Origin of the sequence: Paraburkholderia caffeinilytica (genome assembly GCF_051027425.1) — a bacterium.
GTDB classification, from domain to species: Bacteria; Pseudomonadota; Gammaproteobacteria; order Burkholderiales; family Burkholderiaceae; genus Paraburkholderia; species Paraburkholderia caffeinilytica_A.
Genome location: NZ_CP186552.1, coordinates 629,082 through 684,829 on the forward strand (window position 1 = coordinate 629,082; position 55,748 = coordinate 684,829).

At 61.8% G+C, this 55,748-nt stretch carries 57 protein-coding genes, 1 tRNA gene and 1 riboswitch (2 of these 59 cut by a window edge); of the genes, 24 read left to right on the forward strand and 34 right to left on the reverse strand.

Annotated elements, in window-relative coordinates:
* Positions 1-342: the beginning of a DNA repair protein RecN gene (recN, locus tag ACOSV0_RS02715; RefSeq protein WP_434108591.1), read on the reverse strand. Its footprint begins 1,329 nt before the window's first position; only the first 342 of its 1,671 coding nucleotides appear in the window; it begins with the start codon at positions 340-342; its stop codon lies off the left edge, out of view.
* A 134-nt stretch (positions 343-476) separates the two neighbouring features.
* A complete protein-coding gene (locus tag ACOSV0_RS02720; protein WP_434108593.1) occupies positions 477-1,379 on the reverse strand; it encodes an NAD kinase in 903 nt (300 codons plus the stop codon).
* 366 nt (positions 1,380-1,745) lie between these two features.
* Here ACOSV0_RS02720 and hrcA point away from each other — a divergent pair, with 366 nt between their 5' ends.
* The 3 genes from hrcA (at position 1,746) to ACOSV0_RS02735 (ending at position 4,446) form a co-directional block, all read left to right on the forward strand.
* On the forward strand, positions 1,746-2,765 hold the full coding sequence (hrcA, locus tag ACOSV0_RS02725) for a heat-inducible transcriptional repressor HrcA (RefSeq protein ID WP_434108595.1): 1,020 nt from the start codon (positions 1,746-1,748) through the stop codon (positions 2,763-2,765).
* Positions 2,766-2,959: 194 nt separating this feature from the next.
* A complete protein-coding gene (gene hemH / locus ACOSV0_RS02730; RefSeq protein ID WP_434108597.1) occupies positions 2,960-4,042 on the forward strand; it encodes a ferrochelatase in 1,083 nt (360 codons plus the stop codon).
* Positions 4,039-4,446 carry an RNA-binding S4 domain-containing protein gene (locus tag ACOSV0_RS02735; protein ID WP_434108599.1) on the forward strand — a complete coding sequence of 136 codons (408 nt, stop codon included), beginning with the start codon at positions 4,039-4,041 and terminating at the stop codon, positions 4,444-4,446. The genes hemH and ACOSV0_RS02735 overlap by 4 nt, the downstream gene beginning before the upstream one ends.
* Here ACOSV0_RS02735 and ACOSV0_RS02740 read toward each other — a convergent pair.
* On the reverse strand, positions 4,418-4,579 hold the full coding sequence (locus ACOSV0_RS02740; RefSeq protein ID WP_012431795.1) for a hypothetical protein: 162 nt from the start codon (positions 4,577-4,579) through the stop codon (positions 4,418-4,420). The genes ACOSV0_RS02735 and ACOSV0_RS02740 overlap by 29 nt on opposite strands.
* Before the next feature lie 377 nt (positions 4,580-4,956).
* On the opposite strand from ACOSV0_RS02740, the gene grpE reads away from it, so the two are divergent.
* From grpE to pabB, 5 genes are all read left to right on the forward strand, one after another.
* Positions 4,957-5,541 (forward strand): nucleotide exchange factor GrpE, encoded by a 585-nt coding sequence (grpE, locus tag ACOSV0_RS02745; RefSeq protein WP_434108600.1) that lies wholly within the window; start codon positions 4,957-4,959, stop codon positions 5,539-5,541.
* A 49-nt stretch (positions 5,542-5,590) separates the two neighbouring features.
* The gene (locus ACOSV0_RS02750) at positions 5,591-6,028 is read left to right on the forward strand and encodes a thioredoxin family protein (protein ID WP_434108601.1); all 438 of its coding nucleotides are present in this window, start codon (positions 5,591-5,593) and stop codon (positions 6,026-6,028) included.
* Positions 6,029-6,181: 153 nt separating this feature from the next.
* Complete coding sequence (dnaK, locus tag ACOSV0_RS02755) at positions 6,182-8,134, forward strand: molecular chaperone DnaK (RefSeq protein WP_434108602.1); 1,953 nt, start codon at positions 6,182-6,184, stop codon at positions 8,132-8,134.
* A 266-nt stretch (positions 8,135-8,400) separates the two neighbouring features.
* Complete coding sequence (dnaJ, locus tag ACOSV0_RS02760; RefSeq protein ID WP_175052138.1) at positions 8,401-9,543, forward strand: molecular chaperone DnaJ; 1,143 nt, start codon at positions 8,401-8,403, stop codon at positions 9,541-9,543.
* Between the two features lie 24 nt (positions 9,544-9,567).
* Entirely contained in the window at positions 9,568-11,478 is a 1,911-nt protein-coding gene (pabB, locus tag ACOSV0_RS02765; RefSeq protein WP_434108603.1) for an aminodeoxychorismate synthase component I, read from the forward strand.
* A gap of 89 nt (positions 11,479-11,567) precedes the next feature.
* On the opposite strand, the gene ACOSV0_RS02770 is transcribed toward pabB, so the two are convergent.
* The 8 genes from ACOSV0_RS02770 to ACOSV0_RS02805 form a co-directional block, all read right to left on the reverse strand.
* Positions 11,568-11,702 carry a hypothetical protein gene (locus ACOSV0_RS02770; protein WP_434108604.1) on the reverse strand — a complete coding sequence of 45 codons (135 nt, stop codon included), beginning with the start codon at positions 11,700-11,702 and terminating at the stop codon, positions 11,568-11,570.
* Positions 11,703-11,844: 142 nt separating this feature from the next.
* A complete protein-coding gene (panB, locus tag ACOSV0_RS02775) occupies positions 11,845-12,660 on the reverse strand; it encodes a 3-methyl-2-oxobutanoate hydroxymethyltransferase (protein ID WP_434108605.1) in 816 nt (271 codons plus the stop codon).
* Between the two features lie 36 nt (positions 12,661-12,696).
* Entirely contained in the window at positions 12,697-13,377 is a 681-nt protein-coding gene (locus tag ACOSV0_RS02780; protein WP_434108606.1) for a deoxynucleoside kinase, read from the reverse strand.
* Entirely contained in the window at positions 13,374-13,922 is a 549-nt protein-coding gene (gene folK / locus ACOSV0_RS02785; protein ID WP_434108607.1) for a 2-amino-4-hydroxy-6-hydroxymethyldihydropteridine diphosphokinase, read from the reverse strand. The genes ACOSV0_RS02780 and folK overlap by 4 nt, the downstream gene beginning before the upstream one ends.
* A 48-nt stretch (positions 13,923-13,970) precedes the next feature.
* Positions 13,971-15,554: a polynucleotide adenylyltransferase PcnB gene (pcnB, locus tag ACOSV0_RS02790; RefSeq protein WP_434108608.1), complete on the reverse strand. Its 1,584-nt coding sequence runs from the start codon at positions 15,552-15,554 to the stop codon at positions 13,971-13,973.
* A complete protein-coding gene (locus ACOSV0_RS02795) occupies positions 15,551-16,237 on the reverse strand; it encodes an HAD family hydrolase (protein ID WP_074285363.1) in 687 nt (228 codons plus the stop codon). The genes pcnB and ACOSV0_RS02795 overlap by 4 nt, the downstream gene beginning before the upstream one ends.
* A complete protein-coding gene (gene hda, locus ACOSV0_RS02800; protein ID WP_434108609.1) occupies positions 16,230-17,015 on the reverse strand; it encodes a DnaA regulatory inactivator Hda in 786 nt (261 codons plus the stop codon). Before hda ends, ACOSV0_RS02795 begins: the two co-directional genes overlap by 8 nt.
* Before the next feature lie 104 nt (positions 17,016-17,119).
* Positions 17,120-18,196 carry an AI-2E family transporter gene (locus tag ACOSV0_RS02805; protein ID WP_434108610.1) on the reverse strand — a complete coding sequence of 359 codons (1,077 nt, stop codon included), beginning with the start codon at positions 18,194-18,196 and terminating at the stop codon, positions 17,120-17,122.
* A gap of 159 nt (positions 18,197-18,355) precedes the next feature.
* On the opposite strand from ACOSV0_RS02805, the gene purM reads away from it, so the two are divergent.
* Positions 18,356-19,411, forward strand: a complete 1,056-nt coding sequence (gene purM / locus ACOSV0_RS02810; RefSeq protein WP_434108611.1) for a phosphoribosylformylglycinamidine cyclo-ligase — start codon at positions 18,356-18,358, stop codon at positions 19,409-19,411.
* 85 nt (positions 19,412-19,496) lie between these two features.
* Here purM and miaA read toward each other — a convergent pair whose 3' ends face one another.
* Entirely contained in the window at positions 19,497-20,453 is a 957-nt protein-coding gene (miaA, locus tag ACOSV0_RS02815; RefSeq protein ID WP_434108612.1) for a tRNA (adenosine(37)-N6)-dimethylallyltransferase MiaA, read from the reverse strand.
* A 43-nt stretch (positions 20,454-20,496) separates the two neighbouring features.
* Positions 20,497-22,545 carry a DNA mismatch repair endonuclease MutL gene (mutL, locus tag ACOSV0_RS02820; RefSeq protein ID WP_434108613.1) on the reverse strand — a complete coding sequence of 683 codons (2,049 nt, stop codon included), beginning with the start codon at positions 22,543-22,545 and terminating at the stop codon, positions 20,497-20,499.
* A gap of 273 nt (positions 22,546-22,818) precedes the next feature.
* Between mutL and ACOSV0_RS02825 the strand changes: the two genes are divergently transcribed.
* Positions 22,819-23,490, forward strand: a complete 672-nt coding sequence (locus tag ACOSV0_RS02825; RefSeq protein WP_434108614.1) for a DedA family protein — start codon at positions 22,819-22,821, stop codon at positions 23,488-23,490.
* 168 nt (positions 23,491-23,658) lie between these two features.
* Here ACOSV0_RS02825 and ACOSV0_RS02830 read toward each other — a convergent pair whose 3' ends face one another.
* From ACOSV0_RS02830 to ydfG, 12 genes are all read right to left on the reverse strand, one after another.
* Positions 23,659-24,471 (reverse strand): mechanosensitive ion channel family protein, encoded by an 813-nt coding sequence (locus ACOSV0_RS02830; RefSeq protein WP_434108615.1) that lies wholly within the window; start codon positions 24,469-24,471, stop codon positions 23,659-23,661.
* Between the two features lie 306 nt (positions 24,472-24,777).
* Entirely contained in the window at positions 24,778-25,152 is a 375-nt protein-coding gene (locus ACOSV0_RS02835) for a hypothetical protein (protein ID WP_434108616.1), read from the reverse strand.
* 272 nt (positions 25,153-25,424) lie between these two features.
* Positions 25,425-26,090 (reverse strand): hypothetical protein, encoded by a 666-nt coding sequence (locus ACOSV0_RS02840; protein WP_434108617.1) that lies wholly within the window; start codon positions 26,088-26,090, stop codon positions 25,425-25,427.
* A 222-nt stretch (positions 26,091-26,312) separates the two neighbouring features.
* A tRNA-Lys gene (locus ACOSV0_RS02845) sits at positions 26,313-26,388 on the reverse strand.
* Positions 26,389-26,583: 195 nt separating this feature from the next.
* Complete coding sequence (gene ybgF / locus ACOSV0_RS02850) at positions 26,584-27,333, reverse strand: tol-pal system protein YbgF (RefSeq protein WP_434108618.1); 750 nt, start codon at positions 27,331-27,333, stop codon at positions 26,584-26,586.
* A 19-nt stretch (positions 27,334-27,352) separates the two neighbouring features.
* Entirely contained in the window at positions 27,353-27,862 is a 510-nt protein-coding gene (gene pal / locus ACOSV0_RS02855) for a peptidoglycan-associated lipoprotein Pal (protein ID WP_434108619.1), read from the reverse strand.
* 32 nt (positions 27,863-27,894) lie between these two features.
* Complete coding sequence (gene tolB, locus ACOSV0_RS02860; RefSeq protein ID WP_434108620.1) at positions 27,895-29,187, reverse strand: Tol-Pal system beta propeller repeat protein TolB; 1,293 nt, start codon at positions 29,185-29,187, stop codon at positions 27,895-27,897.
* Between the two features lie 139 nt (positions 29,188-29,326).
* Positions 29,327-30,319: a cell envelope integrity protein TolA gene (tolA, locus tag ACOSV0_RS02865; RefSeq protein ID WP_434108621.1), complete on the reverse strand. Its 993-nt coding sequence runs from the start codon at positions 30,317-30,319 to the stop codon at positions 29,327-29,329.
* Complete coding sequence (tolR, locus tag ACOSV0_RS02870) at positions 30,316-30,759, reverse strand: protein TolR (protein ID WP_325047707.1); 444 nt, start codon at positions 30,757-30,759, stop codon at positions 30,316-30,318. The genes tolA and tolR overlap by 4 nt, the downstream gene beginning before the upstream one ends.
* 10 nt (positions 30,760-30,769) lie before the next feature.
* Positions 30,770-31,447, reverse strand: a complete 678-nt coding sequence (gene tolQ / locus ACOSV0_RS02875; protein WP_012431821.1) for a protein TolQ — start codon at positions 31,445-31,447, stop codon at positions 30,770-30,772.
* Between the two features lie 155 nt (positions 31,448-31,602).
* A complete protein-coding gene (gene ybgC, locus ACOSV0_RS02880; RefSeq protein WP_434110376.1) occupies positions 31,603-32,082 on the reverse strand; it encodes a tol-pal system-associated acyl-CoA thioesterase in 480 nt (159 codons plus the stop codon).
* Positions 32,083-32,152: 70 nt separating this feature from the next.
* A complete protein-coding gene (gene ydfG, locus ACOSV0_RS02885) occupies positions 32,153-32,899 on the reverse strand; it encodes a bifunctional NADP-dependent 3-hydroxy acid dehydrogenase/3-hydroxypropionate dehydrogenase YdfG (protein WP_434108622.1) in 747 nt (248 codons plus the stop codon).
* Positions 32,900-33,137: 238 nt separating this feature from the next.
* Positions 33,138-33,246, forward strand: a riboswitch (ZMP/ZTP riboswitch).
* A 166-nt stretch (positions 33,247-33,412) separates the two neighbouring features.
* Between ydfG and glyA the strand changes: the two genes are divergently transcribed.
* The 7 genes from glyA (at position 33,413) to ACOSV0_RS02920 (ending at position 38,368) form a co-directional block, all read left to right on the forward strand.
* Positions 33,413-34,660 carry a serine hydroxymethyltransferase gene (gene glyA, locus ACOSV0_RS02890; RefSeq protein WP_434108623.1) on the forward strand — a complete coding sequence of 416 codons (1,248 nt, stop codon included), beginning with the start codon at positions 33,413-33,415 and terminating at the stop codon, positions 34,658-34,660.
* A 6-nt stretch (positions 34,661-34,666) separates the two neighbouring features.
* Positions 34,667-35,149, forward strand: a complete 483-nt coding sequence (gene nrdR / locus ACOSV0_RS02895; protein ID WP_280997910.1) for a transcriptional regulator NrdR — start codon at positions 34,667-34,669, stop codon at positions 35,147-35,149.
* Between the two features lie 199 nt (positions 35,150-35,348).
* Positions 35,349-35,915: a GspH/FimT family pseudopilin gene (locus tag ACOSV0_RS02900; protein ID WP_434108624.1), complete on the forward strand. Its 567-nt coding sequence runs from the start codon at positions 35,349-35,351 to the stop codon at positions 35,913-35,915.
* A gap of 83 nt (positions 35,916-35,998) precedes the next feature.
* Entirely contained in the window at positions 35,999-36,370 is a 372-nt protein-coding gene (locus ACOSV0_RS02905) for a hypothetical protein (RefSeq protein ID WP_434108625.1), read from the forward strand.
* Entirely contained in the window at positions 36,367-37,176 is an 810-nt protein-coding gene (locus tag ACOSV0_RS02910; protein WP_434108626.1) for a PilW family protein, read from the forward strand. Before ACOSV0_RS02905 ends, ACOSV0_RS02910 begins: the two co-directional genes overlap by 4 nt.
* Before the next feature lie 302 nt (positions 37,177-37,478).
* The gene (locus ACOSV0_RS02915) at positions 37,479-37,925 is read left to right on the forward strand and encodes a pilus assembly PilX family protein (protein WP_434108627.1); all 447 of its coding nucleotides are present in this window, start codon (positions 37,479-37,481) and stop codon (positions 37,923-37,925) included.
* Positions 37,926-37,936: 11 nt separating this feature from the next.
* The gene (locus tag ACOSV0_RS02920; protein ID WP_434108628.1) at positions 37,937-38,368 is read left to right on the forward strand and encodes a type IV pilin protein; all 432 of its coding nucleotides are present in this window, start codon (positions 37,937-37,939) and stop codon (positions 38,366-38,368) included.
* Between the two features lie 46 nt (positions 38,369-38,414).
* Here the strand turns inward: ACOSV0_RS02920 and ACOSV0_RS02925 are convergent, their stop codons facing one another.
* The 3 genes from ACOSV0_RS02925 to ACOSV0_RS02935 form a co-directional block, all read right to left on the reverse strand.
* Positions 38,415-38,894: a DUF3318 domain-containing protein gene (locus ACOSV0_RS02925; protein WP_434108629.1), complete on the reverse strand. Its 480-nt coding sequence runs from the start codon at positions 38,892-38,894 to the stop codon at positions 38,415-38,417.
* A 124-nt stretch (positions 38,895-39,018) separates the two neighbouring features.
* Positions 39,019-39,405 carry a phage holin family protein gene (locus ACOSV0_RS02930; RefSeq protein WP_434108630.1) on the reverse strand — a complete coding sequence of 129 codons (387 nt, stop codon included), beginning with the start codon at positions 39,403-39,405 and terminating at the stop codon, positions 39,019-39,021.
* Between the two features lie 138 nt (positions 39,406-39,543).
* Entirely contained in the window at positions 39,544-39,846 is a 303-nt protein-coding gene (locus ACOSV0_RS02935; RefSeq protein WP_028198798.1) for a DUF883 family protein, read from the reverse strand.
* Between the two features lie 357 nt (positions 39,847-40,203).
* Between ACOSV0_RS02935 and ACOSV0_RS02940 the strand changes: the two genes are divergently transcribed.
* Positions 40,204-40,842, forward strand: coding sequence for a peroxiredoxin (locus tag ACOSV0_RS02940; protein WP_434108631.1), 639 nt, complete (start codon positions 40,204-40,206; stop codon positions 40,840-40,842).
* Positions 40,843-40,986: 144 nt separating this feature from the next.
* Here the strand turns inward: ACOSV0_RS02940 and ACOSV0_RS02945 are convergent, their stop codons facing one another.
* Positions 40,987-42,177: an acyl-CoA dehydrogenase gene (locus ACOSV0_RS02945; protein ID WP_175052163.1), complete on the reverse strand. Its 1,191-nt coding sequence runs from the start codon at positions 42,175-42,177 to the stop codon at positions 40,987-40,989.
* A 104-nt stretch (positions 42,178-42,281) separates the two neighbouring features.
* On the opposite strand from ACOSV0_RS02945, the gene ACOSV0_RS02950 reads away from it, so the two are divergent.
* Positions 42,282-43,067, forward strand: coding sequence for an IclR family transcriptional regulator (locus ACOSV0_RS02950; protein ID WP_434108632.1), 786 nt, complete (start codon positions 42,282-42,284; stop codon positions 43,065-43,067).
* Between the two features lie 24 nt (positions 43,068-43,091).
* Here ACOSV0_RS02950 and ACOSV0_RS02955 read toward each other — a convergent pair whose 3' ends face one another.
* Entirely contained in the window at positions 43,092-43,925 is an 834-nt protein-coding gene (locus tag ACOSV0_RS02955; protein WP_434108633.1) for an EAL domain-containing protein, read from the reverse strand.
* A 517-nt stretch (positions 43,926-44,442) separates the two neighbouring features.
* Between ACOSV0_RS02955 and hmgA the strand changes: the two genes are divergently transcribed.
* Positions 44,443-45,789, forward strand: coding sequence for a homogentisate 1,2-dioxygenase (gene hmgA / locus ACOSV0_RS02960; RefSeq protein ID WP_434108634.1), 1,347 nt, complete (start codon positions 44,443-44,445; stop codon positions 45,787-45,789).
* Positions 45,786-47,114, forward strand: a complete 1,329-nt coding sequence (fahA, locus tag ACOSV0_RS02965; protein WP_434108635.1) for a fumarylacetoacetase — start codon at positions 45,786-45,788, stop codon at positions 47,112-47,114. Before hmgA ends, fahA begins: the two co-directional genes overlap by 4 nt.
* Before the next feature lie 682 nt (positions 47,115-47,796).
* Here fahA and ACOSV0_RS02970 read toward each other — a convergent pair.
* From ACOSV0_RS02970 to ACOSV0_RS02980, 3 genes are all read right to left on the reverse strand, one after another.
* Complete coding sequence (locus tag ACOSV0_RS02970) at positions 47,797-48,960, reverse strand: MFS transporter (RefSeq protein ID WP_434108636.1); 1,164 nt, start codon at positions 48,958-48,960, stop codon at positions 47,797-47,799.
* Between the two features lie 47 nt (positions 48,961-49,007).
* Entirely contained in the window at positions 49,008-50,174 is a 1,167-nt protein-coding gene (locus tag ACOSV0_RS02975) for an MFS transporter (RefSeq protein ID WP_434108637.1), read from the reverse strand.
* A 251-nt stretch (positions 50,175-50,425) separates the two neighbouring features.
* Positions 50,426-51,250 carry a crotonase/enoyl-CoA hydratase family protein gene (locus tag ACOSV0_RS02980; RefSeq protein WP_434108638.1) on the reverse strand — a complete coding sequence of 275 codons (825 nt, stop codon included), beginning with the start codon at positions 51,248-51,250 and terminating at the stop codon, positions 50,426-50,428.
* 91 nt (positions 51,251-51,341) lie between these two features.
* On the opposite strand from ACOSV0_RS02980, the gene ACOSV0_RS02985 reads away from it, so the two are divergent.
* Positions 51,342-51,980, forward strand: a complete 639-nt coding sequence (locus ACOSV0_RS02985) for a plasmid fertility inhibition factor family protein (protein ID WP_434108639.1) — start codon at positions 51,342-51,344, stop codon at positions 51,978-51,980.
* Positions 51,981-52,062: 82 nt separating this feature from the next.
* Here ACOSV0_RS02985 and ACOSV0_RS02990 read toward each other — a convergent pair whose 3' ends face one another.
* Positions 52,063-53,061, reverse strand: coding sequence for a 2-hydroxyacid dehydrogenase (locus ACOSV0_RS02990; protein ID WP_434108640.1), 999 nt, complete (start codon positions 53,059-53,061; stop codon positions 52,063-52,065).
* A gap of 541 nt (positions 53,062-53,602) precedes the next feature.
* Here ACOSV0_RS02990 and aspT (ACOSV0_RS02995) point away from each other — a divergent pair.
* Positions 53,603-55,285 (forward strand): aspartate-alanine antiporter, encoded by a 1,683-nt coding sequence (aspT, locus tag ACOSV0_RS02995; RefSeq protein WP_434108641.1) that lies wholly within the window; start codon positions 53,603-53,605, stop codon positions 55,283-55,285.
* 117 nt (positions 55,286-55,402) lie between these two features.
* Positions 55,403-55,748, forward strand: the 5' end (the start) of a protein-coding gene (gene aspT / locus ACOSV0_RS03000; protein ID WP_434108642.1) for an aspartate-alanine antiporter. 1,337 nt of this gene lie beyond the right edge of the window; only the first 346 of its 1,683 coding nucleotides appear in the window; it begins with the start codon at positions 55,403-55,405; its stop codon lies beyond the right edge, outside the window.

Here is a 55,748-nt window from a genome sequence, read left to right on the forward strand (position 1 = left end):
ACCGTTGATGAACGCACGCGAGCGGCCGTTTGCATCCACCACTCGACGCAGCATCACGGTGCTGCCCGGATGGTCCTCCTCGGCAGTCGTGCCGAGCGCCTGCTCGTCGAGCCATTGCTCGACTTGCGCATGCGTCTCGAACTCCGCGGTGATGTCGGCGCGGCTCTCGCCGGTGCGTACCACGCTCGCGTCGGCACGGGCGCCGAGCGCGAGGGCCAGCGCGTCGATCAGGATCGACTTGCCGGCGCCTGTTTCCCCGGAGAAAACGGTAAAGCCGCTGTCGAATTCGAGATCGAGCGCGGCGACGATGACGAAGTCGCGTATCGAGAGGTGGCGAAGCATGGAGGTCGTCTGATGAGCGTGAGATTCAGGGTTCGGCAGCGGCGGTGTTCGTGTTTCGGCGGTCAGGCGTTTCGGCATTTCGGTGCCCGGCGTCCCGGTGGCCCAGCATTCCGGCAGCCCGGCATTCCGGCCGCTCAGGGCTTGATATCTTCTTCGTGCGACGGGTATTCGTTCCAGTGCAACTTCTTGCGCAGCGTCGCGAAATGGCTGTAGCCGACCGGGTGCAGCATCGGCACCGTATGACGCGAGCGGCGCACTTCGATCGTGTCGCTCAATTCCAACGAAGTGAACGACTGCATGTCGAAATTGACGTTCACTTCGCGGCCCGAGACGATCTGGATGCTCACCTTCGAGTCGTCCGGCAGCACGATGGGCCGGTTCGACAGCGCATGCGGCGCGATCGGCACCAGTACGATGCCCTGTAATTGCGGATGCAGGATCGGCCCTTGCGAGGACAGCGCGTAAGCGGTCGAACCCGTAGGCGTGGCGACGATCAGGCCGTCCGAGCGCTGGTTGTACATGAAGCGCCCGTCCACCGAGACATGCAGTTCCGCCATGCCCGAGAAACCGCTACGGTTGACCACCACGTCGTTGAAGGCCAGCGCGTGATAGATCGGCGTGCCGCCGCGCATGATGCGCGCTTCGAGCAGCATGCGCTCTTCACGCTCGAAGTTGCCGGCAAGCATTTGCGGCACGATCTCGCGCATGTCGGAGATCGGAATGTCGGTGATGAAGCCAAGCCGCCCGTGGTTGATGCCGATCAGCGGCGTGCGGTAGGGCGCAAGCTGGCGGCCGATGCCCAGCATCGTGCCGTCGCCGCCCAGTACCACGGCAACGTCGGCACGCGCGCCGATCTCGGCGGGGCGCAGCGCCGGATAGTCGGTGACGCCGATTTCGGCGGCGGTGTCGGCTTCGAACACGACCTCGAAGCCGCGCTTCGCGATGCACGAGGCGAGCGCGGTCAGCGGCTCCCCGATGCCCGGCGTATTGTTGCGCCCAACGAGCGCTACGGTCTTGAACTGGCTAGTCACTTGCATGCCGGCATTACACCATAGGTAGGGCCTGAAAAGAACCGCAGACAGACCCGGTGGCGGGCCTGCGCAGATGGGCTGTCAGCGCCTTGGGCGATTATCGTTAGAATGGTGAAGCTTTGATGACATGCGCGCCGCTTGTAGTCTGACGGCGTGCGGCCGGCGGACTCGTGGAATGGGCGGCTGGCGAGGCGCCGGGCCAGGGTCTGGACGAGGCACTGGACGAGGCGCCGGCAAGAATGCTGGACACAGCGCCGGTCAAGGCGCCGCACAGAATACGAGGCGCCGCCCCGCCAACCGGCAGCACGATAGTCAGGGGGCGGCAACGTTAGCGCTCGCTGTAGTCGCATCATTGAGCTAAAATTTTCCGTCATGCTAGATCCTCGCGCACAAACCCTCCTCAAAACGCTGATCGAGCGCTACATCGCCGAAGGTCAGCCGGTCGGCTCGCGCACGTTGTCGCGCTATTCCGGTCTCGAACTGAGTCCGGCAACGATCCGCAACGTGATGTCCGACCTCGAGGACCTGGGGCTCGTGATCAGTCCGCATACTTCGGCGGGCCGGATTCCGACGCCGCGCGGCTACCGCCTGTTCGTCGATACCATGCTGACGATGGAATCCGCCGCGGACGAAGAAGCGGTGATGCGCATTGTCAAGACCACGCTGCAGGCGGGCGAACCGCAGAAAGTCGTCGCCGCGGCGGCCAGCGTGCTGTCCAATCTGTCGCAGTTCGCCGGTGTGGTGCTCACGCCGCGCCGCAGCCACGTGTTCAAGCAGATCGAGTTCATGCGCCTGTCGGACAAGCGCATCCTGCTGATCATCGTGACGCCCGAGGGTGACGTACAGAATCGCATCATGGCGACCCAGCGCGACTTTTCGCCGTCGCAACTGGTGGAAGCCTCCAATTACATCAACGCGCACTTCGCGGGCCTCTCGTTCGACGACGTGCGCCGCCGTCTGCGCGAAGAAATCGACGAGCTGCGCGGCGACATGACCACGCTGATGCACGCCGCGGTCACGGCCAGCACGGACGAATCCGACACCGGCGAGACCGTGCTGATTTCCGGCGAGCGCAACCTGCTCGAAGTCGCCGACCTTTCGTCGGACATGGCGCGCTTGCGCAAGCTGTTCGATGTATTCGACCAAAAAACCAGTCTCCTTCAGTTGCTCGACGTGTCGAGTCACGCCGCGGGCGTGCAGATTTTCATCGGCGGCGAGTCGAATCTCGTGCCGATCGAGGAAATGAGCGTGGTCACCGCGCCTTATGAGGTGAACGGCAAGATCGTCGGCACGCTCGGCGTGATCGGGCCGACCCGCATGGCCTACAACCGCGTGATCCCAATCGTGGATATCACCGCGCGGCTGCTGTCACTGACGCTGAGCCAACAATAGCCAACAGTAACCAGCAATCGGCAGCGGTATCTGCGGGCGGTGACACCTCGTGCTGCAAATGATGCGCGACAGCGCGCGGCTTGCCAATTGGCCGAATGGCCAGGGGGCCCTGGCGGACCTCGCGATGGACCGCGCCGCTATAATGAATCCCACCTGAACCGACTTTCCGCTTAAAGCGGTTATCCCAGTTGCCTATGCGCTTCGACCTCGAGCGGCCATCACAGAACGCCACGTCACATCGTGTCGCCGTGTTGCTGATCAATCTCGGCACGCCTGACGCGCCGACGCCGCGTGCGGTCCGTCGCTATCTTGCGCAGTTCCTGTCCGATCCTCGCGTGGTCGAAATTCCGGCGCTGCTCTGGCAGGTGATTCTGCGGCTGCTGATTTTGCCGTCCCGGAGCCGTTCGTCGGCGAAGAAGTACGCGGCCGTGTGGATGCCGGAAGGTTCGCCGCTGCGTGTCTTCACGGAGAAGCAGGTAGAGGGCTTGCGCCATTTGCTGCAATTGAACGACTACACGGTGCTGGTCGACTACGCCATGCGTTATGGCACGCCCGGCATTCCGGCCATGCTGAATCAGCTGAAGCTGGCGGGCGCCGAGCGCGTGCTGCTGGTGCCTATGTATCCGCAGTATTCGTCGTCGACCACGGCCACGGCTTTCGACGACGCCTTTTCAGCGCTCAAGCGCATGCGCAATCAGCCGGAAATCCGCACGGTGCGCCAGTATGCCGATCATCCGGCGTATATCGCCGCGCTTGCCGCGCAGGTGCATCAGTACTGGCATCAGCACGGCCGGCCGGACTTCGCGGCGGGCGACAAGCTGGTGCTGAGTTTTCACGGGGTGCCCAAGCGCACGATGGATCTTGGCGATCCGTACCACGAGCAATGCCAGCAGACCGGCGCGTTGTTGATGCAGGCGCTGGGATTGACCCAGGTGGAATGCCGCATCACATTTCAGTCGCGGTTCGGTAAGGCCGAATGGCTGCAACCGTATACCGCACCCACGCTGAAGGAATTGGGCTCGGCGGGCGTGCGGCGTGCCGACGTGTTCTGTCCGGGCTTTACCGCCGATTGCCTTGAAACGATTGAAGAAATCGGCATGGAAGTACGCGACGATTTCCTGCGGGCGGGCGGCAAGGAGTTTCACCGGATTCCCTGCGTGAACGCTTCGCACGCGTGGATTGCCGCGCTGGGCGAAATCGTCGCGCAGAATCTGCAGGGCTGGCCCGTGCAAGCGGTGCCGGTGCCGCACACGACCGGGGCTTCGGCAGGCTCATGAACTACAGGATTTCAACTGAACCGGGCGCGAAACTGCGCATCGACAAATGGCTGTGGGCGGCGCGCTTCTTCAAGACCCGCTCGCTGGCGGCGGATGCCGTCGACAAAGGGCATGTGCGCATCGGCGGCGCGAGCGTCAAGCCGGCCAAAGATGTGCGCGTCGGCGACCTGGTCGAGATCGAGATTGAGCGGATTGTGTGGCAGGTGGAAGTGCTGGGCATGTGCGACGTGCGTGGCCCGGCCAGCATCGCGCAGACGCTTTATGCGGAAACTGAAGAGAGTAAGGTGAAGCGGCAGGTTGAGCAGGAGCGGCGCAAGACGTACCGGGAACCGGCCGCCGCTTTACACGGCAGGCCGACCAAGCGCGACCGGCGCACTATCGACAAACTTTCAGGTGGGGATTGAACAGTTGTTCCATCGTCGCGTGCACACCGCCGTACTCGGTGGTGTGATCGTTGACGGCCCCGGACATGCAGATGGTCGTGGTGCCCGCGATCAGTACCAATGCGACCACCGATATTGCAAAGGTCAGTTTCACGGTGCCCCCTTGGGAAGATTCAGGACGGAAACGGGCTAATCAGGTGGAATTGAAAAATATCGGTAAGGCTTACGTCAGGTTAGGGTTAACGCGTCTTTTCCGATGCTTTAATGGAGCATAGGCCACTTGCCGGGCGCACTCAATCTCAATCTGATTGCGACTCAATAATGGTTGTAACCGGGCATTTCTGCCGGACGCCCGTGGTGCGAAAAGTTCCGTGAGAGGCGCTTGAAATGGGTCTTTCCGGCCCCATCTGCCGTTTTGATATGCGTTGACGCATCAAGTTGTCTGTCGCTATTTTGCAACGCACCAATTGCGACAGTTTTTGAAGCGTTGCCGCCACCGTTAGCTTTAACTTTTTAACGACTTTCAGCGACATGGAAAACACGCAAGAGAACCCGACGAGCCAGAATCCCACGCCCGCCGACGAAACCGAGCGCCAGGCCGCCGAGGCCGCAGCATCCCAGCAGGAAGCGGCCGTAAACGCTGCGCCTGAAGCGCCGGCAACCGGCGCGGAAGCCGCATTGGCCGAAGCAGAGGCGAAGATCGCCGAGTTGCAGGAAAGCTTCCTGCGGGCAAAGGCTGAGACTGAGAACGTGCGCCGCCGCGCCCAGGAAGACGTCACCAAGGCTCACAAGTTCGCGATCGAAAGTTTCGCTGAGCATTTGCTGCCGGTGGTCGACAGCCTCGAAGCAGCGGTTGCCCATTCGTCCGACGACCTGCAGAAAGTGCGCGAAGGCGTCGAACTCACGCTGCGCCAGCTTAGCGGCGCGCTGGAGAAGGGCCGTGTAGTCGCCCTGAATCCGGTTGGCGAGAAGTTCGACCCGCATCGTCATCAGGCGATTTCGATGGTGCCGGCCGATCAGGAACCGAACACCGTCGTTGCTGTGCTGCAAAAAGGCTTCGTGATCGCCGACCGCGTGCTGCGTCCGGCCCTCGTGACCGTCGCGGCGCCGAAGTAAGCATCAGCGCCGCTTATCGGCCGTTCCGCCTGACAGAGCAGGTACCGTCATGGCCAACATTCCCATCGACGCCACCGCGTTCACCGTCTTTGGCATGCAGGAGCTCAGCGCCGGTTCATTCGACGCCGGGCTCGCCGAAGCCGGCGATGAACTGGCCGTGGTGTTTTTCTGGGGCCTCGACTGCTTTAACTGCGAGATCGCCAAGAAGGCAATGCTGGCTCAGCCGGACGCGATTCGCGCGCTCGGTCTCAGATGGTTTCACAGCAACGTCTACGAGCATCGCGAACTGGGCAGGCGTTTCATGCTTCACGGCGTGCCCACCTGGTTCTTCTTTTACCGAGGCAAGCGGCTCGGCCGGGCAACCGGCTGGCACGGTCTTGGGCAGTTCGAGGCGGCGGTCGCTGCCGCGCGGGACAAGATCCGGGCGGCCAATGCAGTCGGCAGCGCGGCAAATGGTGAAAAAAGCGGCAAAAGTTCGACCGATTGAAAAAAATTAAAGACCGCATCGCAAAAGAGGTCTTGAAAACGATGCGGACGCACTTATGTTGAGTGCAGGCAGGAATTGAGAGCGGATCGCCGTACCGCCAGATGGCCAAAAACGGCGTTTCCCGCAGCGATCAAAGTTAGGAGATTAGTAAAAATGGGCAAAATCATCGGCATCGACCTCGGCACGACCAACTCGTGCGTGGCGATCATGGAAGGCAATTCGGTCAAAGTGATCGAGAACTCGGAAGGTGCGCGCACCACGCCGTCGATCATCGCTTACATGGAAGACGGCGAGATTCTCGTCGGCGCGCCTGCGAAGCGTCAGTCGGTTACGAACCCGAAGAACACGCTGTACGCGGTTAAGCGCCTGATCGGCCGCCGCTTCGAAGAAAAGGAAGTGCAGAAAGACATCGCGCTGATGCCGTACAAGATCATGAAGGCCGATAACGGCGACGCATGGATCGAAGTGCGCGACCAGAAGCTCGCACCGCCGCAAATCTCCGCGGAAACGCTGCGCAAGATGAAGAAGACCGCTGAAGACTACCTCGGCGAGCCGGTCACCGAAGCCGTGATTACGGTTCCCGCGTACTTCAACGACAGCCAGCGCCAGGCAACCAAAGACGCAGGCCGCATCGCCGGTCTGGAAGTGAAGCGGATCATCAACGAACCGACCGCAGCCGCTTTGGCGTTCGGTCTGGACAAGGCCGAAAAGGGCGACCGCAAGATCGCGGTGTATGACCTGGGCGGCGGTACGTTCGACGTGTCGATCATCGAAATCGCCGACGTTGACGGTGAAATGCAGTTCGAAGTGCTGTCCACGAACGGCGACACGTTCCTCGGCGGTGAAGACTTCGATCAACGCATCATCGATTACATCATCAGCGAGTTCAAGAAGGAACAAGGCGTCGATCTGTCGAAAGACGTGCTCGCGCTGCAACGCCTGAAGGAATCGGCTGAAAAGGCGAAGATCGAGCTGTCGTCGAGCCAGCAGACCGAAATCAACCTGCCGTACATCACGGCCGACGCGTCGGGTCCGAAGCACTTGAACCTGAAGATCACGCGCGCCAAGCTGGAAGCGCTGGTTGAAGAGCTGATCGAACGCACGATCGAACCGTGCCGCATGGCGATCAAGGACGCAGGCGTGAAGGTCGGCGAAATCGACGACGTGATTCTGGTCGGCGGTATGACCCGCATGCCGAAGGTGCAGGAAAAGGTTAAGGAATTCTTCGGCAAGGATCCGCGCCGTGACGTGAACCCGGACGAAGCCGTGGCCGTTGGCGCCGCGATTCAAGGCCAGGTTCTGTCGGGCGACCGCACGGACGTTCTGCTGCTCGACGTGACCCCGCTGTCGCTCGGCATCGAAACGCTCGGCGGCGTGATGACGAAGATGATCAACAAGAACACCACGATCCCGACCAAGCACGCACAGGTCTACTCGACGGCTGACGACAATCAGGGCGCCGTGACGATCAAGGTGTTCCAGGGCGAACGCGAAATGGCAGCGGGCAACAAGCTGCTGGGCGAGTTCAACCTCGAAGGCATTCCGCCGGCACCGCGCGGCACGCCGCAGATCGAAGTGAGCTTCGACATCGACGCGAACGGCATTCTGCACGTCGGCGCGAAAGACAAGGCGACCGGCAAGGAAAACCGCATCACAATCAAGGCGAACTCGGGTCTGTCCGAAGCCGAAATCGAGAAGATGGTGAAGGACGCCGAAGCGAACGCGGAAGAAGATCACAAGCTGCGTGAGTTGGCCGACGCCCGCAACCAGGGCGACGCGCTGGTCCACAGCACGAAGAAGGCGCTCACCGAATACGGCGACAAGCTGGACGCCGGCGAGAAGGAAGCGATCGAAACCGCGCTGAAGGACCTTGAAGAAACGCTGAAGAGCGGTTCGAGCGACAAGGCAGCGATCGAAGCCAAGATCGAAGTGGTGGCCACGGCCTCGCAGAAGATGGGCGAGAAGATGTACGCCGACATGCAGGCTGCGCAAGGTGCCGAAGCTGCGGCAGCGGGCGCGGCAGGTGCGGGTGCGTCGGCTGGTGGTGCGAGCCAGCAGCAGGACGACGTGGTCGACGCTGACTTCAAGGAAGTGAAGAAAGACTAAAGCCGGGTCGCAATCTGACCGTAAAGCCGCACACAGCAGTGTGTGCGGCCTGGCTGCAAAACGGTTTGCTCCCGTCCGGGTGCATGAACCTGCAAAGCGGTTATCGCGCCTGGTGAGCCTTTTTGGGCTCTCCGGGCACATTTGTTTTATGGAGGGCGTTGTTTGAACCGCGTCAAAACGGTGTGAACAGCGGCCGGACGAGTCGCAAGACTCCAGCATTCAAGAGGAGCCACCGCGTTCCATTGCGCGAGTGGCGTTGAACCGATATGGCGAAACGGGATTACTACGAGGTTCTGGGCGTCGCAAAGAACGCGAGCGACGACGAAATCAAGAAGGCTTATCGCAAGCTTGCGATGAAGCACCACCCCGACCGTAATCCGGGCAACAAGGATGCGGAAGAGCATTTCAAAGAGGTGAAGGAAGCCTATGAAATGCTGTCGGACTCGCAAAAGCGTGCTGCGTACGATCAGTACGGCCACGCGGGTGTCGATCCGAACATGGGCGGAGCCGGTGCACAAGGCTTCGGCGGTTTTGCCGATGCGTTCGGCGATATTTTCGGCGACATCTTCGGCCAGGCGGCCGGCGGTGCCGCACGTGGCGGTGGCGGCCGAGCCGGCCCGCAGGTGTATCGCGGCGCCGATCTGCGCTACAGCATGGAAATCACGCTGGAACAGGCCGCGCATGGCTACGACACGCAGATTCGCGTGCCGAGCTGGGTGTCGTGCGAAATCTGTCACGGTTCGGGCGCGAAGCCCGGCACCAAGCCGGAAACCTGCCCGACCTGTAGCGGTTCGGGTTCGGTGCGGATGTCGCAGGGCTTTTTCAGCATCCAGCAGACCTGCCCTAAGTGTCATGGCACCGGCACTTACATCCCTGAACCGTGCGGCCACTGCCACGGCGCGGGCAAGGTGAAGGAAACCAAGACGCTGGAAGTGAAGATTCCGGCAGGTATCGACGACGGCATGCGCATCCGCTCGGCCGGCAACGGTGAGCCGGGTATCAACGGCGGTCCGTCGGGCGATCTGTACGTCGAGATTCACATCAAGCAGCACTCGGTGTTCGAGCGCGACGGCGACGACCTGCATTGCCAGATGCCGATTCCGTTCACCACGGCGGCACTCGGCGGCGAAATCGAAGTGCCGACCCTCGCGGGTCGCGCGAGCTTCACGGTGCCGGAAGGCACGCAGTCGGGCAAGACGTTCCGTCTGCGTGGCAAGGGTATCAAGGGGCTGCGTTCGAGCATCGCCGGCGATCTGTACGTGCACGTGCAAGTCGAAACGCCGGTCAAGCTCACCGAGTCGCAGCGCGAGTTGCTTCAGCAATTCGAGAAGGCGCTCGTGGAAGGCGGCGCGCGGCATAGCCCGCAGAGCAAGAGCTGGTTCGATCGGGTGAAGAGCTTCTTCGATTAATAGCGGCTTGATTTGGCGGCAAGCATGACGGCAGATGAGCACGACGCAGTTTTCACGTTGCTCGACGATTGCGACGCGACGGCGGCGCGCCGTTCGAGTCGTCTGTACACGGGTTTTGTGCATGAACGGGTTTGCGCGGACGCCGCGCAACTCGAAACCGTGTGCGAGACCGTGGCCGCGGATACACGGCGTGGTTTGCATGCCGTCGTGCTCGCCGATTATGAGTTTGGCCGGCATCTTCTCGATAGCGGCCTTGCTCACCAGGCATTGAAAGAAACGCAGCGTGGCGATGCCACGCTGCGTTTTTTATTGTTTGAACGTTGCGAGAAACTGTCGCGCGACGATGTAGACGCGTGGCTCATGGAACGCGACGGCGGCGCGGCTGAGGCGTCGGTGGCGGGCACGGCGAACGTGCGCGAGAGCGTCGACCCCAGGCAATTCAACGAAGCGATCGACGCAATCCATGCCGCCCTGCGCGCGGGCGATTCTTATCAGGTCAACTACACGTACCGGCTTGATTTCGATGTATTCGGCTCGCCGACCGCGCTTTATCGGCGCCTGCGAGCGCGTCAGCCGGTTCGGTACGGCGCGTTGATCGCGTTGCCGGGCGACGAGTGGGTGCTGTCGTGTTCGCCGGAGTTGTTCATCGAGAAGGAAGGCGCCATGCTGTGCGCCCGGCCGATGAAAGGTACGGCACCGCGATCGGAGGATCCTGCCGCGGATCGCGGCACCGCCGAGTTCCTTGCAAACGACCCGAAGAATCGCGCCGAAAACGTGATGATCGTCGACTTGTTGCGCAACGATCTGTCGCGCGTGGCGCAGACGGGCTCGGTCAATGTGCCGGCACTGTTTTCGGTTGAGCCGTATGCGTCGGTTTGGCAGATGACTTCGACTGTGCATGCGACGTTGCGCGGCGACACGTCGTTCGCCGGGATCATGCGTGCGCTGTTTCCATGCGGTTCGATCACCGGTGCGCCGAAGCATCGCACGATGCAGTTGATCGAGGCGCTGGAAAGCACGCCGAGGGGTCTCTATACCGGTGCGATCGGTTGGCTCGACGCTCCTGCGAGTGCTGCCGATGCCCTCCCGGCGACTGCGCGCGAAAATACCTGCGGCGATTTTTGCCTGTCCGTCGCGATCCGCACATTGACCTTAACCCCGACCGCGCAGCCGGGCGAACTACGAGGCAAGATGGGCGTCGGCGCGGGCATCGTGCTCGACAGCGTCGCCGCGGACGAATATGCAGAGTGCCAATTGAAGGCCCGCTTTCTGACCGGTGCCGAGCCGGGTTTCGAACTCTTTGAAACGATGCACGCGACGCGGGAAGAAGGCGTGCGGCATCTGTCGCACCATCTCGCACGACTCTCGGCGAGTGCCGCAACGCTAGGTTTCAAGCTCGACGACGAAAACGAAATTCGCGCGCAAATCGCAGAGAAATGTGCGGCGTTGCCAGCGCAAACTCCACATCGCATGCGCCTCGCGTTAAGCAAGAACGGCACGGTGCAGATAACCACGGCAGTGCTGACGCCGTTGGCCGACTCGACCGTCGGCGTGTTACTCGGACCGGATCACCAGTTCCCTGCGATGGACGCTAACGATCCGCTGCTGCGCCACAAAACCACCCGCCGGGCCGACTACGATCGCGGCTGGCGCGAGGCCGAAGCGAAGGGCGCATTCGACACGCTGTTCTTTAACGAGCGCGGCGAGTTGACCGAAGGTGGCCGGTCGAACGTATTTGTGAAGCTGGCGGGGCAGTGGTGGACGCCGCCATTAGAATCGGGTGTGCTGCCCGGAGTCATGCGGAGTGTGCTGCTGGAGGATACGGACCTTCACGCTGCTGAGCGCGTGCTGACTCGAGTCGATGTGCAGAATGCCGAAGCGCTTCTGGTGTGCAACGCGCTGCGAGGCGCGGTAAAGGCGCGCGTGCTGGGTTAGGAGGCAGGAAGGGCTGCTAAGGCAAGGCACGACTAAGGCTCAAGGCCAGTCGCACTGCTGCCTTTGAGTACCGCGAACTCCGCACCAGCTTAACCGTGGCGAACATGCAGTACGCGGATTACCCATCCGGACAGGCGTGCGCGCCAGGTCGATTCCCGCACGTCATGCGGTGCGGTGGCGTGGTCGCGGATTCCCGCTACGTCGATCAGGCAAAAGGGGCTCATGGTCATCTCTCTTCGGTGCGCGGCCAGGCCGCGTTAATGGGTAGACGAAGATAGATGACCAGGTTTTCAGACGATATCAGACGGGTCCCAAACAGACGCAACCGCTCCCGCCCGAGGCGTAGTCTGCTAGCAGATCAAGCGTTCAGAACGTGTGCTCCGGCCCCGGGAACGAGCCGTCCTTCACGGCGCGCACATAGGCTTCCACGGCAGCCTGGATGTTCGGCTGTCCCTGCATGAAATCCTTCACAAAGCGCGGCCGCTTGCCTGGGAAAATTCCCAGCATGTCGTGCAGCACCAGCACCTGACCTGAGCAATCCAGACCCGCGCCGATCCCGATGGTCGGAATCCGCAATTGCTTGGTGACTTCGCTCCCGAGCAGTGTCGGAATCGCTTCGATCACGATCAATTGGGCGCCCGCATTCTGTACGGCGAGCGAGTCGCGCAGTACCTGGCTCGCGCCGGCATCGGTCTTGCCCTGCACCTTGAAACCGCCGAATGCATGCACCGATTGCGGTGTCAGGCCGACGTGCGCGCACACCGGAATCGACCGTTCGACCAGAAAGCGCACCGTGTCCGCGAGCCACTCGCCGCCCTCGAGCTTCACCATTTGCGCGCCGGCGCGCATGAGTTCCACCGAACTCCTGAAGGCGTCCTCCGGCGTGCCGTACGTGCCGAACGGCAGGTCCGCGACCACCAGCGCCGAGGGCCTGGCCCGCGCGACGCTCGCCGTGTGATACGCGATGTCGGCAAGCGACACCGGCAGCGTGGTCGTCTGACCTTGCAGCACATTGCCGAGCGAGTCGCCGATCAGCAACACGTCGACGCCCGCGCGATCCAGCAACGCGGCGAAGCTCGCGTCGTAACAGGTCAGCATGGCGATCTTTTCGCCGGCGTCGCGCATTGCCTGCAGTTTCGGCACGGTGATGGCGTTCCGGCTCGCTTCCTGCAAATAGGTCATGGGGAAATCCGTTGGAAAAAAGAGAGGGCGCGCCGCTTAAAGCGACGTGCCTTTGACAAAGAATTCCTTGCGGCCGCGCATGGTTTCGATGCGTTCGGTGAGTAGCGCAAGGTCCGCGTCCGAGTCGAGCGGATTCAGATGTTCAGCGTTGACCGTCAACACGGGGGCACGGTCGTAGTGATAGAAAAACTCGTTGTAGGCGTCGCAGAGCGCATGCAGATAGGCATCGGAGATCTGCAGTTCCATCGGCACGGCGCGCTTCTGGATGCGCGCGAACAGCACTTCGGGACTGGCTTGCAGATAGACCACGAAATCCGGCGTTGGCGCGCTCACGTCGAGGCGCGCGGCGAGGGCGCGATAAAGCTGCCACTCGTCTTCCTGCAGCGTCAGACGCGCGAAGATGTCGTTCTTCTGCGTCATGAAGTCGGCGATAAGCGATGTGCCCGCCACATGCGCGGCTGCTACTTCCTGGGCTTGCTGCGCGCGCTGCAAGGCGAAATGCAACTGCGCGGGTAACGCATAACGTGCGGTGTCGCGATAAAAACGTTCGAGAAAGGGATTGTCCTGCGGCCGCTCGAACAGTTCCTGCATCGACCAGCGCTGTGCGAGCCGCCGTGCGAGCGAGGTCTTGCCGACGCCGATCGGTCCTTCGATCGCGAGATAGCCGAAGGGCGGCCGTAGTTGCGGCGCGGTGACGGTGAGTGGTGGCGAATTCATTCGCAACGGCCCTTGTTCCTGGCAGGGGCGTCGGCGGTCAATGCATTGAGCATTGGACACTGGCAGGGCCCCTTCACCTTTTCGATGCGTTGATCGCTCACGCCGTCAAGCAGGGCCTGGGCTCGGCCGCGTTGCGGGATGATCAGCGCGGCGTCGATCTCGACCAGCGGCACGAGCGCGAAGGCGCGTTCGACCAGACGCGGATGCGGCACGATCAGATCGGCTTCGTCGATCGATTGATCGCCGTATAGCAGGATGTCCAGATCGAGCGTGCGCGGAGCGTTGCGGAACGGCCGCTCACGGCCGAACTGATGCTCGATCTTGTGGCACAGCGCGAGCAGATGCCGCACGGGGAGCGTCGTCTCGACCTTCACGACGCAGTTGAAATAGTCGTCACCGCCCGCGTCGATCGGGGCGGTGCGATACAGGCTCGACTTGGCGAGCACGGTGATGGTGTGCTGTTGTGCCAGACACACCACCGCGTCTTTCAGGGTCTGGCGCGCGTCCCCGAGATTCGCGCCGAGGCCGAGATAAGCAACCGTCATGGCATAACTTCCTGCGACTATCGTTCGACGGCAACAGCGAACGCTGCGTCAGTCTTCGTGCGAGCCGTCATGGCCCACGTCGTTGGCTGTGCGTTCGGCTGGTGTGCCGCCCTCCATTCCGTCGCCCGGTTTGCGGCTCCTCGCGCCACTGCTGCGCCGCCGTCGTTTTCTGGGGCTTCGGTCCTTCCCGCCTTGCGTGAGCAATGTCTCACGCGCAGCGACGTCTCCTTCGATGAACTCCGTCCACCACGCACCGACCGACTCCTCGAGTTCGCCCGATTCGCAACGTAACAGGAGGAAATCATACCCCGCTCTAAATCTTTGGTGTTCCAGCAGCTTTAGCGCGCTTCTTCCCGAGCGTTTCTCGAGGCGCAACTGCAGGCCCCAGATCTCGCGCATATCCGACGAAAACCGCTTGTGGATCGCGAGCTTCTCGGTTTGCATGTCGAGGACTTCGTCCATTGCGCGATGCAGGGCCGGCACCGGATATTCGCCGTTTGCTTCAAATTGTTGCCAGCGCGTCTGGACGTCGTGCCACAGCAGCGTGGCGAACAGGAAACCCGGCGAAACCGGCTTGCCGGCGCGCACGCGGGCGTCCGTGTTGCTGAGCGCGAGCGTGATGAATTTCTCGCCGATCGGCTGCTCCAGCACCACGTCCAGCAGCGGCAGCAAGCCGTGATGCAGGCCTTCCTGGCGCAGACGTTTCAAACAGGCGAGCGCGTGGCCCGACAGCATCAGCTTGAGCATCTCGTCGAACAGACGCGCGGCCGGCACGTTGTTGATCAGATCGGCCATCTTTGCGATCGGCGCGCGAGTCGTGTCTTCGATCTCGAAGTCGAGCTTGGCGGCAAAACGCACCACACGCAGCATGCGCACCGGGTCCTCGCGATAACGCGTGGCCGGGTCGCCGATCATGCGCAACAGACGTGCGCGCATGTCGGCCATGCCGTTGTGATAGTCCAGCACGGTTTGCGTGGCCGGATCGTAGTACATCGCGTTGATCGTGAAGTCGCGGCGCGTGGCGTCTTCGTGCTGCTCGCCCCAGACGTTGTCGCGCAACACGCGGCCACTGGCGTCCACTGCATGGGTGCGGCGGTCGAGCTCGTCGCGCTTCAGGCGACGCGGCGGCGCGGCGTCGGCGGCGGGCGGATCGACCAGCGCGCGGAAGGTCGAGGTTTCGATGATTTCCTGGCCGAACTGCACGTGCACGATCTGAAACCGGCGGCCGATGATGCGGGCGCGGCGGAACAGCTTCTGTACCTGTTCGGGCGTGGCGTCGGTCGCGACGTCGAAGTCTTTCGGCTTGATGCCGAGCAGCAGATCGCGCACCGCGCCACCGACGATAAACGCGCGGTGTCCCGCCTCCTGCAGACCTTCGGTGACGCGAATCGCGTTCCTCGAGATCAGCGACGGATCGATGCCATGCACGTCGTGCGGAATGATGACCGGCACGTCGGGGTCCCGCACGGCTTTGGCGGCCGGCCGGGCCGGTTTGCGGCGCGCTTTGCCTGCGCTGGACGCGTTGCGTGCCGGTGCCTCGCCGGCTTCGTCTGCTTCGGCTTCGGCGGGCGTGGTGTTGTCAGCGGGCGCCGAGTCCTGGCCGAATAGCTTGCGTATAAGTTTTTTGATCACGAGGGTTGAAAGAGTTCGAGGATGCGCCAGCCTTTGGCCTGCGCATGGGCGCGCAATGTGTCGTCGGGATTGGTCGCGATCGGATCGGTGACCTTGTCGAGCAGCGGGATGTCGTTGTGCGAGTCGCTATAGAAATAGCTGTGCTCGAAGTCGCTCCAGGTCTTGCCAAGCGATGCCAGCCACGCCTCGGTACGGACGATCTTGCCTTCCTTGTAGCTGGGCGTGCCGGTGGGGCGGCCGGTGTACGGCGAATGCGGCTGGCCGTCGACGGTTTCCGCTTCGCAGGCAATCAGTGCATCGACACCGAACGCCTGCGCGATCGGGCGGGTGATGAATTCGTTGGTTGCCGTGACCACGCAGCAGAGATCGCCGGCTTCGCGATGCTCCCTGACCAATTCCAATGCAACCGGAAAAATCGCCGGTTTGATCACTTCATGCATGTATTGAGCGTGAAGGTCGGCGAGTTGCGCGCGCGTGTACTTCGCGAGCGGCGTGAGCATGGCGATCAGATAAGCGTGAATGTCGAGCTTGCCGGCTTTGTAGTCGGCGAAAAAGCGGTCGTTTTCACGGGCGAAATTTTCGGCGTCGACCATGCCTTGTTTCACCATGAAGCGGCCCCATTCGTGGTCGCTGTCAGTGGGAATGAGCGTGTGATCGAGGTCGAAGAGTGCGAGATTAGCCATGGGGGCCTATTTTACTTGAAGCGGCGGCGAGGGACGCGGATGACGCGGCGGGCGACACCGACGAGGTGGGCGCCGTGCGTCGTTCGTCGGCGTCGGGCGAGGCCAGCATGGTGCGCAGGAGCGGCAGCGTGACCGCGCGTTTCTGTTCGAGCGAGAAGCGGTCGAGCGCGTCGAGCAAGGCCATCAGGCTTGGCATGTCGCGGCGAAAATGCGTGAGCAGATAGGCGGGGACGTCGTCGGCAAGCATGATGCCGCGCTCGCGCGCCGCGTGTTTCAGCACCGCGGCCTTGCCTTCGTCCGGCAGCGGCGCGAGATGAAACACGAGGCCCCAGCCGAGTCGCGTGCGCAGATCTTCGCGCACCGTCATGCCGATCGGCGGCGCATTGCCCGCGGCGACGAGCGCGCTGGTGGGATGCGCGCGCACTTCGTTGAACAGATTGAACACGGCAATCTGCTGTGCCGCCGACAGGGCGTCGCAATCGTCGATCGCATAGAGCGCGACGCGCGGGTCGAACGTGAAGGCGGCGAGGCTGCTCTGCGGACCGGCAAAGCGTGCATGACCCGGCGGCGCCTCGTGGACCAGCGCCTGCAGCAAGTGCGTGCGGCCGCTGCCGGCTTCGCCCCAGACATAGAACGTGCGATCGGCCACTGGCCCGGCCGCGAGCGCGTTGTCGAGCTCGCGCAGCCGCGTGACCAGCTCGGCGTTGGCGCCGGCGAAGAAATTGTCGAATGTCGATGGCGGCGGGGTGCCGAGATCGAGCGTCAGTTGACGAAGCACAGTAGGTTAATGCCGAAAATGAGGCTTGGGCCGCAAATGGCCCAAACTTCGGGCCCTAAAACGTGAATGGACAGTCAATGAGCCGTCGGTGACTCAATGGTTGCTCAGTTGTTGTAAAGCGTGCTTTCCAGATAGCTTTGACGCAACTCGCGCATCGCCACCGACAGAATGGCGCTGACCGGCAGCGCCAGCAGCACGCCGAAAAAGCCGAATAGTTGCCCAAACGCGAGCAACGCGAAGATGACCGCGAGCGGGTGCAGGCCGATCCGTTCGCCGACGAGGCGCGGCGTGAGATAAAAGCTCTCCACGATCTGGCCGACGCCGTAAATCAACGCGACCGCGCCGAAGCCGTACCAGTCGCCGAATTGCAGCAGGGCTGCGAGCAGCGCCAGCGCGAGACCGGTTGCAAAACCGATGTACGGGATGAACACGGCGAGGCCCGTGAAAATACCCACCGGCAGCGCGATCTCGAAACCGGCGATGGTCAGCGCAATCGCATAATAGACCGCGAGCACGCCCATCACGAGCAACTGGCCGCGCAGGTATTGCGACAGCATCTGATCCATATCGCGCGCGAGTTGCAGCGTCTTGTCGAGCCAGCGGCGCGGCACCACGATCTGCATGCGGGCAAGCATGCGGTTCCAGTCGTACAGCAGATAGAACAGCACGAGCGGCACCATCACGAGGTTGCCCACCACTGTCATCATCACGTTGCCGCTGGTGCGGATCGAGGTCCAGGCATACTGCGCGATCTGCTGCGCGCTGCCTTCGAGCTGGCCCATCACGAGATCGCGGATACTGGCGAAATCAAGCGAGTCGGCGAGGCCCAGCATGGCGAGCTTGGGTTGCAGCCAAGCGCTCACGTGCGCAAACAACACGGGCACCTGCTGCTTCAACTGCGGACCTTCTTTCTGGATGACGGCCAGCACCAGCAGCACGAGCAGTGTCATCATCAAGGAGAAAACCAGCATCATCAGCAAGGCGGCGAGTCCGCGCGGCACACGCCGGCGCACCATCCACGCGACGCCCGGTTGCAGAATGTACGCGAGAATGGCGCCGAGCAGAAACGGCGTGAGGACCGGGCTCAGGAGCCAGAGCAGAATGCCGACGCCCAGCGCGATCGCCAGCCAGATGAAGGCGCGGCGCTGCACAGGTGTCAGGATCGAGGAGTTCTGTTGCAAAGTTGTTTCCCAGGTGTCGTCGTGACCGGAAGGTTCCGGATGAGTCAAATTCCAGCCAGACGGCCGGCCACTCTGTATGGGACCCGAGTAAGCGCTGAAGCGCCAACTCGGGTCGGCATCGGGTAAAATCGCATTTTACCGACCTTCTTGCTCTTCCCCATGAATCAACCGAAATCCGCCTCTGACGCCCAAGGTTTGTCGTATCGCGACGCCGGCGTGGACATCGACGCGGGCGACGCCCTTGTCGACGCGATCAAGCCCTTTGCCAAAAAGACGATGCGCGACGGCGTACTGGGCGGCATCGGCGGGTTTGGCGCGCTGTTTGAAGTGCCGAAGAAATACAAGGAGCCGGTGCTGGTTTCGGGCACGGACGGTGTCGGCACCAAGCTGCGCCTCGCGTTCCAACTGAACAAACACGACACCGTCGGCCAGGATCTGGTGGCGATGAGCGTGAACGACATTCTGGTTCAAGGCGCTGAGCCGCTGTTCTTCCTCGATTATTTCGCTTGCGGCAAGCTGGACGTCGGTACCGCGGCGACGGTCGTGAAGGGCATCGCGCATGGTTGCGAACTGTCGGGCTGCGCGCTGATCGGCGGCGAGACGGCTGAAATGCCGGGCATGTATCCGGACGGCGAGTACGATCTGGCCGGTTTTGCGGTCGGTGCGGTGGAAAAGAGCAAGATTATCGACGGCAGCACGATCGCCGCGGGCGACGTGGTGCTGGGTTTGGCCTCAAGCGGTATCCATTCGAACGGTTTTTCGCTGGTGCGCAAGATTATCGAGCGTGCACAGCCGGATCTGAATGCGGATTTCGATGGCCGCTCGCTGGCCGACGCGTTGATGGCGCCCACGCATATTTATGTGAAGCCTTTGCTGGCCTTGATGCAGCAGATCGCTGTGAAGGGCATGGCGCACATCACCGGCGGCGGCCTGGTCGAGAATATTCCGCGCGTTCTGCGCGAAGGTCTGACGGCCGAGCTGGATCACCGTGGCTGGCCGATGCCGCCGCTGTTCTCGTGGCTGCAGAAGCACGGCGGCGTGGCGGATGCGGAAATGCACCGTGTGTTCAACTGCGGGATCGGCATGGCAGTGGTGGTTTCCGCGGCTGATGCCGACGCTGCGATCGCATCTTTGTCGGCAGCCGGCGAACAGGTCTGGAAGATCGGCGTGATTCGCGAAAGCGCGGCCGGTGAAGCTCAGACCGTGGTGATCTAACCGCCAGCTTGACCTGAACCAGCCTGACTTAAGGCTGGTTTGCCTGCGCGGCGCACAGAAAGAACACGCCGCGCGGGTAAAGACCTCAAATCAACGCTTCAACCAAGCTGACAACCTGCGCAGTCGCGTGGGGATCGCAGCAATCGACCACAACCCGCTCTGTCATGCTGCGCAGCCATGTGAGTTGCCGCTTGCACAATTGCCGGGTAGCAAAGACGCCCTTGTCCCGCATGGTCGAATAATCGACCGCTCCGTCGAGATATTCCCAGACCTGCCGGTATCCCACGCAGCGCATGGATGGCATATCGGGCAGCAAATCTCCGCGCTCGCGCAACTTCACCACTTCGTCGATAAAGCCGTCGGCCAGCATGGCGTCGAAGCGCTTTTCGATGCGCGCGTGCAGCACGCTCCGGTCGGATGGCTCCAGCGCAATCGGTACGAAGCGCCACGCTAACGCGGCGTCGTCGGTTCGAGCGGGTGCGGCCAGCAAAGCGGACATCGCTTGTCCCGTCAGCATGAAAACTTCGAGTGCCCGCTGAATTCGCTGCGAATCGTTCGGCGCGAGGCGCGCGGCCGTAACGGGATCGACGGCGGCAAGCCGTGCATGCATAGCCGGCCAGCCATCACGTGCAGCGTCGGTATCGAGCGTCGCACGCACGTCGGCATCGGCGGCGGGCAGGTCGTTCAGCCCCTGAGTGAGCGCCTTGTAGTACAGCATCGTTCCGCCGACCAATAACGGCAGCCGCCCGCGCGCGCTGATCTCGCCGATCAGGCGCAACGCGTCGCTGCGAAATTCCGCCGCCGAATACGCGTCCGCCGGATCGACAATATCGATCAGATGATGCGGCGCTACGGCGCGTTCGTCCTGCGTCGGCTTGGCCGTGCCGATATCCATCTCCCGATAGACCAAGGCCGAATCGACGCTGATGATTTCCACTGGCCGCCGTGTGGCCAGCGTCAGCGCGGCAGCAGTTTTGCCGGATGCGGTTGGGCCCAGCAGGCAGGGGATCGGTGTGGGAGTGCGTGAAGTGCTTGAGGTCATGGGCAAGACGGCGCGCGCCGAAGAAGCGTAACCAGGCGCACCGTCATTGCCCACGCATGAACAACCGATCGAGATCGGACAGCGTCAACTGATACCACGTCGGACGCCCGTGGTTGCATTGGTCGGCGCGCTCGGTCGCCTCCATCTGGCGCAGCAACGCGTTCATTTCGTCGAGTGTCAGACGCCGGTTCGCGCGCACTGCGTGATGGCACGCGAGTGTGCCGAGCAATTCGTGCTGACGCTCGGTCAGCACGCGTGAACCGCCGAATGCATGCAGGTCGGAGAGAACCGCGCGTGCCAGGGCCTGCAGATCGGCGTCTTTCAGCAAGGCGGGCACGGCGCGGATCGCGAGCGTAGTCGGCGACAGCACCGCGAGATCGAAACCCAGTGCGTCCAGCGTGTCGCGTTCTTCTTCGACCGTGCCGATTTCGATCGGATCGGCCTGCATCGTCTGCGGAATCAGCAGCGGTTGCACGGCAATCGTACGATCGGCCAGCGCGTTCTTGAACTGCTCGTACAGGATGCGCTCGTGCGCGGCGTGCATATCGACGATCACGAGTCCATGCGCGTTCTGCGCGAGCACATAGATGCCGTGAATCTGACCGAGCGCAAAGCCGAGCGGTTGCTCGTCCGAAGCATTGAACGCAGGCGATGCGTATGACCCCGAGGTGTTGTACGGGGACGGTGTTTCCGCAGCCGAGTCGCGCGCTTCGAATAGCGTCGCGCCTTCCGCTGTGCCGGAGTTCGTGTCTCTACGGCCGAACAGCGCGTCGTAGAACGCCAACGGTTGCGCAACCGGCAACGTGCCTTGCGTCATGCGCGCCTGGCGCATCCAGGTATTGCCGGGCTGCGATGAACCGGATCCGCTGTTGAAGCCGCCGCCAGAGCCACCTGCGCTGATCCCCGCGCCGGCACCGAAACCCGTGGCGTTTCCCGCACCCGCGCCACCCAGTGGCGTCGCTCCAAACGAAGCAGGTCCGGCCGACGCTTCCAGATGCGCCGCATGCCCACCCGCTGTCGTTTCCGGGGACGCACCCGCGTGCCGCGCCAATGCGCGTTGCACAGCGTGGAACACGAACTGGTGAATCGAACGGGAATCGCGAAACCGCACCTCGATTTTCGAGGGGTGCACGTTCACGTCGACCGCTTCTGGCGGCAGATCGAGGAACAGCACGTACGATGGGTAGCGGTCGCCGTGCAGCACGTCTTCGTAGGCGGCGCGCACCGCGTGCGTGAGCAGTTTGTCGCGCACGAACCGGCCGTTGACGAAGAAATACTGTTGATCGGCGCGCCCGCGGCTCGCGGTCGGCAGGCCGGCGCAGCCGTAGACGGCCAGCGGTCCGGCGGATTCGTCGAGCGGCAAATGTGCCGTCGCGAAGGTCTCGCCAAGAATTTTCGCGACCCGCGCGGGCGGCTCGCTGGCGTTCCAGTGTTCGACCGCTTTACCGTTATGCAGGACCGAAATCGCCACGTCCGGCCGCGCCAGGGCAGCGCGGCGAATCTGTTCGAGGCAATGGCCAAGTTCGGTCTGCTCGCTTTTCAGGAATTTGCGGCGCGCAGGCGTGTTGAAGTACAGCTCGCGGACTTCGATCGTGGTGCCCTGGGTACCGGCGGCCGGGCTCAGTACACCGGTTTGCGCATCGACACGCACGGCATGCGGCGCATCAGCAGTGCGGCTAGTGATCGCCATTTGCGCGACCGACGCAATCGACGCCAGCGCCTCACCGCGAAACCCCAGCGTGGCAACCGCTTCCAGTTCGGCAAGCGAGCGGATCTTGCTGGTCGCGTGACGCATCAGCGCAAGTGCGAGTTCGTTTTCGGGGATGCCGCAGCCGTCGTCGGTGATCGAAATGCGTTTGACGCCGCCTTCGTCGAGCAGGATGCGCAGCGTTTGCGCGCCGGCGTCGAGCGCATTTTCCAGCAATTCCTTGACCACCGAGGCCGGCCGCTCGACCACTTCGCCCGCGGCAATCTGGCTGATCAACTGATCGGGCAGGGGCAGGATCGCCCGCAACGGGCGTGGGACGGGCGCGGAGGCGGAATTTGCGGCCGCGTCAGTGGTGCTGGCAGGCGTTTCGGAGAATTCTGACATGGCGAAATTATAGCGATTCGGCGCGAGCAGGCTGGATGTGGGCCGATGGCATGGGTCGGCGCGGTCTCGCGGCCGGCGACAGCCGGACTGCCAGATTGACGCAAGGCGCCGAAATTGCCCACGCACGGCAGATTTTTAATCGCAGCCGGGCACTTTCGGTATCATGACGCGGTCAATTTCCGGCAGCGAGCGTGCGTTCGCTGCTCGTCGCCCGCAGGACTGCTCACGCGGCCGTTCCCGCCACGCTTACATTCGCTTAATAAAGGACGCTTTTTGGACACGCTGCTACAGTTCGCCAACCTTGTCTTGCACATCGACAAGTTTCTGGGAGTCTTTATTCACGAGTACGGCGCCTGGGTCTATGCGGTGCTGTTTCTGATTGTATTCTGCGAAACCGGGCTGGTCGTTCTGCCTTTCCTGCCGGGCGATTCGCTGCTGTTCATTGGCGGGGCTTTTTGCGCGACCGGTGAAATGAACCTCGGTCTGTTGATTGTGCTGCTGCTCGTCGCAGCGGTCACCGGCAACACGGTGAACTACATGATCGGGCGGTCCATCGGGCCTCGGGTGTTCAATTCACATATCCCGTTTCTTGAGCGCTTCCTCGACCGCGCCGCGTTGCAGAAGACGCATAACTTCTATGAAAAGCATGGCGGTAAAACCATCGTGCTGGCGCGTTTCATTCCGGTGGTGCGGACATTCGCGCCGTTCGTTGCCGGCGCCTCGGAGATGACGGTTAGCCGGTTCCAGTTGTTCAACATCCTCGGCGCGTTGTCCTGGGTGTTGCTGCTGGTGTTCCTCGGCTACTTCTTCGGCAACATTCCGTTCATCCGGCAGTATCTGAATCTGATCGTGCTGGTCGGTATCGGCGCGGCCGTGGTGCCGGTCGTGCTCGGTGCTGTGTGGAAAATGACGCGCAAGAACGCGTCCAAGGCCGGCAACCACTGAGGCTTCAGGCTGTGTGAAGCAGGACGAAAAACGGCGTCGCGAATCTCGCGACGCCGTTTTTATTTTGCGGCCCTGATTCCAGTGCATGAGCCGCGGAAGTTGTGAACAAGCTTGTTGTCCTGGCGGGTCACCCGGACTGGGCCGCTGACCTGAATCCCTCTGTCGTGCTCACGTCACCGCGCGCGGCGCAAGTGGCGTTTCCGGAGTCGGATAGCCGGCTTCCTTGAAGGTTTGAACGATCGCACGATTGGTGTCGAAGTAGACCTGCCAGTAATGCTGATTGTTCGTATAGGGCCGCACGCATAGCAAGGGTCCTTCAGGCGTAAAGCTCAGCACTTCGATATCCGGCGCTGGGCTTTCGGCCACATTCGGAATCTTCGTGATGGCCGCCTTCAACCGGCTCATTGCATCCGTCGGGTCGACGCCGTTGGCGATCTTCGCTGTCAGCTCGACACGCCGCACCGGCAGTACGCTGTAATTCGAGATCGTGTCGGAGAAGATTTTGTTGTTGCCGACGATGGTCGTCACGTTGTCCGGTGTCACGATGGTCGTGCCGAACAGCCCCAACTCGGAGACCGTGCCGGTAACGCCGCCTGCCGTGACAAAATCGCCCACCTTGAACGGCCGTAGTACCTGCATGAAGATGCCCGCCGCGAAGTGGGCGAGCAAGCCGCCCCAGGCAGTGCCGATTGCAAGACCGAGGCCGGCGAGCAAGGCGGCGAACGAGGTAGTCTGGACGCCGAACACTTGCAGGATCGCAAGGATCAGCATCAGGTTCAGCAGTGCGCCGAGAATCGAGCCGAGGTAATGAGCGAGCGTTGGATCGACGCGGCCGTTTTTCGCTAGCAGTTTGCGAAGCAAGCCGGTGATCAGGCCAATGATCCAGCGGCCGACGATCCACAATACGATCGCGCCGAGTACCTTGGTGCCGAGGTCGATGCCTCGGGTCATGATGAACACGCGTACGGTTTCGAGATCCAAGATGTTCCTCGTTGGTTAAGTTGCCTTCGACTGATTGAACGGCGGTAGCGCAATACAGCGGCAAATGCCCGGTGACGGGCGCAAACGGTAACCCTCGGTCTTCGGAAGTTATAGGCGACGGCGCGCCCATACGCAAGGTCCGTTCCTGATGATGATGCGGATTGCGTGAGGAGAGAAAACGAGCCGCATATTGCGGGGCTCTGCTGGGATGACGCGTGCAGTTTCCGCAGACCTTGGAGTGCCTTCGGCACGCGCTCGTGTTGTGGGTTTGCCGCTGACGAATTCTCGTGTCCGGGCAGCGTGGAATTACATCGGCAGATGTGATTCGGAATACGGGGACGTGCGAATGATCAGGGTGTTCTCGTGGTTAGCTTTGGCAGGGCGCGTGCGACGTGCCGCATGCCGCCAGGCAAACGCCGCCATGGCTGCCAGTATGTACGCACAGGCGCGTTCGAAGAATGCGCTCGACGTGCTGAATTGGCCATAGCGGCTCCGCGCATCGGCAAACACGAGAAAGGTCAGCGCGGCATCGAGCAGCAAGGCGGCCGAAGCCAGTGCGACGAAAATGTGCGCGCCATTGAGCGCGGCGCCGGGCACGAGCCGGTTGCACAGATGACACGCGAGCAGCACGATAGTCAGCAAAGCAAGGTTCGAGGCGAAGTCGAACAGAAAATTGGACATGGTGACGGAATGAAGGTGCAGGGATCTGCGGCGTTGCCAGAGCGTCTGCGCACGCAGCATTGCAGCGTGATTCGCAGAACCGGCGGCGATCATTGCACGTCTTTATGTCTCAATAAATATCAATGTTCGGACTCCGTTTTATCTGTTCCGTATCTGAGAGGTACCAGGTAAGGCGGGTCTCGTGATCGCGTAAGTCATTGTGATTTACGCTGTGAGAATGTTTCGCGTCGCTTGAAAGGCCGCGGCAATGGCAGGTGCGGCTGCCCGTGCGATCAAAAGTGATACGAAAGGCCAATTTGCAGTGTGGGGTACCATCGATAAGGCGAGGCCTTGTCCCGCAGTTGTTGCAAGCCGGTCGCGATAATCTCCTGGCTCATTGCAGGACCCGCGACCTGCGTCAGGGCCGGTGACAGCGTATAGGACGAGCGCGGCAGGCCATAAGCAACGCCGAGATCGACCACCAGGCCAAATCCTTTGGCTGCGGGTTGCAAGCCATAGCCCACCCCGAGATAAGGCATCAAGGTTGGGTACTTGACTGTGGCGGTCGCATACTCGCCAGGAAAGGCGGGTGTGGTCTTGCCTTTGAACGTGTAGGTGCCGTTAGTGGGAACGGAATTGCCGCTGACTTCGTCGTCCGTGAAGCGAAGACCGGCGGTGATGCGAAACCCGCAGTTCGACCACGGGAACAGATCGCCATAGAGGCCGCCCTGGCGAAGCCGCACGCCGTCGGCATAGCGATTTCCGCCCACCGTGAAGTCATGCGAGAAGTTGATCGCGTTGAAATCCGCGTGCATGCCGAACCAGGACGTGACATTCAGCGCCGCGCCGATGCCGACACCGAGCGTCCCACCCTCCAGGAATATTTCCTGAGCGAGCGATGTTTCGATCGAGATCGCCAAACCTAAACCTACTACCCAGATTACTTTTGCAGTGTTCATGGGCGCCCCCCTGGGCGGTTGGGCAGCGGGGTCGTTTGGCCTGGCAACCCTGTCTCATGGTTTTTTTTGAGGTGCTCTTGGGCACCATGAAACGATCATGCTTGCGGAATACGCGGAGGGTCTGTGGGGTGTCGAACTATTCGGGGGATCGAGCGGGGAGGGCGGCGCGGGCCGCAAAAGAAAAGGGCTTGCACGCTGACGCGTGCAAGCCCTTGAATCTTTTGGTAGGCCGTACGGGATTCGAACCTGTGACCAACGGATTAAAAGTCCGCTGCTCTACCAGCTGAGCTAACGACCCAAAAGAGAAGCGAAATTATAGCGATATCACCTACGGGCTGTCAACCCATGGTGGTTGGTCGAGCTATCCGCACTTCAGATAGTGAAAAGCCCGAGGTATTGCTACCCCGGGCCTTCCAGCGAGAGGCGCGCGTGACTGCTTATTGGGAAACTGCACGGCCACTGCGCGTTACAGCAACTGCTAAACCTTGTACGACTACTTGATCTGCGCCAGCTTGCTCTGAGCCGACTGCGCGACGTCCGAGCCGCTGTACTGCGCGACGATCTGCTCCAGCGTCTTCTTGGCCGCAGCCTTCTGACCTTGCTCGAGCTGATTGTTCGCAATCGCGAGCAACGCGTCCGGTGCACGCGGATGCTGCGGGTAGTTCTTCACCACACCTTGCCATGTCGCCGTCGAGCCCTTGTAGTCGCGCAGCGCATACAGCGCGTTGCCGAGCCAGTACTGCGCGGTCGGCTGGTAAGGGCTGTTCGGGAACTTGGAGATGAAGCTACGGAACGACGCCGCCGCATTCTTGAAGTCGCCGTTGCGGAACTGCTGGGAAGCCGCATTGAACGAATCGGTTTCACCCGGCTGCACCTCGCCCTGGACGCCGTCTACCGTCTGTTGCTGCGGCTCGAATTTCTTCAGCCGCGTGTCCAGATCGGTGTAGTAGTCCTTCTGCTGTTTTTGCAGCGTGGAGAGTTGGTTGCCCATGTCTTCGTTCTGCCCACGCAACGTCGCGACCTGCTGATTCAGCTGATCGAGGCGGTTGGACTGATCGAGGATCGTGCGCTGTGCGGCCGACAGTTGGCTCGACAGGCTATCGGTCTTCGAACGCAGATCGAGAATGGCCTGACGGGCCTGATCGTCGTCGAAGATGCCCGCATGCGCGGGCACAGCCGCGAAGGCCGTGCCCGCGACGCAGGCCGCTGCGGCAAACCGCAGCCAGGAGAAACGATGCGTCATTCGGCTCATCACCCGTTACTTACTGTTGGTACACGAGGTCGGCGCGGCGGTTTTGTGCCCACGACGATTCGTCATGACCGGTTGCTTGCGGCTTTTCCTTGCCGAGGCTCACGGCTTCCATTTGCGAGTCCGTCACGCCCATCAGCGACAGCGAACGGCGCACAGCTTCAGCACGCTTCTGGCCGAGAGCCAGGTTGTACTCGCTGGTGCCGCGTTCGTCGGTATTGCCCTGGATCAGGACGTGACGTTGCGGATGGCTCTTCAGGTATTGCGCGTGTTGTTGCAGCAGCGATTGGTAGTCGTCCTTGACCGAGTAGCTGTCGAAGTCGAAGTAGATGCTGCGCTTGGCGAGCGGGCTGTTCGGATCGTTCAGCGGATCGACATTGACTTGAGCGACGTCAGTCGGATTCGGTTGCGTCGAAACGGCACCACCCTTGTTAGCGTTTTCGTCGAGCTTGACGCCCGAGTGACATGCGGCCAGCGCACCGACCATCAATACGGCAAATGCGAAACGAAGTTTTGAAATCATTTTGTTACTCTCCTTGTGTTATTGCATCAACGTTACTGCATAAACGGGCCCCAGGATGGTTCGCGTACGCTGCCACCCTGAACGGACAGGACCTGCCGAGTGCGACCGTCGGTCGATACTGCGGCCAACACGCCACGGCCGTTCACCTGTGTGGCGTAAAGAATGTACTGACCGTTCGCCGCGAAGCTCGGCGATTCGTCATGTGTGGTGTCCGTCAGACCCGTGGCCGTGTTGCCTTGCAGGTCCTGGATGTAGAGCTTGAATGCGCCGCCGACACGCGAGATGTAAGCGAGCTGCTTGCCGTCCGGGCTGACGCGCGGGCTGGTGTTGTAGTTGCCCGTGAAGGTCACGCGTTGCGCGGCGCCGGCGTTCTCGCCCTGAGCCGACATCTTGTAGATCTGCGGCTGGCCGCCACGGTCGCTGGTGAAATAGATCGACTGGCCGTCAGGAGAGAAGCACGGCTCAGTGTCGATCGAGCTGCCTTGCGTCAGGCGCCGCAGGCCGCTGCCGTCCGCGTTGACGGCGAAAATCTGCGTGTTGCCGGTGCGCGAGAGCGCGACAGCCAGCGTGCGGCCATCCGGCGACCATGCCGGGGCGCTGTTGTTACCCTTCTGGTCCGATACGACCACGCGACGGCCCGTAGGCAGATCGTGGATGTAGACGATCGGCTTCTTCTTTTCAAACGAAACGTAAGCGACCTTGGTGCCGTCAGGCGACCATGCCGGCGAGATGATCGGCTCGGGGCTCGACAACGCAATGTGCGCGTCCTGGCCGTCCGAATCGGAAATCTGCAATTGATAACGGCCGCCCGTCTTGATGACGTACGACAGGCGCGTGGCGAACACGCCGCGGCCACCCATCAGCTTGGCGTAGATGTAGTCCGCGACCTTGTGCGCGCTCATGCGCAAGCCGCTTTCCGGGCTCACGAGCACGAGACCGCCCAGGCTTTCGCCCTTGACCGTGTCATACAGTTTGAAACGCACTTCGTACTGGCCGTTCGGCAGGCGGTTCACGCTGCCCGAGACGAATGCATTCGCGCCCTTGGCTTTCCAGCTGCCGAGGTCGACGGAGTCTGTTTCGGAGACCGGCGTGCTGCCCGCGTCGATATTCGTGAATTTGCCGCTGCGTTGCAGATCCTGGCGCACGATTGTGCTGACCTGCTGCGGCGAGTTCGCTTCATTGGCGAAATTCGCCGTTGCGATCGGAAACTGTGTGGACCCGACGCCCGTTACGAGGACGTTGAGTTGTGCGTTGGCGGCGCCACCGACGGCGATCAGGCACGACGCTACAAGTGTCCGCAGGCCTAGCTTGGTCATCAAACTCATACTGAATGGTTTCCCCAAAAACGGTTTTACTAACACTTCATGACAGCAGAGAGACCCGCGAATATCTAATTCGTTCCCGGGCGCGCCGCGCTGGGCGGGGCGCCGCGTCTGCTGTCAACTGATTGTTAAACTGGTGCAATCAAGGTGCTGGCCGCAGCGTAATCAGGAAGTTGGTCGGCGCCTTGCCGTTCACGTCCAGAGGCATCTGCTCGGTAAGCTGAACAGCCCGCACCGCCGCTTGATCCCAGGCAGCGTTGCCGCTGCTGCGCGAGATTGATGCGCTCAGCAACGTGCCGGTTGGCGAGCAACGTACCGAAACCACAGTTTCCAGGCCGCTTGTTTCGCCGCCCCAAGAGACGTGCGGGAGCACGGCGCGGCGCACCTTGTCCGCATAGCCCGGCGATGTCGCAGTGCCACCCGAGCCGCTACCCGTGCCGCTCTTGCCAAGTCCATCGGTCGAGCCAGTTCCGCCGGCTGAGCCCTGCATCTGCGCAAGACGGGCACGGCGTTCCGCATCCAGCTTCTTCGCCTGCGCCGCAGCATCGGCCTGAGCTTTGGCCTTCGCCGCTTTCTGCGCGTCGGCCTGCTCCTGCTGCTGTTGTTCTTTCAACTGCTGCTGCTGCTTTTGCTGGTCAGCCAATTGTTGCTGCTTCAGCTTCTCAGCCTGCTGCTGTTGCTGTTGTTGCAACTGTTTCTGCTTGAGCGCCGCTGCTTTTTGCGCGGCGAGTTGCGCTGCCTGATCGGCCGCCAGTTGCTGCTGGCGCTTCGCCTCGGCTTCCTGCTGGGCTTGCAGCTTCTGCTGACGCAGCTGCTCGGCGAGTTGTGCCTGACGCGCCGCTTCCTGTTGCTGGCGTTTCTTTTCCTGTAGCGCGATGTCGGCCTGTTCGTCCGGCAGCGGCGGAGCAGGGGCTACCGGCACGGGCGGCGGCGGAGGCTGGCGCGGGATGGCCGTATCGGGCACCTCGGTCCACAGTTCCGCTTCCGCACCTTCCGGCGTGCTGTTCTGCCATTGAATGCCGTGGTACAGGAAGAATCCGAGCAGCGCATGCATCACCAGCGCGAACGCAAAGGCTCGCCCGGTGCCGCGTTCACGCGGTGGCTGGAGCGGGTATTCGGAATTCTTACGGATCATTGCGATTTGACGAGCAGTCCAACGCGCTTGACGCCCTGAGCTTTCAGCTCGGACATCACATTCATGACGACTTCGTACTTCACGGTCTTGTCGGCGGCGATCACAACCGGCTGGTCAGGATGCGATTGCGCACGATCGGCGATGAAGCCGTTCAGGTCGGCCTTCGTCATGTTTTCCTGTTGCTGGGCCCCCGCGTCGTCCTTGTATTTGACGCTCATATTGCCGTCTGCACGGATATTGACGATTACAGGCGGAGTTTGCTGCTGCGGCGCAGCACCGCCGACTGTTGGCAGATTGACGATCGACGGGGCGACGAGCGGCGCGGTCACCATGAAGATCACGAGCAGCACGAGCATCACGTCGATGTACGGCACGACATTGATGTCGGCCATCGCGCGGCGTTGACGGGACCCGCGCATGCTGGAGGAAGAGCCTGCCATCGTGGACTCCTTACTGTGCCTGGCGCTGCAGAATGTTCGAGAATTCTTCGATGAAGGTCTCGAAGCGGATTGCCAGACGGTCGATATCGTGCGCGTAGCGGTTGTAGGCGACCACGGCCGGAATCGCGGCGAACAGGCCGATTGCGGTGGCGGTCAGCGCTTCGGCAATACCCGGCGCGACGTTCGCAAGCGTAGCCTGCTGCACGTTGGCGAGGCCGCGGAATGCATTCATGATCCCCCACACCGTGCCGAACAGACCGATATACGGGCTGACCGAGCCAACCGACGCAAGAAACGCCAGATTTGCCTCGAGCACGTCCATTTCACGCTGGAACGCGGCGCGCATGGCGCGGCGTGCGCCGTCGAGAATCGCGCCTGAATCGTTCAGGCGCTTTTCCTTGCCTTTCAGGAATTCGCGCATACCGGACTCGAAAATCCGTTCCAGGGCGCCGATCGTATGGCGGTTGTTCGCGGCGCTCTGATAGAGCGCCTGCAGGTCGCCGCCCGACCAGAAATCGCGTTCGAAGCGTTCAGTTTGCGCGCGGGCGCGGCGGATCGCAAACCACTTGCGGAAGATAAAGGTCCACGACAATAGCGACAGCAGAAGCAGCAGCGCCATGACGGCTTGCGCCAGCAGGCTGGCATTGAGTACGAGTGAAACGATCGACAGATCTTGTGTAGTGTTCATAAAGGTTCGTTTTAACGTCCCGGAAGGGGGCGTCCGGCTGCAAGGTCACTCGAAGCTTGCCGTGAGCAAAACGGAAGCATCGGCGATATTGCAAGCCGAACCATGCTTTGTGTTGCTTGATCGATATGAGTTCACTGGCCCCGTAACAACGGGGTTCAGTCGTTGTCCGTTGACATGCCACCATGGTTCACGCCTGGTCCGCGCCGCAAAGCAGCGAGAACCGGTGGAGGAATCGCGGCCGGCCGCAGCGCAATGCGGTCGACGCAGCCGACCCGGATGGACCCGGAAGCAAGCAGCGTGCCGTCACGCCACGCTTCCTGCGCAAAATCGACGGATGCGCGGCCAAGACGCTCGATTCGGCTTACCACGTTGACGACGTCGTCGAGCCGGGCCGGTGCCCGATAGTCGACTGCGGTGCTGCGCACAATGAAGATTGCGCCCGCTTCGTCGGCGAGCCGGTTCTGGTCGACGCCGCACGCGCGCAGCCATTCGGTGCGCGCCCGCTCAAAAAATTTCAGGTAATTCGCGTAAAACACGATGCCGCCGGCGTCGGTATCTTCGTAATACACGCGGATTGGCCACGTGAAGCCGATTTCCGTGCCGGGCTGGCTGGTCGACATATTCATGCCGCGCATTTTACCGGAACGCATACCCTGAGGTCTGTTTCAAGATGTGCGCCCCGCCTGGCGGGCCTCAGCCGGAATTTCAGCCGCGATGAACGGACAAAGCGGAGAACGACTGGGCCACCGGCATCAGTTCGATCGTGTTGATGTTAACGTGGGCCGGACGCGTGGCGATCCAGTAGATCGAGTCGGCGATATCTTCGGGTGTCAGCGGTTGTACGTTCTCGTACATCTTGGCCGCTTTTTCGTCGTTTCCGCGGAAACGCACGTTCGAGAACTCGGTGCCTCCGCACAGACCCGGCTCGACATTGGTTACGCGCAATGCCGTACCGGTCAGATCGGCGCGCAGATTCAGACTGAACTGGTGCACGAACGCCTTGGTGGCGCCATAGACGTTGCCACCCGCATACGGCCAGCTGCCGGCCGCCGAACCCAGATTGAAAATGTGGCCGCGGTTGCGCTCCACCATGCCGGGCAGGAGGGCGTGTGTGATCTGCACGAGGCCCGTGCAGTTGGTCTCGATCATGGTGTTCCATTCGTCGAGGTTCGCCTTTTGCGCCGGCTCGATGCCGAGCGCGAGCCCGGCATTGTTGACGAGTACGTCGAGCGCGGCGAAATCGGCGGGCAGCGAGGCTGGCACAGCCTCGACCGCGGCGCGGTCGCGCACATCGAGCTCATACGGCAGAAGGGCGTCGCCGAGTTCGTCGGCGAGCGCCTGCAGGCGGTCCTTACGGCGCGCGGTGGCGACGACACGATGGCCGCCCTTGACGAAAGCGCGAGCGATAGCGGCGCCGAATCCTGCGGACGCCCCGGTGACGAACACGATCATTGCAGTTCCCTGGTTGGTAGGAGAGAAAGGCCCCAAGCCTACTTCCAATGCGGCGCTGCGGCAAGGATGAACCAGCCGTACAAGTGGCTGCGGCAGGGACGCGGAACGGGTTCCGGGTGCGTTTTCGTCAGATGTTTGCGCGCCGCTCGCGACGACGCCATAAGTGGCTTCCTGGGCGCCCGGCGGCCTTACAGGAAGCCGGTTGCCTATTCGATCCTCTTCCAATAAACTAACGCGCTCATCCCTGCGTGACTGGCGATAGAACCGGTTCAAGCAATCGGGTTCAAGGTGGAACAACCCACCGTGAAGCGCAGGGTGCCGTTTTGCCGTTCGCCTGGGCAGCCGTGATCCGCGCGCATTGATCTGCGCTGACGGTGGCTGTCCTGCCTCGCGTGTGCGGCGACTCTCTATCCGCCACGTCAGGGCTGGCCCAGCCGCCAGCAGCGCTGCGTACCCTCTACGCAAGATTCGGCGCACGATCCGGTCAACCTGAACACACTCAACGGAATCCGTATGTTTGATAGAGCCCAAAGCACCATCGCCAACGTCGATCCTGAACTCTGGAAAGTCATCGAGCAGGAAAACCGCCGTCAGGAAGAGCACATCGAACTGATCGCGTCGGAAAACTACACGAGCCCGGCCGTGATGGCTGCGCAAGGCTCGCAACTCACGAACAAGTACGCCGAAGGGTATCCGGGCAAGCGTTACTACGGCGGCTGCGAATATGTCGACGTCGCCGAGCAGCTGGCGATCGACCGTGTCAAACAACTGTTCGGCGCCGAAGCTGCCAACGTGCAGCCGAATTCCGGCTCGCAGGCGAACCAGGGTGTGTTCTTCGCCATGCTCAAGCCGGGCGACACGATCATGGGCATGAGCCTCGCGCACGGTGGCCACCTTACGCACGGTTCGCCGGTCAACATGTCGGGCAAGTGGTTCAACGTGGTGAGCTACGGCCTGAACGAAGCCGAAGACATCGACTACGACGCGGCTGAAAAGCTTGCCGAGGAACACAAGCCGAAGCTGATCGTGGCCGGTGCGTCGGCGTTTTCGCTGCGCATCGACTTCGAACGGATGTCGAAGATCGCCAAGTCGGTCGGCGCGTATTTCATGGTCGACATGGCGCACTATGCCGGTCTGGTCGCCGCCGGCGTCTACCCGAATCCGGTGCCGCACGCCGACTTCGTCACCACGACCACGCACAAGAGCCTGCGCGGCCCGCGCGGCGGCGTGATCCTGATGAAAGCCGAGTTCGAAAAGCAGATCAATTCGGCAATTTTCCCGGGCATTCAGGGTGGTCCGCTGATGCACGTGATCGCCGGCAAGGCCGTCGCGTTCAAGGAGGCGCTGTCGCCGGAATTCAAGGCGTACCAGCAGCAAGTCGTCGAGAATGCACGTGTACTGGCTGAAACGCTGGTCAAGCGTGGTCTGCGCATCGTCTCGGGCCGCACCGAAAGCCACGTGATGCTGGTCGACCTGCGCGCGAAGAAGATCACCGGCAAGGCAGCGGAAGCTGCGCTCGGCGCGGCGCACATCACGGTCAACAAGAACGCGATTCCGAACGACCCGGAAAAGCCGTTCGTCACGAGCGGTGTGCGTCTCGGCTCGCCGGCCATGACCACGCGTGGCTTCGGCGTCAAGGAAGCGGAGCAGGTGGGTAACCTGATCGCCGACGTGCTGGACAACCCGGAAGACGCAGCCACGATCGAACGTGTGCGTGCACAAGTTGCCGAGTTGACCCAGCGCTTCCCGGTTTACCGCTAAGCCACCATGCACTGCCCCTTCTGCCGTCACGCCGATACGCAAGTTGTGGATTCCCGCGTATCCGAAGACGGTGCGACGATTCGCCGGCGCCGCCGCTGCCCGGCCTGCGACAAACGTTTCACGACGTATGAGCGGGTCGAGCTGGCGTTGCCGTCGGTCGTCAAGAAGGACGGCAGCCGCACGGAATTCGATCGCCGCAAGATCGTCGCAAGCATGCAACTGGCGCTGCGTAAGCGCCCGGTGGCAGCGGACGCGATCGACGCGGCGGTTGCCCGCATCGAGTATCAATTGCTCGGCAGCGGCGAGCGTGAGGTGCGCAGCGAGCGCCTCGGTGAACTCGTGATGAACGAGTTGCGCGCGCTCGATACGATTGCCTATGTTCGTTTCGCTTCTGTCTACCGGCGCTTTGAAGACGTCTCCGAATTCGAGGACGTGATCGAAGAATTTCGCCGCGCCTCTTCTCCTCCCAAGCCGACCCGCAAGCGCTGATTGCTGTCGCGCCACAAGTTGCATTCCAGCTTCCGTTTTCCGCCGCGTTGATTCGCGCATCTGCATTTCCGTCCCCGTAATGGTTCGTCACGCGTGCATTTTTGCGCGGGACAGCGTCTGAGTGCCACCTGGCCGTTCGGCCGATTGTTGACCCGCTTGCGAATCGCTAGATTGGCTGCATTCTTTGAAACGATCAGGGATGCAGATGAAATGGGATGCAGTCTGTTTGCGGCCGCGCCGCGGTTTTACGCTTGTTGAAACGCTGGCTGTCGTCACGCTGCTGGCGGTCATCGCGACGATGGCTACGCCGTCGTTCGTTGCGTGGCATCTGCGGGATCAGGTCGACGCGCGTGCGAAAGCGCTTGCCTCGACGCTCGCCTATGCGCGCAGCGAAGCATTGCGCCGAGGTACCCGCGTCACCGTGTGCCGGATCGACGCGGCGCGACATTGTCTTGCCGCAGGGCAAGCTTGCGGTAACGGCGTTACCGACTGGTCGTGCGGCTGGGCTGTATTGGCCGACCGTGATGGCACGCTCTCGCTTCTGCGCGCGCATCCTTTGCTCGCAGCGGTCAGTATCACGGGGACGCAGACAAGTCTCACGTTCACGCCACCGGCGGGGCAGTTAATCGGTACCTTTCGCAGCTTTGATATCGCGCCGCGCGTGCCGTCGAAAGCGACTCAGGGCGACAAGTGGCGGCGTTGCATCCGCATCGCGGCGGGTGGGCGCGCGCGGATTGTCGAAGGCGCATGTGGAGCGGCATCGTGAGCCGATATCCGTCGAATCCACGAGCGCGCAGTTGTCCAGCAAGGTGCCTGACAAGGCGTAGCGGTAGTTCGCTGATTGAAGTGATGCTGGCCGTTGCCCTGATGGCGGTGACGGCGCTCGGGCTGATCGCCGGTCAATTGTGGACTGCGCGCGAAGCCTGTGCGATGGCAATGCGCGAGCACGCGGCGTGGATAGCCGATTCCGTCGCTGAAGCGATGCGTGAGCCCTCAACAGGCGACTCTGCGATCAGGCAATGGAGCGTGCGTGCTACGGCCCTGTTGCCGCACGGCGAAGCGTCGGTAGTGGAAAGCAGCGGTGTGTCTGGCGCACTTGTCACGTGGACGGCGCTGCGTGACATGCCGCGCGCCGACGATGTCATCGACAAGCCCGAGTCGTGCGGTGCTGCGGATAGCCCTACGGGCTCCGCATGCGTTGCCCTGGCGTTCGCAAAATGATGCACCGTACGGTTATCTCGCGTGGCCATACGCTGGTTGAGTTCGTGATCGCAATTGCGCTGGGACTTGTGGTGACTGCCGGCGCGATTTCGCTCTATACCACTCAGCGTAACGTGTTCGAGCACTCGGCCGATGCGATTCATATCCGCGAAGCGGGCCTGACCGCGCTTACGCTGATGGGCCAGCAACTTCAAATGGCTGGTTTCGTACCAGCGGACGTTGTGAGGTTCAGTAGTCCGCCGGCGTTATTCGGTTGTTCTGGCGGCCGCCCGACCGGTGCCGACGACGGCGTTGCCTGCGAGGCGTTGCCGAGTCATTCAGACGGCATCGCGATTCGTTATGTCGGGGACAATATTTCGACGTGGCCGTCAACAACGGGCCAATCGACTGATTGCCTCGGCCAGGCGGTGACGGACAACAACGCAGCCCTCGGCGGGCAGGGTGTACTGGTGGTCAACCGCTACTTCGCCAGGGTCAGCGGGTCGACGGGTGAGCCGGAACTTTATTGCGAAGGTAACGGCAAGGCGGGGTCCGCGCAACCGCTGGTCGAAGGCGTCGAGCGTGTGCGACTCAAGTACTGGTTGGCGGGCGCCCAGACCGCAATAGATGCTGCGGCAGTGACGGCCGATCAATGGACAAGGATTGTCGCCGTCGATCTTTGCGTGCTCGTCCGTGGGGCTCCTGGAGGGCGGCGCGTACGCTATGTCGATTGCGACGGTGTGAGCGCGCTTGGTGCCGATATGCGGGCGCGTCAGGCTTTCTGGCGGCGGGTAGCGATACGCAATCACGCGGAGGATTCCCTGTGACAGGAGGACCTTGCAATGTAACGCAGCGCGCGGCGTCGGCTCAGCGAAATCCAGATGTTCGTTCCGCGACAGTAAGCGGAGGCGGAGAGCGTATCTCACAACTGGCGTGCCCATGCTCGTCAAATACGCAGTGCCGTCTCGTGCGACTGACTCACCGAATATGCCGCAGATGCTTCGTATGCGGGAAACGCTCGTCGCGCCGCGAGCAACCGGGACATTGGGCACGTCTTATCCGCGCTAGTCGCGGCTTACGCGCTCGCAATGGCGGCACCGTCCTGCCGATCGTCCTGCTGATTTCCGCGATGATGTTGACCACCTCCGCGGCCTGGTTCGAAACATCGCTTGCGGCGGCGCGCGGTGCCGGCAACGTGCGCGACTATTTGCAGGCATTTCATGCCGCGGATTCCGCGTTGACCTTATGCGCCCGGAGCGCAGTCGCGGCAGCACCTTCCGAGCCGCCGCCAGTGGCGTCGCTCTCGCCCGGCGAGCCGACGCAATGGAAGCACGAAGCAGCGTTCGATGCCGGCGCCATCGCGCCCGTTGCGCGATGGCCCGGATCGCTGCAAGCGCCGCAATGTTTGATCGAAGCGTGGCGTCTGGATACTCGCCCTGATGCCCGAGCCTATTTACTGACCTCGCGTGGCTTCGGCCGGACCAAAGAGTCGCAGGTGTGGTTGCAGATGGAACTCGTGATCACCGGTGAGCTGATCGAACGCCATTGGCGTCGCGTTGCCGCACGCCCGTTTTGACGAGGAGACACATGACAAGGCCGAACACATCCGCATTTACGCTACTGGAACTGATGATCGCGCTGGCAATAGCGGCGACGCTGGTCGTGTTTGCCGTGCCGTCGTATCGGAGCCATGTCGCGCGGACCCACAGGGTCGACGCGGCATCCGCCCTTTATCGGGCTGCGCAATTCGTCGAGGGAGCGGCAAGCGACGGCACCGCGACATTGCCGGCGGGTCTGGATCAGGCGCCGCAATTCGGCACGCCGATCTACCGGTTGCACGTGTTGCCGGTGGACGACGCAAATGGTGGTTATTCGGTGGAGGCAGTGCCGATCGAAATCGGCCCGATGCACGACGATGCTTGCGGTACCTTCACCCTGGATGCAACCGGGTTGCGCGGCAATAGAAGCGCTGCGAACGGTGCGGCGCCGGCAAGCGGCGAATGCTGGAATACGAGCTAGCGTTACTGGAGAACGCGGTGTCGGCGAGTTGACGCGTATTGACGCTTCAGTAACCGCTATCGACAACCTTTTCCTTGTCGTTGGTCGAGGCGGTGGATTCATTCTTCATCTGCCGCCAGATTCGATATGCCTCCCAACCGGCAAGCGCAAGGCCGCCCCATTTGAACGCAGGTTTTGCACCCGCTGCAATGGTTGCGCGCAGCGGTTTGGCCAACACCAGCGAAGCGATCGAACTGATGAGCGGATACTGTTTGAGGAGCGCGCCGATATTCCCGGCGTTGAGGAAACGTGCCTTCGACCCGGACCCCACGCGCATGCCGCCGAAGCCTGGCAGAATGAATTTGAGCCAGCTGAAGTGCGTGACTGCCTGCCGCAATTCGATGGTGGCCTGAGCAAGCTCCATGCGTTCGACATCCGCGCGCACCAGCAGCAATTCCTTGCGCAGCGCTCGAAGGTGCGGTGCACTCAGGTCCTTAGCCTGGTAGCGCTTGTTGCGGAAGGCGGTATCGGAATGGGTTTGGCTCATGGCGTGTCGGCGGCAGTGGAAGTGGGACGGTACAACAGTGCTGCAAATCGCTCGAGGTGTTTGCTAGCGCCCGGTATGCCGGGTATTCGTGAAGGAAGCGCATGCCCCTGTTATGCCTGCTGTATCACGGCTTGCGGAACAGCTCGCGGTCTTTTTCGAACTCGGCAAGAGTGGCTTCGAACACTATTGGGGCATTGCGCAAACCGCTGCGCGCTTTCAGTGCACAGGCTATTCCTGCAATTGCATAAACTGTCGTGATGCCGGCAAGTGCCTGCCATCGGTAGGTGTCCCAGAACGCGATGGCGATCAGCGCCGTTAACGCGATCAAGGCCATTGTGGCGAGCATCATGGCCGCGAGGCCGAGGAACAGCACGCCGATCAGACGGTCTTTTTCTTCGGCGAGTTCGATACCGACCAGTTCAAGCCGTGTTTGCAAGATGGCAAACACGGATCCGATGATGCGGCGCAACGGACTATGTTCGCCGTGCTGCGATTGTGTTTCTATCGTCATAGCTTTGGGCGTTGCGCGTGAAAACCTAACCGGCGCGTGAAAACGAGCGCGCCAAGAGAAGCAGACCGGCCATACGCGCGCCGGTCACCTCGATTCGCTGATGCGCCGGGCGCGATTTGCCCGGCAGCGTCACCCTTGTTACTTGCGGTTGATCAACAGACCCAGCAGCACGCCAGCGCCAGCGGCAATGCCGATGGATGCCCACGGATGCTCATGCACGTAGTCGTCGGTGGCACGCGCGGCCTTCTTGCCTTTCTCGACCACTACGACCTGGACGTCAGCCGCCTTTTCTTTGGCCTGCTTCAGGCGCGTAAGCGCCGTTTCACGCAGTTCAGAAGCGCGCTCGCCAGTGGCGCTCGCGGCCTGTTTCAGCAAATCTTCAGCGTCCGCGAGGACGGTTTTGATATCCGACATCAATCTCTCCTTGTTGACTTCCGACATTGACAGCTCCCCTTCGTATCACGCCACGCGTGAATCGTAACCAAAGAAACGGCCGCTGGCGAGCGCAGTGCTCGATTCATGAAAATGAACGCATGAACCGTTCCTGGTTGGAGCAAAGCCTTAAAACCCCACCTTTGCTGCACCCGGCAGCAAAGTTTGCCTAAGATGGAGTTGATCTGTCCCGCAAAGTTTCCACTAAATCAGTGAAAATTACAAAAACGCATAAAGTAGTGACTCGATGTTCGTTCGCTATGTACCGTCACTCCCGTATGCTGTACTTTTGTTAGGCGCGCTGTAGCAGAGCGTCGTGCGCAAATGCTCGCGCAGAATGTCCGAATACAATCAAGGAGCTGCATCATGAGTCTACGTCTTGGCGATATCGCACCAGATTTCGAGCAGGAGTCGAGTGTCGGCCGCATCAAGTTCCATGAATGGCTGGGCGATAGTTGGGGCGTGCTGTTCTCGCACCCCGCCGATTTCACGCCGGTCTGCACGACCGAGCTGGGTTTGACGGCGAATCTGGCCGGCGAATTCGAGAAGCGCAATGTGAAGACGATTGCACTGTCGGTCGACAGCGCAGAGTCGCACAAGGAATGGATCAAGGATATTAACGAGACGCAAGCCGCCAATGTCGGTTTCCCGATTCTCGCGGACGGCGACCGCAAGGTCTCCGAGCTGTACGACATGATCCACCCGAATGCCAGCGAAACGTTCACGGTTCGCTCGCTCTTCGTGATCGATCCGAAGAAGAAGGTGCGTCTGACTATTACGTATCCGGCCAGCACCGGGCGCAATTTCGACGAAGTACTGCGAGTGATCGACTCGCTGCAACTCACCGATTACCATTCGGTCGCCACGCCTGGCAACTGGAAGCAAGGCGATGACGTGGTGATCGTGCCGTCGTTGAAAGATGAAGAAGTCATCAAGCAGAAATTCCCGAAGGGATACAAGGCGCTGCGCCCATACCTGCGTCTGACGCCGCAGCCGAACAAGTAAGCGGTTAATGCAGCGGGAAGCGCGTCGCTAGCCTCACCGCGGCGGCGCAACGAAAAAGGCCGGTTCAAAAGAACCGGCCTTTCTCTTTTTTACTTTGCTATTCAGCGGCCAGGACTAAACACCGCTATCAAGGCACTCGGTGCATCAGAAAAACGCCTGAATCCCCGTTTGCGCACGCCCGAGAATCAGCGCGTGAATGTCGTGCGTGCCTTCGTACGTGTTCACGACTTCCAGATTGACCAGGTGACGCGCAATGCCGAACTCGTCCGAGATACCGTTGCCGCCGAGCATGTCGCGCGCGAGCCGTGCAATGTCCAGCGCCTTGCCGCACGAATTGCGCTTCATGATCGACGTAATTTCGACGGCGGCCGTGCCTTCGTCTTTCATGCGGCCGAGACGCAGCACGCCTTGCAGGCCGAGCGTAATTTCGGTTTGCATGTCGGCCAGCTTTTTCTGGATCAACTGGTTCGCGGCGAGCGGCCGGCCGAACTGTTTGCGATCCAGCACGTACTGACGTGCCGTGTGCCAGCACGCTTCAGCCGCGCCGAGCGCGCCCCAGGCAATCCCGTAGCGCGCCGAATTCAGGCAGGTGAACGGGCCACGCAAGCCGCTGACTTCGGGGAAACGGTTTTCTTCCGGCACGAAGACTTCATCGAGCACGATCTCGCCGGTGATCGAGGCGCGCAGGCCCACCTTGCTATGAATGGTCGGCGCCGACAGCCCCTTCCAGCCCTTCTCGAGAATGAAGCCGCGGATCGAATCCTTGCCGTCCTCTTCGAGCTTGGCCCAGACGACGAACACGTCGGCGATCGGCGAATTGGTGATCCACATCTTCGCGCCCGACAGCAAATAGCCGCCGTCCACCTTCTTTGCCCGCGTGATCATGCTGCCCGGATCGGAGCCGTGGTTCGGTTCGGTCAGGCCGAAGCAGCCGATCCACTCGCCAGTGACCAGCTTCGGCAGGTACTTCTGCTTCTGCGCTTCCGAGCCGAATTCGTAGATCGGCACCATGACGAGCGACGACTGCACCGACATCATCGACCGGTAGCCGGAATCGACGCGCTCCACTTCACGCGCGATCAGGCCATACGCCACGTAGTTCAGGCCGGGGCCGCCGTATTGTTCGGGAATCGTCGGGCCGAGCAGGCCGAGCTCGCCCATTTCGCGGAAGATCTCGATGTCGGTCTTCTCGTGACGGAACGCTTCGAGCACGCGCGGTTGCAGCTTGTCCTGCGAGTAAGCGGCGGCGGCGTCGCGCACCATGCGTTCGTCTTCGGTGAGCTGCTGATCCAGCAGCAACGGGTCTTCCCAGTGAAACTGCGCGGCCTCTGCCATGACGTATCTCCTGATTCCTTGCTTGGCTAAAACTTGCTTGAGCTTGACTTAAGTTCCGCTATGCGAAACAATGTTTTGCAAACCACGCCCGAGTGTATCATCCCATGACGCCCATATCTACTCTCTCCGACCCGCTCGACGAGCGCAAATTTGTCGTCGCCCTTGCGCGCGGGCTGGATTTGCTGCGTGCGTTCAAGCCGGGTGAAACGATGCTCGGCAATCGCGACTTCGTCGAACGCACGGGTTTGCCGAAGGCGACCGTCAACCGTCTGGCCTACACGCTGACCGTGCTCGGCTATCTGCGGCTTGACGAAACGCTGGGTAAATATGCGCTGGATGCCGGCGTGCTGTCGCTCGGCTTTGCGCTGCTCTCGGGCACGGACACGCTTGAACTCGCGCGTCCGCATATGCGCACCTTCGCACGCGAAGTGGGTGCGGCGGTGTCGCTTGGATGCCGCGACGGCCTCGACATGATTTATCTGGAAACGATCCGCAGCGAGACCGCGCTGACGCTCGGACTCGCCTCCGGTTCGAAACTGTCGATGCTGACCAGTTCGATGGGGCGCGCGTATCTGGCGGTGCAGCCGTTGGACGCGCGCGCCGCATTGCTGGTCGAGCTTAAAAAGTTAGCGGGCAAAGAGGGCGCAGCGTTGCTGGCCGATGCCGAAAAGGAAATCGAAGCCTTCGCGCAGGAGCGCTGCTGCTATTCGTTCCGCGCATGGCATGACGACGTGAATGCGGTCGCGGTGCCGTTTCGCGAGCCGCGCGAAGGCCGCTGGCTGGTGCTGAGTTGCAGCGGGCCGGCGTCGTCGATGGGGGAGGAGGTGTTCCGGGAAACCGTGGCGCCGCGCCTGAAGGCGTTAGCACGCCGCCTGGGGGATACCGGTTGAGGCAAGCAGCAACTGCCGCCGCAATCAAACCGCCCGATCGTGATAATGCGCGGTGAACAACGGCCCTTGCACGAAACGCACATCGTACTGCTGCAGCGCGAGGAACTGCGGCTCATCCATGACCCGATTGAAGATCAGCGGAATCCGCAAGCGGCTCGCATAGCCGACTAGCGGCTTCACCATCGCATCGCGCAACGCGATCGCCGCATCCATCTTGATGAAGTCGAGCCGCGCCGTTTCCGAGACCGACAGAATCTGCCCTGCGTTCGACAGATTGCCCGCCACCTTGAAGCCGTAGCGCTGATAGCTCTTGGTCAGATAGCCAAGGAATGTCTTATGCGCGACCGCTGCTGCCGGCAACTCGATAACCACCCGCGACGGGTTCAGTCCGAACGACACCAGCACGGTGGAAAAATGCCGTCCATGGTCGTACTTGACGCTCTTGAGCAGCCGCTCGTGTACGCGTAGAAACAGTAGCCCGTGCCGTTGTGCGCCAAAAAAATTGATTGCGTGCAGCGCGCGTGACATGCGGTCGAGTGCGACCAGTTCCTGATCGTCGGCGACACGGTCGAAAGGATCGAAGACATCGAAGGGCGCGCCGTCGAGACGCTGCGTGACCGCCTGAAACCCGAGTTCATCGCCGAAACGATCCACGCCTTCCGCGCCCGACGACAACGACTGCGCCAACGCATGCACGCTGATGTCGAAGATCGGCTCATAGGCGCTGGCGAGTTCGACGCCGTCGAATTGCGCCAGCGCGACCTCGCTATGCACGCCTGTTCCCATCACCAGATGTTCGCCGAGAAATGGGTGATCGGCGGCGCGTTTAATCAGGTTGGGGATGGTCGGCGGAATCATTTAGGCGAATGGATGGCGATAGGTGCGCACTGAGCGCCCGGCAACGCGACTCGGTTGCCGCATCTACTGATGGTAGCAGTCCCCACTACAAGCACTTGAACAAAATGCTCATAACGTTATCGGACGAACGCTTGTCGTCGCGGACCGCCGCGGGTTTTACGGCCAGTTTCCAGGGTATACGTTAATTTCACTATACGTAATTAGTTTTACCATACGTAAATTGTGGCGAGTCCTCGACGGCGGTCGAGTTTCCTTTGCGGGAAAGAGCGCGGTTTCTGATCGCCGCGGGTGCCCGTGCCTCGGCCGGACAATCCCGCGAGTCATCAGGACGAGAGGGCGACTAATGAGCGCCAAACCGGCTGTGGCCGCCGTCAATGGAATTGAAGCCGAGCGCGTGCCTGGCGAAACGCTGGCCGGAACAACGGAGCAACGGAACAACGCAGCGCGCCGCCGGACCACAGACCGCCTGAGGCAGACAGCTCGCGCCGAAAGATCGAGCATCAACGGAGAACCTTGCATGGATACCCCAACCCGCACACCGAATACCGCCAGCTCGCGGCTTGAAATCGAGCCGGGCTATCAGTCGGGCTTCGCGAACGAATTCGCTACGGAGGCGTTGCCGGGCGCGTTGCCCGAAGGCCGCAACTCGCCGCAACGCGCGGCTTATGGTTTGTACGCCGAGCAACTGTCGGGCACCGCGTTCACTGCGCCGCGCGGCCACAACCGCCGTTCGTGGCTATACCGGATTCGTCCTGCGGCAGTCCATAAGCCGTTTACGCAATTGCCCTCGGACCGGCTCGTCGCCAACTTCGCCGAGGTACCGCCGACACCGCCGAACCAGTTACGCTGGGATGCCTTGCCGATGCCCACCGAGCCGACCGATTTCGTCGACGGCTGGGTGACGATGGCGGGCAATGGCTCAGCTGAAGCGATGAACGGCTGCGCAATCCACCTGTACGCAGCGAATCGCTCGATGAAGGATCGCTTCTTTTACGGTGCTGACGGAGAATTGCTGATCGTGCCGCAAGAAGGCCGCCTGCATATCGCCACCGAACTGGGCCGACTCGATGTCGAACCGTTCGAGATCGCGGTGATCCCGCGCGGCGTGCGCTTTGCAGTGAGCCTGCCGGATGGCAACGCGCGCGGCTATATCTGCGAGAACTTCGGCGCGCTGCTGCGTCTGCCGGATCTTGGCCCGATCGGCTCGAACGGCCTCGCCAATCCACGCGATTTCCTCACGCCGCATGCCGCTTACGAAGACCGTGAGGGCGACTTTGAACTCGTCGCCAAGATGAACGGCAATCTGTGGCGCGCGGACATCGATCATTCGCCGCTCGACGTGGTCGCGTGGCATGGCAACTACGCGCCGTACAAATACGATCTGCGCCGCTTCAACACGATTGGCTCGATCAGCTTCGACCATCCTGACCCGTCGATCTTTCTGGTGTTGCAATCGCAAAGCGATACGCCGGGTGTCGATACGATCGACTTCGTGATCTTCCCGCCACGCTGGCTCGCGGCCGAAGATACGTTCCGTCCGCCATGGTTCCATCGCAACGTCGCGAGCGAATTCATGGGCCTCGTGCACGGCGTGTACGACGCCAAGGCCGAGGGCTTCGTGCCGGGCGGCGCGAGTCTGCACAACTGCATGTCGGGTCATGGGCCGGACGCGGATACCTTCGAGAAAGCGTCGCATAGCGATACGTCCACGCCGAAGAAAGTCGGCGACACGATGGCCTTCATGTTCGAAACGCGCACGCTGATCAAGCCGACCCGTTTCGCGCTCGAAACCGCGCAACTGCAGGCGAATTACTACGAGTGCTGGCAAGGTCTCAAGAAACACTTCAACCCGGAGCAACGATGAGCGCATTGAGCGATCTTCAGGCGACGCTCGATCCGTCGCGCAAGAGCTGGGTCGAGTCGGCCAACGACTCGACCAACGATTTTTCGATCCAGAACCTGCCGTTCGGTATTTTCAGCGACAAGACTAACGACGCACGCCGCGTGGGCGTGGCGATCGGCGATGAGATCGTCGATCTAAGTGTTCTCAAGTCTGCTGGCTTGCTCACGCTCCCGATTGCCTCGGCCGATCAATTCATTGCGTTAAAGGACCGGGCGTTCGAGCAGGACACACTCAACGATTTCATCTCGCTTGGCCGCGATGCATGGCGCAGTGTGCGCATCCAGTTGAGCAATCTGCTGGCGCGGGACACCGCGATCTTGCGCGACGACGCAGCCTTACGTGCGAGAGCACTGGTGCGTCAGTCCGACGCGCAACTGCATTTGCCCGTGCAGATTCCGGGCTACACCGATTTCTATTCGTCGAAGGAGCACGCGACGAATGTCGGCTCGATGTTCCGCGACCCGAAGAATGCGCTGTTGCCGAACTGGTCCGAAATGCCGATCGGCTACAACGGGCGCGCGTCGTCGGTGGTGGTGAGCGGTACACCGGTGCGGCGTCCTAACGGCCAGTTGAAACTGCCGGATCAGGAGCGTCCGGTGTTTGGCGCCTGCCGCAAGCTGGATATCGAACTGGAAACGGGATTCGTGATCGGCGCCGGCAATGTGCTGGGCGAACCGATTGCCTGTGCGGATGCCGAGGCGCACATCTTCGGCATGGTGTTGCTGAACGACTGGAGCGCGCGCGATATTCAGCAATGGGAATACGTGCCGCTCGGCCCGTTCAATTCCAAGGGGTTCGCGACCACGATCTCACCGTGGATCGTAACGCTCGACGCGCTTGAACCGTTCCGCGTCGAGCAGCCGACACGGGAACCGCAGCCGTTGCCCTACTTACGCCACGACGGCAAGCACACGTTCGACATCTCGCTGGAAGTGACCCTGCGGCCGAAAACGGCAAAGCAGGCAACCACGATCTCGCGGACCAACTTTAAGTACATGTACTGGACGATGGCGCAACAGCTGGCGCATCACACGGTATCGGGCTGCAACACGCGGGTTGGCGATCTGATGGGTTCGGGCACGATCAGCGGCCCGACCGCCGACTCATGCGGCAGCCTGCTCGAGTCCACATGGAACGGCAAGAACCCGTTGGAATTGAAGGAAGGCGGCACACGAGGATTTATCGAAGACGGCGATGAACTGACGCTGGCTGGCTGGTGCCAGGGCGACGGGTACCGCGTCGGCTTCGGCACGTGTGTGGGGGAGATTTTGCCGGCACGGAAATAACGAGAGGCAAAAGTAACGGCGCCAACGAAGCTCGCCGGCTTGCAAAAAAACGGGGATGCCACGGTGGCGTCCCCGCTTTCATAATTGCAGAGCAGAGCAGAGCAGAGCAGAGCAGAGCAGAGCAGAGCAGAGCAGAGCAGAGCAGAGCAGAGCAGAGCAGAGCAGAGCAGAGCAGAGCAGAGCAGAGCAGAGCAGAGCAGAGCAGAGCAGAGCAAGGCATAGTACGCAACGCAACGCAACGCGTCGCGTGACGTCACGACACGACACGACATCAACCCGGAGGCATGGCTAGAACATCTCGCCGCGGCAAAGCCGATGGTCCCACTGTACTCAAACGAAACCTTTGGTTTCCTATGCAAACCCAACCGCGACGCACGAAGTGCGGAGTGGGAGCTAATGAGCGCATTGTCACTGACGCTGAATGTGCGAGAGCACGGATTCCAGATGCACCACTACCGCGACTGTGCGGGGGACCCGCTTAAGAATTAACGGTGTGAGCCGCTTTCTTTGCTTATCTTTCTTTGCGGCGGCAAAGAAAGTAAGTGCCGCCCCGCACAGGGGCAAACGCTAATAAACCACTAAGTGATCAAGAAAAGGCCAACGCCGAAAGATCACCACCCAAACCCCCCACCACCCAAACCCCCCACCACCCAAACCCCAGCGCCGCAGGCAAAAACAACCCTTAAGACCCAACAACCCCCACCACCCCCCGCCGCCTTTCCCACCAAACAGCAACCAGAAACGCGAGTGCCGCCAATAGCAACACCCCCACCATCGCATCGTTGCCGACACCCTTCATCAACGCGCCGGCCACCAGCGGACCGCCGAAGCTGGCCGCGCTCCACGATGCCCCCACTAACGAACTCGCCGACACCAGCGCGGCACCGCGAAACCGCTCGCCGCAGGCGACCAGCGATAGCGTATAGATCGCCCCGGCCGTAGCGCCGAGCACAAAGAGCAAAGGCCAGCACAGCCAGGGCGACGCAACCGCCCAGGGCAGCAACGGCAACAACACCACGACGATCACACCGCAGCCGATATGCACGCGTTCGCGCCCGAGCCGGTCGGCGAGCCACCCAATTGGAAACTGCATGGTCGTGTCGCCGAGCAGCAAAGCCGATGCGAACAACACGGCCACCTCGCTCGTAATACCGTGGGTCATCGCAAAGAGCGGCAGCAGCGATAGCGCGATCGTATCGAACAACGCGAAAAACCCCGTGCCGATCACGAGCGCGGGCATCTGCGGCAGCACGTGGCGCCAACTGCCGTGCGCCGTGTGTTCGTCTTCCGACGCCTGTGGCGTTTTGCGAATGCTGGCGAGCGCGGGCAAAGCCAGCAGGAAGATCGCGCCGCAAATCAGGAAGCGCCAGTGAGTCAGTTCATTGATCTGGCTGACGAGTATTGGACCCGACATCTGGAACAGCGTGAAGTTGGTCGCGTAGATCGCGATGACCCGGCCGCGAGTGGCGTCGTCGGCGAGCTGGTTGACCCATGCTTCGCCGATTGTGAAGAGCAGCATCAGCGCGGCGCCGCAGAGTACCCGTAACACAGCCCAAAGCCACAGGTTCGAGGTGAGCTGCATCGACGCGGTGGCGAGCGCAACCACCAGCACCGCACCGACGATCACCTGGCGGCCGCCAAAGCGCGCCGCGATCCAGCCGGCCAGCGGCACGACGATCAGGCCACCGCCTGCTTGCGCGGCGGTCAGCAGGCCGACCACGTCGGTGCCGTAGCCGGCTTGTGTCAGTGCAAGGGCAGTAAGGGGAAGCGTGGCGCCGCTGCCGAGTCCGACAACAGCGACGCTGAGAATGAGTGCGAGGAAATCGCGTGTGAAGATGACTTTCATCGGCCGAGATGCTACTACGGCCTCAAGCCATTCGCACCTTCGTGCGATTACCCCGCCACGGCCATCCGCTGCGCGCGCCGGTCGATCGACACCGACCACAGCGTCAACACCAGCGCACCAATGGAGGTTGCCACGCCAACCCACGGCAGCATCGTGAGCGGCGCGCCCGCGCCGATCGCCATGCCACCGAGCCACGCACCTGTTGCATTGCCGAGGTTGAACGCGCCCTGATTCAGGGTCGACGCCAGATTCGGCGCGTGGCTCGCGCGGTCGACGATCAGCATCTGCAACGGCGGCACGATCGCGAAAGCCAGAATGCCCCACACGAAGATGGTGATCATCGCGGGAATCTCGGCGTGCATCGTGCCGGCGAAAATGCTCAGGATGACCACGATCGCCAGCAGAAACGCGACCAGCGAAGGCAGCAGCCGCCAGTCCGCGAGTTTGCCGCCGAGCGTGCTGCCCACCGTCAGGCCGAGGCCGAACAGCAACAGCACGAACGTGACCGCGTGCGGGGTGAAACCGGTCACGTCTTCAAGAATCGGCGTGATGTAGGTGAAGGTGGAAAACAGGCTGGCCGATGCGAGCACGCTGATGCCGAGCACCATCAACACTTGCGGATTTTTCAGCACGCTGAATTCGTGGACGAGGCTCGCCTTCTGCATTTCGATTTTCGCCGGCAGGCAGACAGCTAGCGCACCGGCAGCGAGTATGCCGATGCCGGTGACCGCCCAGAAGGTCGCGCGCCAGCCCACCGCCTGACCGAGCGCGGTGCCGAGCGGCACGCCGAGCACGTTGGCGAGCGTCAAGCCGGTGAACATCAGTGCGATCGCCTGCGCGCGGCGGTTCGGCGCGACGAGACCCGCGGCGACCACCGATCCGATCCCGAAGAACGCGCCATGGCAAAACGCCGTGACGATGCGCGCGGCCATGAGCACGGCATAACCCGGAGCAATCGCGCACAACAGATTGCCGACGATGAAGACACCGATCAGGCTCATCAACGCCTTCTTGCGCGGCATGTTGGCGACCGCGATCGCGACGATCGGCGCACCGATCGTGACGCCGAGCGCATAAGCCGATACCAGCATGCCGGCCGCCGGGATCGACACGGACAGATCGCGTGCGACATCGGGCAGCAGCCCCATGATCACGAATTCAGTGGTACCGATTCCAAACGCGGCAACGGCAAGGGCTAGCAGGGGTAAAGGCATGGTGGCGGAGCGTGAATCGGCACGACGGGACGTGTCGTGCGGCAGGCGCGCGTTTTCGGGGCGAGAACGCATGCGCCATGCGAGGGGAAAACAGTAGGGGATTCTACCTAAGTCAAAACCGCCTTGCTGAGCGTCAAGCAGGCTGTTGTTTTTTGCTGAAAGCCGCCCTTGGTGTGCGGTTTGGCGCGCCACCCTGGAGCGCACTCCGGCATGCCGCCTTGCCGTTTCTCGCTCAGCGAAATGGCGCTGTCCTATGGCGTGCTTTCGTCTGACTTGAAAATATTCCCGTGACGGCCTGCGCCTCCGGTGAATCGTGCGGCGCCTGCGACACCCTCGTCGAATACTGCTTGATAGCCGCCCGCGCCTTCGCGCCGCAGCGCCTCGGCAAGATTCTCGAGCGTGCTGTTTTCCAGTGCGGAGCGGCGATCCGCCAGCAACGCCGCCTGCGGAAAGGCCGCCAGTTCAGCGGCCAGCCGTTCGGCCGCCGCGCGTGCCTCGCCCTTGCGCACGACGCGATTGGCAAGACCGATGCCGAGCGCTTCCTGCGCCTCCACCGCGCGGCCGGTCAGGATCAGGTCGAGCGCTCGCGACAGCCCGATCAGACGCGGCAAGCGGATCGTGCCGCCATCGATCAGTGGAATCCCCACGCGCCGGCAGAACACGCCGAGCACGGCATCTTCTTCGACGACTCGCAGGTCGCACATCGCGGCCAGTTCGAGGCCGCCCGCGACCGCATATCCGGCAATCGCGGCGATCACCGGCTTGCTGAAGCTCATGCGCGTCGGTCCCATCGGGCCGGGACCGCTGCCGTCGGCGTGCAGTTCATTGCGGCGGGTTTCGTCGGCGAGCGCGGTGAGATCCGCGCCGGCGCAGAAGGTGCCGCCCGCGCCGAACAGCACGGCCGCGCGCCATGCCGGTTCCGCTTCGAAGCGCCGGAAGGCGGCGCTGAGCGCTTCCGCGGTGGGACGGTCGACCGCATTGCGCCGCATGGGCCGTTCGAGCACGATCGTGGCGACACCGGTGTCCTCATTGGTTTCGATGCGCACATGGTCATTCAGGTTTTGCGTGGTTATCATCGATGTGTCCGTAAAGGGGGTTGCGTCCGGCCGCACAGGCCGGGTGCTCATGCAGTGCGCTCATGCGCTGCGATTAATACCGTTGGTTGTCATGCATCTTTCACAATCGGCTCGTAGCGTTAGCGCTCTTTTAACGCGCTGGCGTTGTTTAGCCGGCTTATCGAGCCTGCCTTTGCCTTTGTCCAATTCATCGCCCGCAGCCGCGCCGGCCTGTGCCGAGACGGTCTGGATCGTGCCTTTGCATGAACATCCATGGTACGACCATGTGCGCCTGAAACGTGTCTTCGTGACTGACGGCACACGGCATCAAGTGGTTCTGGTCGATGTGCGCAAGCTGCTTGCCTGCGCGGACCGCGACAACACCGATTACGTGCTGAAGCCGGTCGCCGAATGGCATTCGGGCAAGGTGCGTGGCATTCGCGAGTTTCTCGACCCGGACAATCCGCGCATTCCGCAGATGCCGTACGTGACGATATCGACGCGTCGCGCGCCGGGTCTGCTGGGCTGGTTCGGTCTCGAGCGTGAGGGCGTGGTGGCGTTTCGCAACGGCCAGCATCGCGCGCGCTATCTGGCCGATGCGGGTGCGCGCTGGTTTCCGGTGGAAGTGCACGAGCGCGAGGCAGGCTTGCTGCGTGAACTCTGCGGCGCAACGGACGATGCCCGCACGGCGCTCCGCCCGACGACGGTGGACGGCAGCGCGGATGCGATGGCCGACGACAGCCAGCCCTGATAGAGCGAATGCGAGGGCGGGTGTAGGGGTTCGAGTCCCCTCCCTCGCACTATCCAACGAGAGATAACGGCAGGAGGCCCGGCTAGCCGCGTGCGTGCACGACATTGCGCGGCGTGCCGGCCTGCCATGCCGCGACGTTTTCGAGCGTGGTCTGCGCAATCTCGTTCATTGCTTCTCGTGTGAAGAATGCCTGGTGTGCAGTGACGATCACGTTCGGGAACATCAACAGACGCGCCAGCACGTCGTCCTGCAACGGCAGGTTCGAGTGGTCCTCGAAAAAGAGGCCGCCTTCTTCCTCGTACACGTCGAGTCCGAGATGGCCGAGCTGGCCGTCCTTCAGCGCGCCGATCAGCGCATTGCTTTCGACAAGACCGCCGCGCCCGGTATTGATCAGCATCGCGCCACGTTTCATCCTGGCGAGCGCGGGACCGTCGATCAGATGATATGTGCCGGGCACCAGCGGGCAATGCAGGCTGACAACGTCGCTTTCAGCCAGCAGCGTATCGAGCGGCACGTAGCGCGCGCCGAGCGCGAGCAGGTCGTCGGCCGGCGTGCCGGGATCATGGGCGAGCACCTGCATGCCGAAGCCCGCCATGATGCGGCCGAACACGCGCCCGATCGTGCCGGTGCCGATCACACCCACAGTCTTGCCGTGCAGATCGAAGCCGAGCAAGCCATGCAGCGAGAAATCGCCTTCGCGTGTGCGCGCGGCCGCGCGTGGCAAGCGCCGGTTCAGCGCCAGAATCAGTCCGACAGCATGTTCGGCAACCGCGTGCGGCGAGTAAGCCGGTACCCGGGCAACGGTTATGCCAAGACGTTCGGCCGCGGCCAGGTCGACGTGATTGAAGCCCGCCGAGCGCAGCGCGATCATGCGTGTGCCGCCGGCATGGAGACGTTCCAGCACGGCGGCGTCGACGTTGTCATTGACGAATGGACAGACCACTTCATAGCCCCGCGCGAGGATCGCGGTTTCGGCATCGAGATGCGATTCCTGAAAGTGCAGTTCATAGCGATGCGTGCGGTTGGCTTCGCCGAACGTATCGCTGTCATATTGGCGGCTGCTGAACAGGATCATGCGCATGAATGGCTCCGAAAGAAGCGTGCCGCGTGGTGAATGCCGGCTCACGCGTGGCATGCGGGCAAGTCAGTATATCGGCTCTTTATCGTAATGATCGCGGCTTGCGATGAACAGTCCGAAAATCATTCAGTCTTTGCTAAAAATTATCTTCTGCGAGCTCAAAAGGGGTCGTGTTCGAAAATCACATTGACAGCGATGCCGAACTGCAATATCTATTAAAAAGCAGTGCCAAAAAGCGCGTTCATATCGTGCTAAAAAACCGGCCACCAGCAGAGCAGCCTTTTTCGAGGCGTTGGGCAAACTTCGCGAGGAATGCGTGACTGTCGAACTTGCTGAAAAGCATTTCACTATCGTCGCTGCATTGCGACATATCTTCTTTGGCGCCAGGAGCGTCATGTCATTGCCATAAAGCTTCCATTCAATGGCATCCAATTATGCCGGATGCGTAATTCCAGAGTTGTGGCGAATCGGATCGAATGTTTTCAAAATGCCAGAGAGAATTGTTTCAGCTTTCTGCTAATAAACCGTAAATCGGCGAGCCAACATGATCGGTGAATTGCTGAGATCTCAACCGGAGATCGCGCTGTTCGCAAGCCTTGCAATCGGATACTTCATTGGTTCGTTTCGCGTGGGGCCAATCCAGCTCGGTGGCGTCTGCGGCACGTTGATCGTGGCCTTGTTACTGGGCCAAACGGGCGCGCGGCTGGCCCCCGATCTGAAGAACATTGCCTTTGCACTGTTCATCTTCGCGCTGGGATTCACCGGCGGCCCGCAGTTCTTTGCCAACATTGGACGGGGTTGGCGCTATGGCTTGCTGTCGGTGGTCGAGATCGTGTCGGTGCTGATCCTGATCATGATCGCGGTCTTCGTGATGCGGCTCGACGCCGGCACGGCGGCCGGCCTGCTCGCCGGCGCCGCCACGGAGTCGGCGGTGATCGGCACGGCTTCGGAGGCGATTGCCAAGCTCGGCTTTAGCGACGCGGAGACGCTGCGTCTGCAGGCCAACATCGTGACCGCGTACAGCGTGAGCTACCTGTTCGGCCTGATCACCATCGTCCTGTTCACCAGCCAGTTCGCGCCGCTGCTGCTGCGCGTCAATTTGCGCGAAGAAGCCGAGCGCGTGTGGCACAAGCTCGGCGGCGACAACGCGTTCGGCGAAGGACAGCGCTCGGCCGCGCCGGCGCTCGTCGGCCGTGCCTTTCGGGTCGGCGCGGCGGCCGGCTCCACGGTTTTCTCGCTCGAACAGCAGCACGGCTTCAACCTGACGATCGAGCAGCTCCAGCGCAACGGGGTGGCCGTGCCGGTCGAGCCGCAACTGACGCTGGCGATGGGCGACCTCATCCTGGTGGCAGGGCGGCGCGAAGCGATTGTCGCCGCGGCCGTCAGCCTCGGCGAAGAAGTGGAGGGCACGGCCTTCGGCCAGCTCGTCGCGGAAAAGCTCGACGTCGTGCTGACACGCCGCGAGGCACACGGATTGACGGTCGCGCAGGTGCGCGAACGGGCCAAGCCGGAAGAAGGCCGGGGCGTCTACATCGCGGCCGTCACGCGGCTCGAGACCACGGTGCCCGCACTGCCCGGCACCGAGCTCAATCGCGGCGACGTGCTCACGCTGGTCGGCGCGAAGGCCGATGTCGAGCGCGGCGCGCGGCATCTCGGCTACGTGCTCGCCGCGACGCAGAAGACCGACTTCGTCTATCTCGGGCTTGGCGTACTGGTCGGCATGGCGATCGGCCATCTCGGCGGACGCATCGGCGGTGTGTCGATCGCGCTCGGCACGGGTGGCGGTTGCCTGCTGTCGGGACTGCTGTTCGGCTGGATCCGCTCGCGTTATCCGCTTGTCGGCTCGCTCCCTTCCGCCGCTGCACAAATTCTCAAGGACTTCGGTCTTGCCACCTTTATCGCGGCGGTGGGTCTGTCGGCGGGACCCGATGCCATCAAGCTGGTGCGCGAATACGGTCTGGCGCTGCCCGTCGCCGGCATTCTGATGGTGCTCGTGCCCGGCTTGCTGTCGCTCTGGATCGGCCGCGTGTTTCTCAAACTCGAAGCGCCCATGCTGCTCGGCGCCATTGCCGGTCAGCAGTGCAGCACACCGGCGATCAGCGCGCTGGTCGGCGTGACCGGCAATTCGACGCCCGTAATCGGCTACACGATCACCTATGCACTCTCGAACATTCTGTTGCCGTTGATGGGGCCGGTCGTGGTCGGCCTCGCCGGGAAATTCGGCTAGACGGACAGATGTGCTGCGCGCGGCGTGGCGCGCAGCCGACGCATGCGGACGCCGTGAGATCCGTGTGCACATGCAGCATCCAGTACTCAGTATCGCAAACTATCTAGCGAGGGCACGATGGACTGGCTACATCACATTTTTCAGAAGTCACCCGAGATCGCGCTGTTTCTGTCGCTTGCAGCCGGTTACTTCATCGGACAAATCAACTTCGGCAAATTTCAGTTGGGCGGTGTAGGCGGTTCATTGCTGGCGGCAGTCGTCATCAGCCAGGCGGGGGTGACGATCGACAACGGCGTGAAGTCGGTGATGTTCGCCGTGTTCATTTATGCGGTCGGCTACGACTCCGGGCCGGGTTTTTTCAACTCGTTGAATCGCAAGACGCTGCGCGAGATCGCGATGGCGGTGTTTCTCGCCGTCTCGGCGCTGATCACGGTGGTGGTCTGCGCGAAGCTGTTCCATTTGA

Coding starts and splice junctions, on each gene's coding strand:
- ACOSV0_RS02970 (WP_434108636.1), bottom strand. CDS start 48,960: ATGAAAGTCATCTTCACACGCGATTTCCTCGCACTCATTCTCAGCGTC.
- mutL (WP_434108613.1), bottom strand. CDS start 22,545: ATGTCAGAATTCTCCGAAACGCCTGCCAGCACCACTGACGCGGCCGCA.
- aspT (WP_434108641.1), top strand. CDS start 53,603: ATGATCGGTGAATTGCTGAGATCTCAACCGGAGATCGCGCTGTTCGCA.
- ACOSV0_RS02735 (WP_434108599.1), top strand. CDS start 4,039: ATGAACTACAGGATTTCAACTGAACCGGGCGCGAAACTGCGCATCGAC.
- hmgA (WP_434108634.1), top strand. CDS start 44,443: ATGGATACCCCAACCCGCACACCGAATACCGCCAGCTCGCGGCTTGAA.
- panB (WP_434108605.1), bottom strand. CDS start 12,660: ATGACCTATTTGCAGGAAGCGAGCCGGAACGCCATCACCGTGCCGAAA.
- ACOSV0_RS02905 (WP_434108625.1), top strand. CDS start 35,999: ATGCTGGCCGTTGCCCTGATGGCGGTGACGGCGCTCGGGCTGATCGCC.
- ACOSV0_RS02915 (WP_434108627.1), top strand. CDS start 37,479: ATGATGTTGACCACCTCCGCGGCCTGGTTCGAAACATCGCTTGCGGCG.
- ACOSV0_RS02990 (WP_434108640.1), bottom strand. CDS start 53,061: ATGCGCATGATCCTGTTCAGCAGCCGCCAATATGACAGCGATACGTTC.
- tolB (WP_434108620.1), bottom strand. CDS start 29,187: ATGAGTTTGATGACCAAGCTAGGCCTGCGGACACTTGTAGCGTCGTGC.
- ACOSV0_RS02985 (WP_434108639.1), top strand. CDS start 51,342: ATGCATCTTTCACAATCGGCTCGTAGCGTTAGCGCTCTTTTAACGCGC.
- pabB (WP_434108603.1), top strand. CDS start 9,568: ATGACGGCAGATGAGCACGACGCAGTTTTCACGTTGCTCGACGATTGC.
- ACOSV0_RS02770 (WP_434108604.1), bottom strand. CDS start 11,702: ATGAGCCCCTTTTGCCTGATCGACGTAGCGGGAATCCGCGACCACGCC.
- ACOSV0_RS02925 (WP_434108629.1), bottom strand. CDS start 38,894: ATGAGCCAAACCCATTCCGATACCGCCTTCCGCAACAAGCGCTACCAG.
- ybgF (WP_434108618.1), bottom strand. CDS start 27,333: ATGACGCATCGTTTCTCCTGGCTGCGGTTTGCCGCAGCGGCCTGCGTC.
- grpE (WP_434108600.1), top strand. CDS start 4,957: ATGGAAAACACGCAAGAGAACCCGACGAGCCAGAATCCCACGCCCGCC.
- tolR (WP_325047707.1), bottom strand. CDS start 30,759: ATGGCAGGCTCTTCCTCCAGCATGCGCGGGTCCCGTCAACGCCGCGCG.
- ACOSV0_RS02935 (WP_028198798.1), bottom strand. CDS start 39,846: ATGTCGGAAGTCAACAAGGAGAGATTGATGTCGGATATCAAAACCGTC.
- ACOSV0_RS02795 (WP_074285363.1), bottom strand. CDS start 16,237: ATGGCTAATCTCGCACTCTTCGACCTCGATCACACGCTCATTCCCACT.
- dnaJ (WP_175052138.1), top strand. CDS start 8,401: ATGGCGAAACGGGATTACTACGAGGTTCTGGGCGTCGCAAAGAACGCG.
- ACOSV0_RS02900 (WP_434108624.1), top strand. CDS start 35,349: ATGCAGATGAAATGGGATGCAGTCTGTTTGCGGCCGCGCCGCGGTTTT.
- ACOSV0_RS02835 (WP_434108616.1), bottom strand. CDS start 25,152: ATGTCCAATTTTCTGTTCGACTTCGCCTCGAACCTTGCTTTGCTGACT.
- purM (WP_434108611.1), top strand. CDS start 18,356: ATGAATCAACCGAAATCCGCCTCTGACGCCCAAGGTTTGTCGTATCGC.
- hrcA (WP_434108595.1), top strand. CDS start 1,746: ATGCTAGATCCTCGCGCACAAACCCTCCTCAAAACGCTGATCGAGCGC.
- ACOSV0_RS02975 (WP_434108637.1), bottom strand. CDS start 50,174: ATGCCTTTACCCCTGCTAGCCCTTGCCGTTGCCGCGTTTGGAATCGGT.
- ACOSV0_RS02840 (WP_434108617.1), bottom strand. CDS start 26,090: ATGAACACTGCAAAAGTAATCTGGGTAGTAGGTTTAGGTTTGGCGATC.
- ACOSV0_RS02945 (WP_175052163.1), bottom strand. CDS start 42,177: ATGGCAGAGGCCGCGCAGTTTCACTGGGAAGACCCGTTGCTGCTGGAT.
- ACOSV0_RS02955 (WP_434108633.1), bottom strand. CDS start 43,925: ATGATTCCGCCGACCATCCCCAACCTGATTAAACGCGCCGCCGATCAC.
- ydfG (WP_434108622.1), bottom strand. CDS start 32,899: ATGATCGTGTTCGTCACCGGGGCGTCCGCAGGATTCGGCGCCGCTATC.
- tolA (WP_434108621.1), bottom strand. CDS start 30,319: ATGATCCGTAAGAATTCCGAATACCCGCTCCAGCCACCGCGTGAACGC.
- ACOSV0_RS02940 (WP_434108631.1), top strand. CDS start 40,204: ATGAGTCTACGTCTTGGCGATATCGCACCAGATTTCGAGCAGGAGTCG.
- ACOSV0_RS02720 (WP_434108593.1), bottom strand. CDS start 1,379: ATGCAAGTGACTAGCCAGTTCAAGACCGTAGCGCTCGTTGGGCGCAAC.
- folK (WP_434108607.1), bottom strand. CDS start 13,922: ATGACGGTTGCTTATCTCGGCCTCGGCGCGAATCTCGGGGACGCGCGC.
- ACOSV0_RS02750 (WP_434108601.1), top strand. CDS start 5,591: ATGGCCAACATTCCCATCGACGCCACCGCGTTCACCGTCTTTGGCATG.
- ACOSV0_RS02930 (WP_434108630.1), bottom strand. CDS start 39,405: ATGACGATAGAAACACAATCGCAGCACGGCGAACATAGTCCGTTGCGC.
- pal (WP_434108619.1), bottom strand. CDS start 27,862: ATGATTTCAAAACTTCGTTTCGCATTTGCCGTATTGATGGTCGGTGCG.
- ybgC (WP_434110376.1), bottom strand. CDS start 32,082: ATGCGCGGCATGAATATGTCGACCAGCCAGCCCGGCACGGAAATCGGC.
- fahA (WP_434108635.1), top strand. CDS start 45,786: ATGAGCGCATTGAGCGATCTTCAGGCGACGCTCGATCCGTCGCGCAAG.
- miaA (WP_434108612.1), bottom strand. CDS start 20,453: ATGACCTCAAGCACTTCACGCACTCCCACACCGATCCCCTGCCTGCTG.
- ACOSV0_RS02910 (WP_434108626.1), top strand. CDS start 36,367: ATGATGCACCGTACGGTTATCTCGCGTGGCCATACGCTGGTTGAGTTC.
- ACOSV0_RS02780 (WP_434108606.1), bottom strand. CDS start 13,377: ATGAATTCGCCACCACTCACCGTCACCGCGCCGCAACTACGGCCGCCC.
- glyA (WP_434108623.1), top strand. CDS start 33,413: ATGTTTGATAGAGCCCAAAGCACCATCGCCAACGTCGATCCTGAACTC.
- hemH (WP_434108597.1), top strand. CDS start 2,960: ATGCGCTTCGACCTCGAGCGGCCATCACAGAACGCCACGTCACATCGT.
- ACOSV0_RS02920 (WP_434108628.1), top strand. CDS start 37,937: ATGACAAGGCCGAACACATCCGCATTTACGCTACTGGAACTGATGATC.
- dnaK (WP_434108602.1), top strand. CDS start 6,182: ATGGGCAAAATCATCGGCATCGACCTCGGCACGACCAACTCGTGCGTG.
- ACOSV0_RS02950 (WP_434108632.1), top strand. CDS start 42,282: ATGACGCCCATATCTACTCTCTCCGACCCGCTCGACGAGCGCAAATTT.
- tolQ (WP_012431821.1), bottom strand. CDS start 31,447: ATGAACACTACACAAGATCTGTCGATCGTTTCACTCGTACTCAATGCC.
- nrdR (WP_280997910.1), top strand. CDS start 34,667: ATGCACTGCCCCTTCTGCCGTCACGCCGATACGCAAGTTGTGGATTCC.
- ACOSV0_RS02980 (WP_434108638.1), bottom strand. CDS start 51,250: ATGATAACCACGCAAAACCTGAATGACCATGTGCGCATCGAAACCAAT.